The organism is Microbacterium sp. CCH5-D1 (genome assembly GCF_001557335.1).
In the GTDB taxonomy this organism is placed as follows: Bacteria; Actinomycetota; Actinomycetes; order Actinomycetales; family Microbacteriaceae; genus Microbacterium; species Microbacterium oxydans.
In genome coordinates this window covers 1-57,317 of record NZ_LSJW01000095.1, presented here as the reverse complement: position 1 = coordinate 57,317, position 57,317 = coordinate 1, and the positions used below count along the sequence as shown (strand labels likewise).

At 67.6% G+C, this 57,317-nt stretch carries 55 protein-coding genes and 1 tRNA gene (1 of these 56 running past the window's edge); 15 read left to right on the top strand and 41 right to left on the bottom strand.

The window, feature by feature from the left end:
- The 5 genes in view from AX744_RS06700 to lnt are tightly spaced (at most 57 nt apart) and all read left to right on the top strand, a layout consistent with a single transcriptional unit that may run on beyond the window.
- On the top strand, window positions 1–391 hold the end of the coding sequence (locus AX744_RS06700) for a helix-turn-helix transcriptional regulator (protein ID WP_061015935.1). The gene continues 593 nt to the left of window position 1, outside the view; 391 of the gene's 984 nt are visible here — the last part of the coding sequence; its start codon lies off the left edge, out of view; its stop codon occupies window positions 389–391.
- A gap of 44 nt (window positions 392–435) precedes the next feature.
- A complete protein-coding gene (gene tatA, locus AX744_RS06695) occupies window positions 436–672 on the top strand; it encodes a Sec-independent protein translocase subunit TatA (protein WP_021200561.1) in 237 nt (78 codons plus the stop codon).
- A 57-nt stretch (window positions 673–729) separates the two neighbouring features.
- Window positions 730–1,488, top strand: a complete 759-nt coding sequence (tatC, locus tag AX744_RS06690) for a twin-arginine translocase subunit TatC (protein WP_045265395.1) — start codon at window positions 730–732, stop codon at window positions 1,486–1,488.
- Window positions 1,485–3,959: a DEAD/DEAH box helicase gene (locus AX744_RS06685; protein WP_058631173.1), complete on the top strand. Its 2,475-nt coding sequence runs from the start codon at window positions 1,485–1,487 to the stop codon at window positions 3,957–3,959. Before tatC ends, AX744_RS06685 begins: the two co-directional genes overlap by 4 nt.
- A gap of 1 nt (window position 3,960) precedes the next feature.
- Window positions 3,961–5,493, top strand: a complete 1,533-nt coding sequence (lnt, locus tag AX744_RS06680) for an apolipoprotein N-acyltransferase (protein ID WP_061015934.1) — start codon at window positions 3,961–3,963, stop codon at window positions 5,491–5,493.
- Here lnt and AX744_RS06675 read toward each other — a convergent pair.
- The 4 genes from AX744_RS06675 to AX744_RS06660 form a co-directional block, all read right to left on the bottom strand.
- Entirely contained in the window at window positions 5,490–5,873 is a 384-nt protein-coding gene (locus AX744_RS06675) for an RNA polymerase-binding protein RbpA (protein ID WP_021200565.1), read from the bottom strand. The two genes, lnt and AX744_RS06675, sit on opposite strands and share 4 nt — an antisense overlap.
- A gap of 123 nt (window positions 5,874–5,996) precedes the next feature.
- Window positions 5,997–6,773, bottom strand: a complete 777-nt coding sequence (locus AX744_RS06670; protein ID WP_046746997.1) for a glycerophosphodiester phosphodiesterase family protein — start codon at window positions 6,771–6,773, stop codon at window positions 5,997–5,999.
- The gene (locus tag AX744_RS06665; protein WP_061015932.1) at window positions 6,770–7,699 is read right to left on the bottom strand and encodes an SPFH domain-containing protein; all 930 of its coding nucleotides are present in this window, start codon (window positions 7,697–7,699) and stop codon (window positions 6,770–6,772) included. Before AX744_RS06665 ends, AX744_RS06670 begins: the two co-directional genes overlap by 4 nt.
- A gap of 9 nt (window positions 7,700–7,708) precedes the next feature.
- On the bottom strand, window positions 7,709–8,182 hold the full coding sequence (locus tag AX744_RS06660) for an NfeD family protein (protein ID WP_046746995.1): 474 nt from the start codon (window positions 8,180–8,182) through the stop codon (window positions 7,709–7,711).
- Window positions 8,183–8,305: 123 nt separating this feature from the next.
- Between AX744_RS06660 and AX744_RS06655 the strand changes: the two genes are divergently transcribed.
- Window positions 8,306–9,070, top strand: coding sequence for an SDR family oxidoreductase (locus AX744_RS06655; RefSeq protein ID WP_046746994.1), 765 nt, complete (start codon window positions 8,306–8,308; stop codon window positions 9,068–9,070).
- A 67-nt stretch (window positions 9,071–9,137) separates the two neighbouring features.
- Here the strand turns inward: AX744_RS06655 and AX744_RS06650 are convergent, their stop codons facing one another.
- Window positions 9,138–9,734, bottom strand: coding sequence for an HdeD family acid-resistance protein (locus AX744_RS06650; RefSeq protein ID WP_058631176.1), 597 nt, complete (start codon window positions 9,732–9,734; stop codon window positions 9,138–9,140).
- 195 nt (window positions 9,735–9,929) lie between these two features.
- Here AX744_RS06650 and AX744_RS06645 point away from each other — a divergent pair, with 195 nt between their 5' ends.
- From AX744_RS06645 to AX744_RS06630, 4 genes are read left to right on the top strand one after another with little or no spacing between them, the layout of a single operon-like run.
- Window positions 9,930–10,328: a helix-turn-helix transcriptional regulator gene (locus AX744_RS06645; RefSeq protein WP_058631215.1), complete on the top strand. Its 399-nt coding sequence runs from the start codon at window positions 9,930–9,932 to the stop codon at window positions 10,326–10,328.
- Window positions 10,329–10,333: 5 nt separating this feature from the next.
- On the top strand, window positions 10,334–10,744 hold the full coding sequence (locus AX744_RS06640; protein ID WP_061015930.1) for a VOC family protein: 411 nt from the start codon (window positions 10,334–10,336) through the stop codon (window positions 10,742–10,744).
- Window positions 10,745–10,787: 43 nt separating this feature from the next.
- A complete protein-coding gene (locus AX744_RS06635) occupies window positions 10,788–13,145 on the top strand; it encodes an ATP-binding cassette domain-containing protein (protein WP_061015928.1) in 2,358 nt (785 codons plus the stop codon).
- A 4-nt stretch (window positions 13,146–13,149) separates the two neighbouring features.
- The gene (locus AX744_RS06630) at window positions 13,150–13,620 is read left to right on the top strand and encodes an NUDIX domain-containing protein (RefSeq protein ID WP_061015925.1); all 471 of its coding nucleotides are present in this window, start codon (window positions 13,150–13,152) and stop codon (window positions 13,618–13,620) included.
- 104 nt (window positions 13,621–13,724) lie between these two features.
- On the opposite strand, the gene AX744_RS06625 is transcribed toward AX744_RS06630, so the two are convergent.
- Window positions 13,725–14,264 carry an MOSC domain-containing protein gene (locus tag AX744_RS06625; RefSeq protein ID WP_061015923.1) on the bottom strand — a complete coding sequence of 180 codons (540 nt, stop codon included), beginning with the start codon at window positions 14,262–14,264 and terminating at the stop codon, window positions 13,725–13,727.
- A 52-nt stretch (window positions 14,265–14,316) separates the two neighbouring features.
- On the opposite strand from AX744_RS06625, the gene AX744_RS06620 reads away from it, so the two are divergent.
- Together AX744_RS06620 and AX744_RS06615 are read left to right on the top strand one after the other, a co-directional pair.
- The gene (locus AX744_RS06620; protein WP_231728751.1) at window positions 14,317–14,799 is read left to right on the top strand and encodes an HIT family protein; all 483 of its coding nucleotides are present in this window, start codon (window positions 14,317–14,319) and stop codon (window positions 14,797–14,799) included.
- 37 nt (window positions 14,800–14,836) lie between these two features.
- Window positions 14,837–15,385, top strand: coding sequence for an AAA family ATPase (locus AX744_RS06615; protein ID WP_058631182.1), 549 nt, complete (start codon window positions 14,837–14,839; stop codon window positions 15,383–15,385).
- Between the two features lie 72 nt (window positions 15,386–15,457).
- On the opposite strand, the gene AX744_RS06610 is transcribed toward AX744_RS06615, so the two are convergent.
- On the bottom strand, window positions 15,458–15,913 hold the full coding sequence (locus AX744_RS06610; RefSeq protein WP_061015921.1) for a GNAT family N-acetyltransferase: 456 nt from the start codon (window positions 15,911–15,913) through the stop codon (window positions 15,458–15,460).
- A 48-nt stretch (window positions 15,914–15,961) separates the two neighbouring features.
- Entirely contained in the window at window positions 15,962–16,330 is a 369-nt protein-coding gene (locus AX744_RS06605) for a VOC family protein (protein ID WP_046747108.1), read from the bottom strand.
- 72 nt (window positions 16,331–16,402) lie between these two features.
- Here AX744_RS06605 and AX744_RS06600 point away from each other — a divergent pair, with 72 nt between their 5' ends.
- Window positions 16,403–17,728, top strand: coding sequence for an MFS transporter (locus AX744_RS06600; RefSeq protein WP_058631184.1), 1,326 nt, complete (start codon window positions 16,403–16,405; stop codon window positions 17,726–17,728).
- A 27-nt stretch (window positions 17,729–17,755) separates the two neighbouring features.
- Here the strand turns inward: AX744_RS06600 and AX744_RS06595 are convergent, their stop codons facing one another.
- From AX744_RS06595 to polA, 7 genes are all read right to left on the bottom strand, one after another.
- Window positions 17,756–18,568, bottom strand: a complete 813-nt coding sequence (locus AX744_RS06595) for an arginase family protein (RefSeq protein ID WP_058631185.1) — start codon at window positions 18,566–18,568, stop codon at window positions 17,756–17,758.
- Window positions 18,569–18,649: 81 nt separating this feature from the next.
- Complete coding sequence (locus AX744_RS06590) at window positions 18,650–19,396, bottom strand: formylglycine-generating enzyme family protein (protein ID WP_061015919.1); 747 nt, start codon at window positions 19,394–19,396, stop codon at window positions 18,650–18,652.
- Window positions 19,397–19,421: 25 nt separating this feature from the next.
- A complete protein-coding gene (locus AX744_RS06585) occupies window positions 19,422–20,177 on the bottom strand; it encodes an SGNH/GDSL hydrolase family protein (protein ID WP_174799774.1) in 756 nt (251 codons plus the stop codon).
- Window positions 20,178–20,238: 61 nt separating this feature from the next.
- Window positions 20,239–21,591: an MFS transporter gene (locus AX744_RS06580; RefSeq protein ID WP_061015916.1), complete on the bottom strand. Its 1,353-nt coding sequence runs from the start codon at window positions 21,589–21,591 to the stop codon at window positions 20,239–20,241.
- Window positions 21,592–21,638: 47 nt separating this feature from the next.
- Window positions 21,639–22,673, bottom strand: coding sequence for an LLM class flavin-dependent oxidoreductase (locus tag AX744_RS06575; RefSeq protein WP_061015914.1), 1,035 nt, complete (start codon window positions 22,671–22,673; stop codon window positions 21,639–21,641).
- A 54-nt stretch (window positions 22,674–22,727) separates the two neighbouring features.
- Complete coding sequence (locus AX744_RS06570; protein WP_061015913.1) at window positions 22,728–24,404, bottom strand: DUF885 domain-containing protein; 1,677 nt, start codon at window positions 24,402–24,404, stop codon at window positions 22,728–22,730.
- Window positions 24,405–24,445: 41 nt separating this feature from the next.
- The gene (gene polA / locus AX744_RS06565; protein ID WP_058631190.1) at window positions 24,446–27,079 is read right to left on the bottom strand and encodes a DNA polymerase I; all 2,634 of its coding nucleotides are present in this window, start codon (window positions 27,077–27,079) and stop codon (window positions 24,446–24,448) included.
- A 45-nt stretch (window positions 27,080–27,124) separates the two neighbouring features.
- Between polA and AX744_RS06560 the strand changes: the two genes are divergently transcribed.
- Entirely contained in the window at window positions 27,125–27,553 is a 429-nt protein-coding gene (locus AX744_RS06560; protein WP_046747117.1) for a hotdog fold thioesterase, read from the top strand.
- Here the strand turns inward: AX744_RS06560 and AX744_RS06555 are convergent.
- Both AX744_RS06555 and AX744_RS06550 read right to left on the bottom strand, forming a co-directional pair.
- Complete coding sequence (locus tag AX744_RS06555; protein WP_061015911.1) at window positions 27,528–28,103, bottom strand: GNAT family N-acetyltransferase; 576 nt, start codon at window positions 28,101–28,103, stop codon at window positions 27,528–27,530. The two genes, AX744_RS06560 and AX744_RS06555, sit on opposite strands and share 26 nt — an antisense overlap.
- Before the next feature lie 2 nt (window positions 28,104–28,105).
- On the bottom strand, window positions 28,106–28,726 hold the full coding sequence (locus AX744_RS06550) for an ANTAR domain-containing response regulator (protein ID WP_017830602.1): 621 nt from the start codon (window positions 28,724–28,726) through the stop codon (window positions 28,106–28,108).
- A gap of 101 nt (window positions 28,727–28,827) precedes the next feature.
- Between AX744_RS06550 and AX744_RS06545 the strand changes: the two genes are divergently transcribed.
- Window positions 28,828–28,910, top strand: a tRNA-Leu gene (locus tag AX744_RS06545).
- Window positions 28,911–28,961: 51 nt separating this feature from the next.
- On the opposite strand, the gene AX744_RS06540 is transcribed toward AX744_RS06545, so the two are convergent.
- The 24 genes from AX744_RS06540 to carA form a co-directional block, all read right to left on the bottom strand.
- Window positions 28,962–29,618, bottom strand: a complete 657-nt coding sequence (locus tag AX744_RS06540) for an esterase/lipase family protein (protein ID WP_231728750.1) — start codon at window positions 29,616–29,618, stop codon at window positions 28,962–28,964.
- Between the two features lie 109 nt (window positions 29,619–29,727).
- The gene (pyk, locus tag AX744_RS06535; RefSeq protein WP_061015909.1) at window positions 29,728–31,176 is read right to left on the bottom strand and encodes a pyruvate kinase; all 1,449 of its coding nucleotides are present in this window, start codon (window positions 31,174–31,176) and stop codon (window positions 29,728–29,730) included.
- 58 nt (window positions 31,177–31,234) lie between these two features.
- On the bottom strand, window positions 31,235–32,701 hold the full coding sequence (locus AX744_RS06530; RefSeq protein WP_046747120.1) for a glutamate synthase subunit beta: 1,467 nt from the start codon (window positions 32,699–32,701) through the stop codon (window positions 31,235–31,237).
- On the bottom strand, window positions 32,694–37,217 hold the full coding sequence (gene gltB / locus AX744_RS06525) for a glutamate synthase large subunit (RefSeq protein ID WP_127012969.1): 4,524 nt from the start codon (window positions 37,215–37,217) through the stop codon (window positions 32,694–32,696). Before gltB ends, AX744_RS06530 begins: the two co-directional genes overlap by 8 nt.
- A gap of 143 nt (window positions 37,218–37,360) precedes the next feature.
- Entirely contained in the window at window positions 37,361–38,386 is a 1,026-nt protein-coding gene (gene lgt / locus AX744_RS06520) for a prolipoprotein diacylglyceryl transferase (RefSeq protein ID WP_046747122.1), read from the bottom strand.
- Between the two features lie 10 nt (window positions 38,387–38,396).
- Entirely contained in the window at window positions 38,397–39,200 is an 804-nt protein-coding gene (gene trpA / locus AX744_RS06515; RefSeq protein WP_046747123.1) for a tryptophan synthase subunit alpha, read from the bottom strand.
- Window positions 39,197–40,465: a tryptophan synthase subunit beta gene (gene trpB, locus AX744_RS06510; RefSeq protein WP_046747124.1), complete on the bottom strand. Its 1,269-nt coding sequence runs from the start codon at window positions 40,463–40,465 to the stop codon at window positions 39,197–39,199. The genes trpA and trpB overlap by 4 nt, the downstream gene beginning before the upstream one ends.
- On the bottom strand, window positions 40,465–41,235 hold the full coding sequence (trpC, locus tag AX744_RS06505; RefSeq protein ID WP_171010952.1) for an indole-3-glycerol phosphate synthase TrpC: 771 nt from the start codon (window positions 41,233–41,235) through the stop codon (window positions 40,465–40,467). The genes trpB and trpC overlap by 1 nt, the downstream gene beginning before the upstream one ends.
- A gap of 2 nt (window positions 41,236–41,237) precedes the next feature.
- Window positions 41,238–41,468: an HGxxPAAW family protein gene (locus tag AX744_RS06500; RefSeq protein WP_046747126.1), complete on the bottom strand. Its 231-nt coding sequence runs from the start codon at window positions 41,466–41,468 to the stop codon at window positions 41,238–41,240.
- Between the two features lie 47 nt (window positions 41,469–41,515).
- Window positions 41,516–42,103, bottom strand: a complete 588-nt coding sequence (locus AX744_RS06495; protein ID WP_058631196.1) for a Trp biosynthesis-associated membrane protein — start codon at window positions 42,101–42,103, stop codon at window positions 41,516–41,518.
- Entirely contained in the window at window positions 42,100–42,480 is a 381-nt protein-coding gene (gene hisI, locus AX744_RS06490; protein ID WP_046747128.1) for a phosphoribosyl-AMP cyclohydrolase, read from the bottom strand. The genes AX744_RS06495 and hisI overlap by 4 nt, the downstream gene beginning before the upstream one ends.
- Window positions 42,477–43,238, bottom strand: coding sequence for an imidazole glycerol phosphate synthase subunit HisF (gene hisF / locus AX744_RS06485; RefSeq protein ID WP_058631197.1), 762 nt, complete (start codon window positions 43,236–43,238; stop codon window positions 42,477–42,479). Before hisF ends, hisI begins: the two co-directional genes overlap by 4 nt.
- Window positions 43,238–44,080 carry an ATP phosphoribosyltransferase gene (gene hisG / locus AX744_RS06480; protein WP_046747130.1) on the bottom strand — a complete coding sequence of 281 codons (843 nt, stop codon included), beginning with the start codon at window positions 44,078–44,080 and terminating at the stop codon, window positions 43,238–43,240. The genes hisF and hisG overlap by 1 nt, the downstream gene beginning before the upstream one ends.
- A 38-nt stretch (window positions 44,081–44,118) precedes the next feature.
- A complete protein-coding gene (locus tag AX744_RS06475; RefSeq protein ID WP_045265324.1) occupies window positions 44,119–44,382 on the bottom strand; it encodes a phosphoribosyl-ATP diphosphatase in 264 nt (87 codons plus the stop codon).
- A complete protein-coding gene (gene rpe, locus AX744_RS06470) occupies window positions 44,379–45,059 on the bottom strand; it encodes a ribulose-phosphate 3-epimerase (RefSeq protein ID WP_046747131.1) in 681 nt (226 codons plus the stop codon). Before rpe ends, AX744_RS06475 begins: the two co-directional genes overlap by 4 nt.
- Window positions 45,060–45,063: 4 nt before the next feature.
- Entirely contained in the window at window positions 45,064–46,563 is a 1,500-nt protein-coding gene (locus AX744_RS06465) for an RsmB/NOP family class I SAM-dependent RNA methyltransferase (protein ID WP_231728749.1), read from the bottom strand.
- Entirely contained in the window at window positions 46,560–47,480 is a 921-nt protein-coding gene (gene fmt, locus AX744_RS06460; RefSeq protein ID WP_061015908.1) for a methionyl-tRNA formyltransferase, read from the bottom strand. The genes AX744_RS06465 and fmt overlap by 4 nt, the downstream gene beginning before the upstream one ends.
- A gap of 18 nt (window positions 47,481–47,498) precedes the next feature.
- Window positions 47,499–49,457 (bottom strand): hypothetical protein, encoded by a 1,959-nt coding sequence (locus AX744_RS06455; protein ID WP_061015906.1) that lies wholly within the window; start codon window positions 49,455–49,457, stop codon window positions 47,499–47,501.
- A gap of 16 nt (window positions 49,458–49,473) precedes the next feature.
- Entirely contained in the window at window positions 49,474–50,667 is a 1,194-nt protein-coding gene (gene metK, locus AX744_RS06450) for a methionine adenosyltransferase (protein WP_046747134.1), read from the bottom strand.
- An 88-nt stretch (window positions 50,668–50,755) separates the two neighbouring features.
- Complete coding sequence (gene rpoZ / locus AX744_RS06445) at window positions 50,756–51,010, bottom strand: DNA-directed RNA polymerase subunit omega (RefSeq protein ID WP_017204385.1); 255 nt, start codon at window positions 51,008–51,010, stop codon at window positions 50,756–50,758.
- 65 nt (window positions 51,011–51,075) lie between these two features.
- On the bottom strand, window positions 51,076–51,987 hold the full coding sequence (gene gmk / locus AX744_RS06440; RefSeq protein WP_058631200.1) for a guanylate kinase: 912 nt from the start codon (window positions 51,985–51,987) through the stop codon (window positions 51,076–51,078).
- Entirely contained in the window at window positions 51,980–52,825 is an 846-nt protein-coding gene (pyrF, locus tag AX744_RS06435; protein WP_061015904.1) for an orotidine-5'-phosphate decarboxylase, read from the bottom strand. Before pyrF ends, gmk begins: the two co-directional genes overlap by 8 nt.
- Window positions 52,822–56,109, bottom strand: a complete 3,288-nt coding sequence (carB, locus tag AX744_RS06430) for a carbamoyl-phosphate synthase large subunit (RefSeq protein ID WP_046747137.1) — start codon at window positions 56,107–56,109, stop codon at window positions 52,822–52,824. The genes pyrF and carB overlap by 4 nt, the downstream gene beginning before the upstream one ends.
- Complete coding sequence (gene carA, locus AX744_RS06425; RefSeq protein ID WP_046747138.1) at window positions 56,109–57,287, bottom strand: glutamine-hydrolyzing carbamoyl-phosphate synthase small subunit; 1,179 nt, start codon at window positions 57,285–57,287, stop codon at window positions 56,109–56,111. The genes carB and carA overlap by 1 nt, the downstream gene beginning before the upstream one ends.
- Window positions 57,288–57,317 lie beyond the last annotated feature (30 nt).

The following is a 57,317-nucleotide window of genomic DNA, read 5'->3' as shown; positions in this document are numbered from 1 at the left end:
CCAGGGGTGGTGCCATCTGCGCAAGGCCATGCGCACTTTCCACCTCGACCGGGTCAGCGCGCCGGCGCTCACCGACATCCCGATCACGCATCAGGGAGATCACGTCCCCGAAGCCTTCGCAGGGCTCGAGGAGGAACGGACCGTCACGGTGCGGGTGCAGGAGAGGCTGGCTCCTCTGCTCGGCGGTTTCGTGCCCACCGGAACCACCGACGCGGTGGACGGTGCGGTCACAGCGCAGCTGCACCTCGCGGACCCGCGGGGTATCAAGCGGCTCGCTGCGCGCTTCGGCGGGGCGATGGAGGTGCTGGAGCCCGCGCTGGGCCGTACGGCGACGAGGGAGTGGGCTGCTGCGGGACTCGCGCTCTATCACCAGCCCGAAGCAGAGGTTTGATCTGTAGACTGGATCGAACGCTCACCGACGACGGGAAACCTGACATGTTCGCTGGAATGCAAGGCTGGCACCTGCTGATTGTGCTCGCCGTGATCCTCCTCCTGTTCGGTGCGGCCAAGTTGCCGGCTCTCGCGAAGAGCATGGGCCAGTCGGCTCGCGTGTTCAAGGGCGAGATGAAGGCCATGAAGGACGACGACGCCGCTCGCACCGACTCCGCAGCCGCCGAGCCGACCACGGTGAAGGACTCGGGCATCGACCCTGAGACCCCGCCCCGCGCCTGACCGGCCGTGGCAGCCATCGAACCGACCGTGATGCCGAAGGCGGATCGGGATCGACGGATGTCGCTCGGCGCGCATCTCGTCGAACTGCGCAAGCGCCTCATGTTCGCTGCGCTCGCTCTGCTCGTCGGAATGGTGATCGCCTTCCTCATCGCCGATCCGATCATCAACTTCATCACCGAACCGGTCCGCATCATCGCCGAGAAGCGCGGAGACGATTTCAGCGCGCTCAACTTCGGCACCGTCACGGCCGCGTTCGACATGCGCATGCGCATCGCGTTCTCGATCGGCATTTTCCTGTCCGCGCCCGTGTGGCTGTGGCAGATCTGGGCGTTCATCATGCCCGGACTCACGCGCAAAGAGGTCAGGTACACCGTCGGCTTCGTGGTCGCTGCCGTTCCGCTGTTCTTCGCCGGCTGCTACCTCGGCGTCATGATCATGCCGCACATCATCGAGCTGATGTGGAGCTTCACCCCGGCAGGCGCGACGAACCTGTACTCGGCGCAGGAGTACTACGACTTCATCTTCAAGCTGATGATCGTGATCGGCATCTCCTTCGTGCTGCCGGTGTTCCTCGTCGCCCTCAACCTCGCAGGTGTGATGTCCGGACGGGCGATCCTCAAGGGATGGCGCGTCGCGATCATCATCGCGACGGTCTTCGCCGCGCTCGCGACACCCGCGGCAGACGTCGTCAGCATGCTGATGCTGGCCGGCATCCTCATCGTGCTGTTCTTCGCCGCTGCCGGTCTCTCGCTCATCTTCGACCGGCGCAAGCGCAAGCGTGACGAGGCATCAGGGCTTCTGCCGGATCCGGCATGAGCTCGCCTTCGGAGAAGTACGCTCGCGCGCGGGAAGCGGGGGAGCATCCGCAGTCAACGGCGTTCGCGGCGCTGCAGAAGTTCGATCTCGACCCGTTCCAGGTCGCCGGCTGTCATGCACTCGAGGGTGGACGAAGCGTGTTGGTCGCTGCTCCGACAGGTGCAGGCAAGACGATCGTCGGCGAGTTCGCGATCCATCTCGCGATGCAGACATCGAGCGACAAGGCCTTCTACACGACGCCGATGAAGGCACTGTCGAACCAGAAGTTCCGCGAGCTGGTCGACGTCTACGGGGCCGATCAGGTGGGCCTGCTCACCGGCGACACCAACATCAACGGCAATGCGCGGATCGTCGTCATGACGACCGAGGTCCTGCGCAACATGATCTACGCCGACTCGGCGGCGCTGAGGGATCTGCGCTACGTGGTCATGGACGAGGTGCACTACCTCGCTGACCGATTCCGTGGAGCGGTCTGGGAAGAGGTCATCATCCACCTCCCCGCCCGCGTCCGCCTGGTGTCGTTGAGCGCGACGGTGTCGAACGCGGAGGAGTTCGGCGACTGGCTGGACACGGTGCGCGGCGATACCGAGGTCATCGTCTCCGAGATCCGTCCCGTGCCGCTCGAACAGCACGTCCTCGTCCGTGACGACCTGCTGCCGCTGTTCGACGATCGGGCGGGTCTGGCCACCGCGCAGGTCAACCAGGAGCTCATGCGGATCCGCTCCGCGACGGGCACGACATACGAGAACAACCGGCAGGCGCAGTCGTACCGCAGCGACCGCCATGCCGGACGTCAGGCGAAGCGTCCGCCGCGCGGGGGACGACGTCCGGTCCGTGCTGCCAACGCGCGCCGCATCGAGCGAATGGATCGGCCCGACGTCGTCCGTCTGCTCGAACGCGCGAATCTGCTCCCTGCCATCTTCTTCATCTTCAGCCGCGTGGGGTGCGATGCCGCGGTACAGCAGGTGCGCCGCTCCGGTATCAGGCTCACGTCCAACGAGGAGCGCGCGGAGATCCGCGCCATCGTCGAGGAGCGCACGCGGACCCTCCAGGACGAAGACCTCGGTGTGCTCGGCTACTGGGAATGGCTCGACAACCTCGAACGCGGAATCGCCTCGCACCACGCGGGCTTGCTGCCCGCTTTCAAGGAGGTCGTCGAGGAGCTCTATCAGCGCAAGCTCGTGAAGGTGGTCTTCGCCACCGAGACGCTCGCCCTCGGCATCAACATGCCGGCGCGCACCGTCGTCCTCGAGAAGATGGAGAAGTTCAACGGCGAAGCCCGCGTCGCCATCACGTCGGGGGAGTACACCCAGCTCACCGGTCGCGCAGGGCGTCGCGGCATCGACGTCGAGGGCCACGCCGTCGTGCAGTGGACCGAGGGCATGGATCCGCAGGCGGTCGCCGCACTCGCGTCCCGGCGCACGTATCCGTTGAACTCCAGCTTCCGCCCGACGTACAACATGGCCGTGAACCTGATCGACATGTTCGGCAAGCCCAGGGCGCGGCAGATCCTGGAATCGTCGTTCGCGCAGTTCCAAGCAGATCGGGCCGTCGTCGGGCTCGCACGCCAGGTGCGCGAGGCCGAGGAGTCGTTGGCCGGCTATCAGAGCGCGATGGCCTGTGAGCACGGGGACTACCCCGAGTACGCGGCCATCCGGCGCGAACTGAGCGACCTCGAGAAGAAGAACCGGCAGGACTCGAACGCCCCTCGCGCTTCACGCGACAAGCGGATGAAGCGAATCCAGTCGTTGCGCACGCAGATGCAGCGGCACCCGTGCCATCGTTGTCCGGATCGCGAAGCTCACGCGCGGTGGGCGGAGCGGTATTGGAAGCTCAAGCGCCAGACCGATCGGATCCGCCGTCAGATCGAGACGCGCACCGGCACGGTCGCACGCGTCTTCGACCGCGTGGTCGAGGTACTGGAGACGCTCGACTACCTCACCGAAGTCGACGGAGAGACGGCGCTGACCGAAGCGGGACGCACCATGCGTCGCATCTACGGCGAGCGGGATCTGCTCGTCGCGGAGTCGCTCCGTCAGGGACTGTGGGCGGGGCTGGATGCTCCTTCACTCGCGGCGATGGCGTGCTGCCTCGTCTATGAGCCTCGCCGTGACGAGGCGAATTCGGGGGAGCGGGGTCTGCCCCGAGGCGCCTTCCGGGCCGCATACGAGAAGACGACGACGCTCTGGGCCGAGCTCGACGATCTGGAGCAGGATCACCACCTGCCCGGGAGTGAGCCGCTGGCGGCAGGGCTGGCCGGGGCGATGCACTCCTGGGCCCGCGGCGGCATGCTCGACCGCGTCCTGATCGACGCCGACATGGCTGCGGGAGACTTCGTGCGCTGGGCCAAGCAAACGATCGATCTGCTCGATCAGCTCTCCATCGTCGCGGAAGATGCCGCACTCGCACGAACGGCACGGGCCGCGCTCGATGGCGTGCGCCGCGGCATCGTCGCCTACTCGTCGATGTGAGATGGACGGAATGACCTCGAAAACCGCGCCACAACGCGCCCTCCTGCCCCTCTGGGCTGCTGTGCTCGCCGCCGGACTGGCCGCCCTGGTGATGAACCTGGCGTATCCGGAGGCCGCGATCTGGATCTTCGCCTTCCCAGCGACAGCTCTTCTGCTGCTCGCGCTGATAGGACGACGGTTCGGGGGTGCGCTGCTCGTCGGGCTGGTCTACGGCATCCTGTTCTTCGGGCTCCTGGTCTCCTGGACATCGCGATACCTCGGCCCCATCCCGTGGGCCGCCCTGAGCGTCGTCGAGGGCGTGCTGACGGCGATCGCCCTCATCCCGATTGCGCTCGCCTATCGCTGGCTCCCGAAAGCCTTCCCCGGGACAGCGGGGCGCCTTCTGGGGCTCCCGACGGTCGTCGCGGCCCTCTGGGTCGGCCGCGAGCTGTTCGTCGGCTCCTGGCCCTACGGCGGCTTCCCTTGGGCACGTATCGGTATGAGTCAGGCCGAGAGTCCCCTCGCGTCCGTCTCCTCCTGGGTCGGCGTGAGCGGGCTCAGCTTCCTGATGGTGCTCGTCGTGGCGATGCTGATCGAAGTCGTGCGGCTGCGCGCATGGCGCCGGCCCTTGCGGCTGATCGCGCCGGCAGCCCTCGTGGTGGTGCTGCTGTTCACCCCGCTCTTCCCGACCGCGACCAGCGGCTCGATGCGGATCGCCGCCGTGCAGGGGAACGGCCCGACGGGGTACTTCGACGATCGCGAGCCGTTCGCGGTGATCCAGGCGCAGACAGAGGCGACCGCCCCTCTTTACGGCGAAGACGTCGATCTGCTGGTCTGGCCGGAAGGGTCATTGGACGCGGACCCTTTTCAGACCGATGCGCTGGCGCGGCGGATGACCCTCATCGCGAACCGGATCGACGCACCGCTCCTCGCCAACGCGCCAACAGGTCGTGACGACCGCTTCTTCAACACCTCGATGCTCTGGAACCTCGACGGCACCGCGAGGCAGCTGCACGACAAACGGCACCCCGTCCCCTTCGGCGAGTACGTGCCGGATCGCCCGTTCTTCAACGCGCTCGCCCCGGAGCTGATCGGTCTCATCCAACGGGAGTACACGCCGGGTTCGAACCCTCCGATCGTCGACGTCGACGGGGTCCGCGTCGGTCTCGCCATCTGCTTCGATGTGATCTACGACGATGTGATCTGGCAGGGCCTGAACGCGGGGGCAGAGGTGCTGGTGTTCCAGACCAACAATGCCGACTTCCGTGGCACGGACGAGAACCTGCAGCAGCTGGCCTTTGCACGCATGAGGGCCATCGAGACCGGCAGAAGCGTGGTGAACGTCTCGACCGTCGGCACGAGCCAGATCATCCGTGCTGACGGCTCCACGGTCACGAGCCTGGACGCAGATGAGGCCGGAGCCATGCTCGAGGATGTCGAGCTGCGCTCCGGCCTCACGGCTGGTGTGGTGCTGGGCCCCTGGATCCAGGCAGTCGTGCTGTGGGGCGGTCTCGGCGCGCTCCTCGTCGGGTGGTGGCGCGCCAGGAGGCGCTAGGCGCCGATCTTCTCGCGGGTCGGGTCTTCTCCGGCACCGCGGCGGGCCCGGATGAAGGCGAGGCGCTCTTCCAGCAGCTCCTCGAGCTCGGCGCGCGTACGGCGCTCCAGCAGCATGTCCCAGTGGGTGCGGGCGGCCTTCTCGTCGCTCGCCTCGAGCGTGACGGCCTGGCCGTCGACGTTCAGTCGAGCCTCGGCACCGCAGGCGCGGCACTCCCAGGTCTGGGGCGGCTCGGCATCCGCCGCGAACATCAGGTTCGTGACGTGGCCGCATGTGTCACAGGTGTAGGTGGTCTCACGGCGCTCCATGAAAACGACGCCCTCTTCGCTCTGTAGGCTCTGGGCGCCGAGTCGGATGCCGCGCAGGCTGCGATCTGCCATTGTGTGGTCCTCTCGTCGCTGTCAGGTATAACGCTCCAGCCTGTGGGCTTCATCCACGCGGGCGAGTTCTCGGCGGAACTCACAGGTTAATCCCAGCGGAGGAGGTTATGAGGCGGGTCGCCGCTAACGCGGGGCGAGAGTCTTCAGGGCGAGATCAGCGCGGTCCGAGACGATGCCGTCGACACCGAGGTCGATGAGACGGCGCATGTCTGCGGCCTCGTTGACGGTCCAGATGTGCACCTCCACCCCGTGCCGGTGCGAGGCCCGCAGAAGAGCAGGAGTCAGCACCGTCAGCGCGCGGTGGCGCTCCGGGATCTGCAGAGCATCGATGCCGCGAAGGATGCGCGCGGGGGAGAGGCGGAGTGCCGAGAGCGCGCGCAGGGAGGCGATCGTCGCGCTGCCTCCGGACGTGGCCGGACGAAGCGCCGCCCCTGCCCGCAACACGGACGCCACCGTTCCCCGTCGATTGGCGTCGGAGAAGCTCGTCACGAGCACCCGGTGCGTGTCGTCGACCAGGATCTTCCCGAGAGGCTCGACAGCGGACGACGTCTTCACGTCGATGTTGAACCGCACGTCCGGGAAGGAATCGAGTGCTTCTGCGACGGTCAGCAGGCCTCCGTGGTCCTCGAACAGGGTGCGCAGCTCACGTGTACTCACCTCACCGACCGGCCGGGGGTCGCCGGTGAGTCGTGCGATGTCGTCATCGTGGAAGAGCACCACGTCGCCGCTCGCTGTGACCTGACAATCGGTCTCGATGTACTCGACGCCGGCGGCATGGGCGGCCGCGAAAGCCCCGGCGGAGTTCTCCCAGACGCCGGAGTCCTCGCCCGCCGCGGTGATCAGACCACGGTGGGCGAGGACTCGGGGATTCCGCGTCTTCGAGAAGTACGGGTGCGTCACGCGCCGGGAAGCGTGTTCGACGGGCCCTGGCCGGGCTTCGGCGTGAACGCGGTGCCGATGCCCTTGAGCGCCTCGGTGAGTTCGCTGGGGATGATCCAGAGCTTGTTGGACTGCCCCTCGCTGATCTTCGGAAGCATCTGCAGGTACTGGTAGGCCAGAAGCTTGTCGTCCGGCTCGCCCTGGTGGATGGCGCTGAAGACGTTCTGGATGGCCTCGGCCTCACCCTGGGCGCGCAGCACTGCGGCTTGCTTGTCACCTTCCGCGCGGAGGATCTCCGCCTGCCGCGCACCCTCGGCTTCGAGGATCGCGGACTGCTTGGTCCCCTCAGCGGTCAGGATCGCGGCGCGGCGGTCACGCTCGGCTCGCATCTGCTTCTCCATCGAGTCCTGGATCGAGATGGGCGGGTCGATGGCCTTGAGCTCGACCCGGCCGACGCGGATGCCCCACTTGCCTGTCGCCTCGTCGAGGACGACTCGCAACTGACCGTTGATGTTGTCACGGCTCGTGAGCGCTTCCTCGAGGTTGAGGCCACCGACCACGTTTCGAAGCGTGGTGGTCGTCAGCTGCTCGACGGCGCCGAGGTAGTTCGCGATCTCGTAGGTCGCCGCACGCGCGTCGGTCACCTGGAAGTAGACGACGGTGTCGATCGAGACCACGAGGTTGTCCTCGGTGATCACCGGCTGCGGCGGGAAGGACACGACCTGCTCGCGCATGTCGATCAGAGGCCGCAGCCTGTCGATGAACGGCACGAGCACGTTGAGGCCCGGCGTCAGTGTCTTGTGATAGCGCCCGAGACGCTCGACCACCCCGGCCGTGGCCTGCGGGATGATGCGGATCGCTCGCGCGACGGTGACCACCACGAAGATGATCACGGCGATCACGAGGATCCACAGGATCGCTGTGGGGATGAACGATGCGTCGTTCACGGGGTTCTCCTAGTCGTTCACGGGACGGACGATGGCCGTGGCGCCGTTGATCGCGGTCACGGCGACCGGGGCACCCTGGGGGATGGGAACGGGGGTGGCGGTGCGCGCGGTCCAGGTGTCGCCGTTCGCGAGCTTGGCCTGGCCGGAGATCTGCGTGATGTCGTTCAGCGCGATCCCGCGAAGGTCTATGAGGGCGTCGACGTTCGACCTGGTCGGATCCTCGCCGCGGTGCAGGCGTCTGAGAAGGGGAGGGCGCAGGAACAGGATGAACAGGGCGGCAGCGGCGGCGGCGATGATCACCTGCAGCCACACGGGGACGCCGACCAGATCCGTGACGAGACCGACGACTCCGCCGAAGCTGAGCATGAGGAACGTGAAGTCCAGCGAGAGCATCTCGATCACCAGGAATACGGCGATGAGAACCAGCCAGCCGATCCACGCCCATTGCTCGATGAACGTGACGAACGTCACGATGTTGTCCATGCGGCCTCCTTTGTGGTCAACGTATCACGCGCAGAGCGCCGGATCAGGGCGCCACTGCGTGCGCTTGGTAGGGTGTGAAGGCCGTGCGATCACGGCTTTTTTCGCGCATCATGAGGAGTCACCGTGACCGACGTTCTTCCCGCAGGATCCCTCGACGGCAAGGTCGCCCTTGTCACCGGTTCATCGCGGGGGATCGGCGCCGACACCGTCCGCTACCTGGCGGAGGCCGGTGCCGACGTCGTCATCAACTTCCGCAACAAGGCCCCCCGGGCCGAGAAGCTCGCCGCCCAGCTGCGGGAACTCGGTCGCCGTGCGCTCGTCGTGGGTGCCGACCTCACCGACCCCGAGTCCGTCGCTGCGATGTTCGAGGCTATCCGCGCCGAGTACGGCCGCCTGGACGTACTCGTGCTCAACGCCTCAGGGGGCATGGAGTCGGGCATGGCTGCGGACTACGCGCTCACCCTGAACCGCGACGCGCAGCTCAACGTGCTCGACGCCGCTACCCCGCTGCTCTCTGACGGAGCACGCGTGGTGTTCGTCACCAGCCACCAGGCGCACTTCATCCGCACCACACCGACCATGCCGGAGTACGAGCCCGTCGCCCTCTCCAAGCGTGCCGGCGAGGACGCCCTCCGGGAGCGCATCCCGGGCCTCGCCGAGAAGGGCATCGGCTTCACGGTCGTGTCGGGCGACATGATCGAGGGCACCATCACGGCGACGCTGTTGGAGCGCGCGAACCCGGGGGCGATCGCCGAGCGCCGGGAGTCGGCGGGCAAGCTCTACAACGTCTCGGAGTTCGCTGCCGAGGTCGCCAGGGCGGCCGTCGACGCGGTGCCCGCTGACAACACGCGCCTCGTCGGTGACGTGAGCGCTTTCGCGGCCGAGTAAGAGCACGAGAAGAGCGGCCCCGTATTGCATCGCAAGTCGGGGCCGCTCTCGTTTCAGGCGATGAGCGTCAGTTCGTCGCTCCGCCCTGAACGGCGGAGACGTACTCCTTCGCATCCCGACCGAGCGTGATGGCACGGACGATCTGGATGATTCCGAGCACGACCAGCGAGATCCCCAGCAGCAGCCAGAAGGCGAAGCCGGCGATCAGCGGCGAGAACAGCACGATGATTCCCGCGACGATGCTCAGGATCGCGTAGAGGACCGTCCAGACGCGCGATCCGTCGCTGCCCAGCAGGGACAGAGCGACGATGCCGTCGACGATCCAGCTGACACCGATGAAGATCACGACGACGAAGGCGAGCGTGGCCGCAGCGACGTTCAGGTTGAAGAACGCGATCACACCTGCAGCGATGTAGAGCAGTCCGAGGACGATGTGACCGACGCGCGCCCACCCGCCCTTGGCGCTCGAGAAGATGCCGAGGCCGACGTAGACGAGCCCGGCGACGATCAGGTACGAGGCGAAGATCGCCGTCACGATGACCGCGGACTTGACCGGCCAGACGAGGAGGACGATACCCGCGATCAGCGCGAGAACACCGGCGACGGCCAGCGTGACGCGGATCGACTTGAACAACGACTTCGCCTCTGCGAGTGGTTCAGACATGGTGAGGACCCCTTTCTGAGAAAATCCTGTGAGGATGCCCTTCAGGGTAGCGCCCCTGAGGGCGGGAGCGGGGGAGAAGCGCCCGCCCGCGTTTCTCTTCGTCACGCCGGGAAACTCCCCGACACGATTCCCCGACGTGGCAAGATCATCCTCGTGACGGACCTCGACCACGCTCGGCTGCGCGAGCTCGCCGTCATGCGACGGGTCCGCGATCGCATCGATCGGGAGTACGCCCGACCTCTGGATGTCGAAGCGCTGGCGCGCGGAGTGCACATGTCGGCCGGACACCTGAGCCGGCAGTTCCGCGAAGCCTATGGGGAGTCGCCGTACTCGTATCTGATGACGAGGCGGATCGAACGCGCCATGGCTCTGCTGCGGCGCGGCGACCTGACGGTGACGGAGGTGTGCTTCGAAGTCGGATGCTCCTCGCTCGGCACCTTCAGCACGAGGTTCTCGGAGCTCATCGGTGTCTCACCCAGCGTGTACCGTGAACGCGCCACGACCATCGAGGGAATACCGTCCTTCCAGGCGAAGCAGGTCACGAGACCGATCAGGAATAGAGAAGCGCCGCGCCCCGACGCCCACCTAACGTGAGAGCCATGAGAATCAGCATCCACTACGCATTCCTTCCGCACACCGATGCGGAAGCCGCCCTCGCGTTCTACCGCGACGCTCTCGGATTCGAGGTGCGCAACGACGTCGGCTACGACGGATTGCGATGGCTCACCGTCGGCCCCGTCGGTCAGCCTGAGACGTCGATCGTCCTCCACCCGCCGGCAACAGATCCCGGCATCACCGATTCCGAGCGGCAGACGATCCTCGAGCTGATCGCGAAGGGCAGCTACGCTGCTCTCACCCTCGCCAGCGATGACCTCGACACGCTCTTCGAGAGCCTGGTCGAGCACGGCACCGATGTCGTGCAGGAGCCGATGGACCAGCCCTACGGCGTGCGCGATTGCGCGTTCCGCGACCCGGCCGGGAATCTGCTCCGTATCAATCAGACCGCTTAGACCAGACCACCTGATATCTCCACCGCAGAGCCGAAGGACCCCGATGAGCACCGAAGCGCACCCTGCCGACACCCATGACCTCATCCGCGTCCAGGGCGCGCGTGAGAACAACCTCAAAGAGGTCAGCGTCGACATCCCGAAGCGCCGTTTGACCGTCTTCACCGGTGTCTCCGGCTCGGGCAAGAGCTCGCTCGTCTTCGACACGATCGCCGCGGAATCGCGCCGGATGATCGACGAGACCTACAGCGCATTCGTGCAGGGCTTCATGCCGTCGGTGCCGAGGCCCGACGTCGATGTCCTCGAGGGACTGACAACCGCGATCATCGTGGACCAGGAGCGGCTCGGCGCGAACCCGCGTTCGACGGTCGGCACGGTGACGGATGCCAACGCGATGCTGCGCATCCTGTTCAGCAAACTCGGGCAGCCGTACATCGGCGGACCCACCGCCTTCTCGTTCAACATCCCGACGCAGAGAGCCAGCGGGGTGATGACGGGCCCTGGCGGTGAGAAGAAGATCGTGAAGGACGCGATCTACCTCGGCGGCATGTGCCCGCGATGCGAAGGCAGGGGAGCGGTGTCCGACCTCGATCTCGCCCAGATCGTCGACGAGTCGCGGTCTCTCGACGAAGGGGCCATCATGGTTCCCGGCTACACGGCGGACGGCTGGATGGTGAAGGGCTTCTCTCAGTCGGGGTTCTATCCCGCCGATAAGCCGATCTCGCAGTTCACCGACAAACAGCGTCAGCTCTTCCTCTACGGAGAGGTCACGAAGGTCAAGATCTCCGGGATCAACATGACCTACGAAGGCCTCATCCCGAAGATCACCAAGTCGATGCTGTCGAAGGATCTCGATGCGTTGCAGCCGCACATCCGTGCTTTCGTCGAGCGCGTCGCCACATTCGCGGTGTGCCCGGAGTGCGACGGCACGCGACTCACCGAGGGTGCACGGTCATCGAAGATCGAGGGCGTGAGCATCGCGGACGCATGCCGCATGCAGGTCACAGACCTCGCGGACTGGGTCCGGGGGCTCGACCTTCCCGGCGCGGGTCCACTGCTTCAGGCGCTCAGCGCGAACCTCGATGCCTTCGTGACCCTGGGACTCGGCTATCTCAGTCTCGAACGGCCTTCGGGCACGCTGTCCGGGGGAGAGGCACAGCGCATCAAGATGCTGCGCCACCTCGGTTCCTCGCTCACCGACATCACCTACGTGTTCGACGAGCCGACCATCGGATTGCACCCGCACGATATCCAGCGCATGAACGGGCTCCTGCTGCAGCTGCGCGACAAGGGGAACACGGTGCTCGTGGTCGAGCACAAACCCGAGACGATCATGATCGGCGACCATGTCGTCGACCTGGGCCCCGGTGCGGGCAGCGCCGGCGGAGAGATCTGTTACGAGGGAACGGTCGAGGGTCTCAAGGCCAGCGGCACCAAGACCGGCGATCACCTCGAGGACCGGGCGCAGTTGAAGCAATCGGTGCGCACCGGCACCGGCGCGATCGACGTCAGAGGCGCGACCGCCAACAACCTGCAGGACGTCGACGTCGACATCCCGACGGGCGTGCTCACGGTCGTCACGGGCGTCGCGGGCTCGGGCAAGAGTTCCCTCATCCACGGGTCGGTCTCGAAGCGCGACGGCGTCGTGGCGATCGATCAGGCCGCGATCAAGGGCTCGCGACGAAGCAACCCCGCGACGTACACAGGCCTCCTGGAGCCGATCCGCAAGGCGTTCGCCAAGGCCAACGGCGTGAAGCCGGCTCTATTCAGCGCGAACTCAGAGGGCGCCTGCCCGTCGTGCAAGGGCGCCGGCGTGATCATCACGGAACTCGGATTCATGGACACGATCGAGACGCCCTGCGAGGACTGCGGCGGCAAGCGCTTCCAGGCAGCTGTTCTCGAGTACAAACTCGCCGGCAAGGACATCACCGAGGTGCTCGATCTGCCTGTGTCCGAAGCGCGGGTGTTCTTCGGTGAGGGCGAGGCGAAGCTCCCGGCGGCTTCCGCCATCCTCGGCCGGATGGAAGACGTGGGTCTCGGCTACCTGTCGCTCGGGCAGCCGTTGTCGACCCTGTCGGGTGGTGAGCGCCAGCGGATCAAGCTCGCGATCCAGATGGGGGAGAAGGGCGACGTCTACGTGCTCGACGAACCCACGACCGGTCTGCACCTCGCCGATGTCGACAAGATCCTCGGGCTGCTCGATCGGCTCGTCGACGCCGGGAAGACGGTGATCGTCATCGAACATCATCAGGCGGTGATGGCCCATGCAGACTGGATCATCGATATCGGGCCCGGCGCCGGTCATGATGGCGGCAAGATCGTGTTCGAAGGGACACCTGCAGATTTGGTATCCCAAAAATCCACACTGACGGGGGAGCACCTCGCTGCCTACGTCGGAGCGTAAGGGCATGCCGGTCGACCGCTCCCACATTCGTGTCAAAGCCATGCTTGTGGCCACCCACAGCGACGGCGCTCGGCACCTCGTCAGCCAGCACGGTGCGACGGCGGAGAACCCGCTCGGCTTTCACCGGCTGATCGGCGGCGGTGTCAAACTCGGCGAGACACACGAGAAGGCGATACTCCGCGAAGTCCAGGAAGAGCTCCAAGCCGATGTGGTCGATCTGGCTTTCCTGGGCGTCGTTGAGAACATCTTCCGATACGACGGCGAGCTCGGTCATGAAATCGTTGCGCTGTACTGCGGCAGGCTGCGCCCAGAACCTGCATTGGAGGGCGGCACCCTCACGGAGTCCGACGGATCGATCGTGCCGATCCTATGGCGCCCATTCGACGACGACGATGTGTCGGCACCGCTGTACCCGTCAGCGGCGAACCGCTGGATTCGCGACGTCGTCTCCCATGCAGCAGCCCCGGGAGCATGAGGGGCCCGAGAGCACAGAGTCCCATCTCTTCGCGCCACTCTCGACTCGTGAGCTATATCCGATAATGCACATTATGTCAGCTAGCAGAAAGCAGCCCGTCCCCCTCAGACTCGCGTGAGCGGGAGATGCGGGTGCGGTGGCAACTCGACATCGATCGGATCTCCCGCAGCCACGCGCCCACCCCGCGACACGATGCCCATCACGCCGGCGAGGCGGACGACCTTGCCGTCACCGGCGTTCCGCACCACCTGCTTGAGCAGCCCCGACTGGAATCCGTTGATCTGCTGGCACGGATTGCGAAGCCCCGTGACCGTCACCACAGTCTCTCCGATTCGCAGTCGTGATCCGACAGGCAGCGCGAGCAGATCGATGCCCTGCGTCGTGATGTTCTCGCCGAGGTCCCCTGGAGCCACGAGATGGCCACCCTCCTTCAGGGTCTCGAAGAGCTCGCCGTGGATCAGGTGCACCTGCCGGAGATTCGGTTGGGACGGATCGGCGGCCACCCGCGATCGGTGCTTGACCGTCGCTCCACAGTGCGCATCGCCGTCGACGCCCAGACCCTCTAGCAGCGAGATGGATCCCCGTGTCTCCTTGCTGAACGTGTGAGAAGCACTGGAATGGACCGCGACGACCCGAGCAAGCATGTCTTCATTGTTCCACGAGCCATCCAGCCGCTCACCGTGCGATGATCGGGGCGTGAGTCCCCCTATGCATGCGCCCGCGGGCTACGTCTGCCCGTTCTGCGCTTTCCTCGAGGGCACGCATGACGATCACAACCTGCCCACAGACGTGGTCGCTGTCACTGAACGCGCTTACGCCCGGATCGCTCCGAAGTGGTGGCCTGGGAACCCGGGCGCGGTGCTTGTCATCCCTCGGACGCATGTGGAGAACATCTACGACCTTTCGCCGTCGGACAGCGCGGCGGTGTGGGACCTCACCCAGAGAGTCGCCATCGGCATCCGCTCCTCATACGCGTGTGAGGGCACCTCGATCCGCCAGCACAACGAACCCGCCGGAGGCCAGGACGTCTGGCATCTTCACGTTCACGTGTTCCCCCGCCACCCGGACGACCGTCTGTACCAGCGGCATGATGACGCGGAATGGGTCGATCCGGCTCACCGCCAAGCCTTCGCGACCAGGCTCAGGACAGCCCTCGGCATGCCGTTCCAGCTCACCTGACGCCCGTCAGACCCGAGAGCATTGCGAGAATGGCCCGATGGCTCTCACAGGCAGCGGCTCCACTCGTCTCGTCATCCTTCGCGGCGATGCGGCGTCGGGGAAGACGACCACGGCAACATCGTTGCGCACAGCGCTGGGCGCGCGCGTCGCTCTGATCTCTCAGGATCACTTCCGCCGCGAGCTCCTCCGTGAGCCGGATCGGCGGAAGCTCTCCCGCGACGCCAGTGTCCTCATCATCACCACCGCCCGCCAGGCGCTCGACCTCGGGTATGACGTGATCCTCGACGGCGTGTTCAATCTGCGCGACTACTCGGAGGCGTTCGAACGGTTGTACCGAGACCACCTCGGGTCCACACGCATCTACCAGTTCGACGTCGGCCTCGAGGAGACGATCCGCCGCCACGCGGGCCGGCAGCTTGCCCAGGAATTCGGGGAGGACAAGATCCGCGAATGGCACGATGGGTGGCAGCCACTCCCCTGGTTCGATGAACGACGGATCGGCCCCGAGATCGGTACCGATGAGCTGGTATCGATCATCGTGGAGGATCTCAGGGGCCCGGCACTCCCCTCCCCTGGGCCGTCATAGGCTCGGCATACTCCATGCCCCTCTGTCAGGCGTGCAGCGCGCTGAACGTACCCCCGGAGGCGTCGGCTCCCCTCAGAGGCCGACACTGAACGTGATCATGGGCTCGCCGCCGAGCGGATGAGTGACCGGACCGGAAACAGGCCGGAATCCCTGCAGCTCATAAAGCCGGATGGCGGGGTTTCCTCGCCGCACAGCGAGCTCGACCGTGGAATACCCGGCGTCCTTCGACGCCCGTATCGCGTCCTTCAACAGAGCTCTTCCCATCCCCTTGCCGGAGGAAGCAGGGAGCACAGCGATCCGCTCCAGCACTGCCGTGGTCTCGTCACCGGATTTCGGTGCCGTCAGAGCGAACCCAGCGAGAGGCTCCCCTGCCAACGCGAACCGCAGGAGAGGCCCGTCGAACAGCTTGCGCATGCGGGCGGCGACTGCGGCCGCGTCGACCTCTCCATCGCGGTATCGAAGAGCCTGCACCCAGAGATCGACACATCTCGCGATGTCGTCGGTAGTACCCGCGGTGATGTCCGTCATACGGGCAATCGTCGCACGCTCGAAAGGTCCGACGCCGCGAACCGGGCGCTAGTGCGCGGACCACACCCCGAGCTCGGTGCCAGACGGATCCGCGAAGTGCAGCCGACGCCCACCCGGGAACTCATACGGCTCCTGCAGGATCTTGCCCCCGGCCGCCACGATGGCCTCCTTCGTGGCGTCGAGGTCCTCGGAGTAGAGCAGCACCAGAGGGCCGCCGGCGGGACGCACCTCGTCGGCGAGCAGCAGACCACCGGCCTCGTTCCCGTCGGCGCGCGGAGACACGATCCCCGCATAGCCCGGGCCGTAGTCGTTGAAATGCCAGCCGAACGCATCGGCGAAGAAGCGCTTCGAGACATCGAGGTCGGTGACGACGAGCTCGACGTAATCGAGTGAGTGATGCAGAGGTGTGCTGGTCATGGCGTCAGGGTAGCTCCCACCTGCGACATCACAGATCTCATCTGCGACATCGCAGAGGAGTAGCGTTGAGGGGTGCCGCAGGTCTCCCACTCCCCCGTCTCCACACCGGGGTGGCGGGCCTGGCTGATCTGGTCGGTCGGCGTCGCCGCCTATGTGCTCGCGATCACCAACCGCACCTCGCTCGGGGCTGTCGGCGTCGAAGCGGCCGACCGGTTCCAGGCCGACGCTTCCACGCTGGCCCTGTTCGCCGTGGTCCAACTCGCGGTGTACGGCGGGATGCAGATCCCCGTGGGAATCCTGCTCGACCGTTTCGGATCCCGGCCGATCATGACGATCGGGATGCTGCTCATGGCCGCCGGCCAGTTGACCATGGCTCTCTCCCCCAGCATCGGCATCGCGATCGTCGCACGCGTTCTGCTCGGCGCCGGAGATGCCGCCATCTTCCCCGCCGTGCTGCGCCTGGTTGCCACCTGGTTCCCCGCGCAGCGAGGACCCCTCATGGTGCAGTTCACCGGCATCATCGGCCAGGCAGGGCAACTCATCGCGCTCGTCCCCGTCGCCGCGCTGCTGCACGCCACCACCTGGACGATCACCTTCGGCAGCATCGCCGGGCTCGGGGTGCTGTTCACGATCCTCGTGGCGCTCGTCATCCGCAACCACCCGGTCGAGCGCGGCGCCGATGTCACGGTGAACACCGACACGGGAGTCGTGCGCGTCGTCACCTCAGCGATAGATACCGGCGTCGGCATACGCGCCGCCTGGGCGCACCCAGGGACCCGCCTCGCCTTCTGGTCGCACTTCACCACGCCGTTCGCGGGAACCGCGTTCGTGCTCCTCTGGGGAATGCCGTTCCTCACAGCGGCGGAGGGCCTGGATGCTGCACATGCCGCGGGCATCATCTCCGTATATGTCGTTGCCGGAATGCTTCTCGGTCCCATCATCGGCGACCTGTCGCGTCGACTGCCGAACCATCGCTCTCTCGCCCTCGTGCTTCCGGCCGTGGGGGTTCAGATGGCAGCGTGGATCTCTGTCATCGCCCTCCCCGACACCGCACCGCTCTGGCTCCTCTACGTCCTGGCGATCGCTCTCGGGACCGGTGGTCCCGCCTCGATGATCGCCTTCGACCACGCCAGAACGCACAACCCGACGCACCGCCTCAGCACCGCCACCGGCGTCACGAACGCCGGAGGTTTCATCGCCGCGCTCATCGCCATCTTCCTCATCGGTCTCGCGCTCGATCTGCAGGGCGCCGGCACGCCGGAGACCTACTCGCTGGAAGCCTTCCGGATCGCATTTCTCATGCCGATCCCGCTCTGGATCATCGGCACCGTCTTCATCCTCGTCGAGCGCAAACGTACGCGTGTCCGCATGGGGCTCGACCCCGAGCGCCGTCGCTGACGCGGCACCCGGACAGCGTCCACAAAATCAGCGCAGGAGGTGCTGCAACGTCTCGATCACGAGCTCCACGCTGAGATGCTCAGGGACTTCGGCGTCTCCCGCCTCGAACTCCGCGAGCTCCACGCCCTGCACGGCACCTACGGGCAGTGCGGCGAAGATCCCGGCGATCTGATGCGGCAGCAGCCCGCCCCCGATGCGATAGGCCGCAGGGATGTAGCCGGGCTCGAGCACGTCCCAGTCGACGTGTATCCATACCGGTCGTCCGGCGATGATGTCGACGATGCGTTCAGGCGTGCTCTCTGCCGGCCGAAGTACGGTGACCCCTGCCTCCGCCAGAAGATCCCCCTCGGCGGGGTCGATGTCCCGGCCACCGACGACGATCACCTGCTTCGGGTCGATGCCGGAACCGTGGCCGCTGTCCCAGAGGCCGCACGCCGCGGCGAGCACCATGCCGCCGAGGTACCCTGACTCCGTCGTCTCCGGGGTGTTGAAGTCGCCGTGCGCGTCGATCCACAGCACCACCGCATCCGGGTGATGCTCCGCGACCGTGGGGAGCGTGCCGAGGCTCACAGCGCAGGTGTTGGTGATCAGCAGGGGTGTCGTCCCCGCGGCAAGGGCATCCTGCAGCGCCGCCCGGATCCCGTGGAGCGTCTGCTCCGCCTCCGGTAACGCCTTCGTCCAGTCATCGACGACACTCGGGGTCGGAGTGCCGATGGTTTGTGCTTCGATCGACATCAGGGACGACACCGCCTCGCCCACTCGGCGCGCGCCGATCAAGGCGCCGTCGGTACGGTCGGCCACCCGGCCCTGAGAGACGATGAGCGAATAGGAGGATGCCATGTCCCTCAGCCTGGCATCAGCACAGCCAGCGGGACAAATGCGCTCCTCTCGCACATGTCGCCGACGAAGAATCGGGGCGCCTCAGCCGCGGCGAGGAGTCCATCCCGATGGAAGCGGGCCATCCTGGAAAGCGCGCTCTCGATCGCTTCGCACCGACCAGCCCTGTGCCTGATCCGTGGTGTCGAAGGCGCCTCGAGCGAGCCTCAACCCCACGTCGTCGTGATGCATACGCGGCGCTCCCCCGCGACGAACGGATGCCCGAACGCTCCAGGCGTCGTCGGCGAAGCCGCCTCCGCGGAACACCCGGTAGTCGTCGTAGCGGGCGGGGTCGAGCAGGTCCCAGCACCACTCCCAGACGTTGCCGAGCGTGTCGAAGAGCCCGTTGAGATTCGGGAGCTTCCCGCCCACGTCCTGTGGCGAGGCCACCCCGTCCGCCGTCGTCCAAGCCGCATCCGCGAGCGGCGCATAGTGAGGGCCCGTCGCGCCGGCACGACAGGCGAACTCCCACTCCGCCTCTGTGGGCAGCCGGTATCCGTCCGCGGTCGTATCCCACGTGACGACCTCGCCGTCGAACGAGTAGCTCCGTTCCAGCCCCTCCCACTCCGACGCGGCATTGCAGAAATGCACCGCTCGCAACCAGCTGAGATCCGCGGCGGGGCGGCGGGGATGCCGTGCGGGAATGCCGAGCACCTCGGCGAGCTGCTCCTCCGTCACCGGGTACACACCGATCTCGAATGGTTCGAGAGCGACATCGCGCCTCTCCTGCCTGCGAGCATCATGCAGCGACACGGTGCCGGCACTGATGGCCGCGAGCTCGAAGTCACTCACCGGATTCGGCAACTGTCGGACGACGTCATGCGGGAACCCGTTCTACCCACGACGGGTACTTCGCCGCGCGGCCGTCTCCCGACGACGTCCTGGTCACACGCCGCCGCACCCAGGGCCCGACGAACTCGCGGTAATAGGCGAGGCCGGAGGGGCCCGTACCGAGCCGATCGCTCGGCGCCCACCACGTCTCCGGAGGCTCGTAGCCGAGAGCGTGCAGCACGCGGGCGGCCACACGGTGGTGACCCGATGCATTCATGTGCAGCCTGTCCTCCGCCCAGTACGCGCCGCGGGAGAGCTCACGGTCGGGCCAGTTGAGCGCACGGATCACGTCGGGACGATCTTCGACGCGACGCAGCACGGCCTCGGACAGCAGATCACCCCGCCGCTGCACGAGAGAGCCCATCGGGAGCTGACCACTCGGGTTCGCGCCGGAGAGCAGGATCATCGTCACCCCCTCCTCGTCGCATCGGCGCAGCACCCGGCTGAAGGCGTCGGCGATGTGCTCGACGTCGGTACGCGGGCGCAGCATGTCGTTGCCACCGCCGTTGAACGAGAGATGCGTGGGACGCAGGGCGAGCGCGGGTTCGAGCTGCTCTTCCACGATCGGCCAGGCGAGCTTGCCCCTGATCGCGAGATTCGCGTACTGGATGGGGTGCCCGGCGGCGTCGGCCCACCCTTGAGCCGCCAGGTCGGCCCAGCCGCGCTCCCGTCCGTCCGGGAGGACATCACCCACACCCTCGGTAAACGAGTCGCCGATCGCCACGAACCGCACATCTGCCATCATCCCAGCCTATTGCGGGACGACGACGCACGGCGCCGGGACCGGATGGGTCGCCCCCGCCTCAGCGGTCGTCGAGAGCCTGGCCGCCGCGATCGACGAGTCCCCACGCCGCAGCCGCAGCACCGAGGAAACAGACCCCGAAGACCGCGAACAGGAGCGGCGCGCCGCCCCCGACCAGGAGGATCGGGACAGAGAGCGGTGCGACGATCGATGCGATGCGCCCCACTCCAGCGGCCCAGCCCGCGCCCGTGCCCCGCAACGAGGTCGGATAGATCTCCGGGGTCACCGCGTACAGGGCACCCCAGGCGCCGAGGTTGAAGAACGACAGCGCCATGCCGGCGGCGATGATGGTGCCCTCCGTCGTCGCCGTGCCGAAGACCACGGCAGAGACCGCCGAGCCGAGGAGGAAGACGGAGAGCGTCAGTCGACGGCCCCAGACCTCGATGAGCCACGCGGCCACCGCGTAGCCGGGGAGCTGAGCCAACGTGATGATGAGCGTGAACCCGAAAGACCGCACCAGATCGAACCCGGCATCGACGAGGATGCTCGGGATCCAGATGAACGCTCCGTAATAGGCGAAGTTCACACCGAGCCACACCAGCCAGAGACACAGTGTGCGCAGTCGGAACTCCCGATTCCAGAGTGTCGCCAACCGTGCGCGGGCGGTGACGGCGATCGCTCGTGATGCCGGCTCCTTCCTGATGGCCGGAGTCGCCTCCACCCGCGCCTCTGCCTCGAACGCGGAGACGATGCGGTCGGCCTCTGCGATCCGTCCCCGCGACGCGAGCCAGCGAGGCGACTCGGGCATCCGCCACCGCACGAAGAGTGCGTACACCGCCGGGATGGCCCCGAGGGCGAACGCCCAGCGCCAGCCATCCTCCGAAGCGGGTATGACCAGGAACCCGATGAGAGCAGCTGCCGTCCACCCGAGTGCCCAGAACGCCTCCAGTACGACGATCAGGCGACCGCGGATCCGGGCGGGGGCGAACTCGCTCACGTAGGTCGATGCCACAGGAAGCTCGGCGCCGAGCCCGAGGCCGACGAGGAATCGGAGAACCAGAAGCGCCGCAAGCCCGCCCACGAGCGCGCTGGCTCCGGTGGCGAGGCCATACACGAGCAACGTCAGAGCGAACACCTGCCGTCGTCCGTAGCGGTCCGCCAGGAGACCGCCGAGCGTCGCACCGATGGCCATGCCGATGAACCCGACGGAGGCGATCCAGCCCGCCTCGCCCTTGGACAGCCCCCACTGCTGCGTGAGGGCCGCGAGGATGAAGGAGATCAGACCCACGTCCATCGCGTCCAGCGCCCAGCCGAGACCGGAGCCCGTGAGCAAGCGGAGATGCCGGCGCGTGAAAGGCAGGACGTCCAGGCGCTCAGCCAACGATGAGCGGCTCGGCAAGGCGGTGTTGGCCATGCTTCTCATCGTAAAGCCGAGCGCCGGGCGTCCTGCGCTCGATGACGTCAGTCCTGCGAGGCGAGGATCCGCTTCACGCGCGGGATCACCTCGGTGCCATACAGCTCGATGCTGCGCATCATCGACTCGTGCGACAGGGTGCCCGTGGCGTACTTGAGGTCGAAACGCCCGAGGCCGAGCGTCGTGATGGTGTCGGCGATCTTCGCAGCGACCCGGTCCGGCGACCCTGCGTAGATCGCCCCCTCAGGTCCCACGTCGTTCTGGAAACGTGCACGGCTGTACGCCGGCCACCCGCGCTCTCGGCCGATGGTGTTGTTCATCGCCTCGAATCCGGAGTAAGCGGCATCCCAGGCTTCCGCGTCTGTCGCGGCGATGTGGCCAGGCGAGTGCACCGAGACGGGATGCGACGTGGTACCGAACGATGCGACCGAGCGGCGGTACAGATCGACGAACGGCTTGAACCGCACCGCCGGCCCCCCGATGATCGCGAGCATGAGGCCGAGACCGTGGCGAGCGACACGGACGACCGACTCCGGGCTTCCGCCCACACCGACCCAGGTACGCAGACCCTTCTCGGTCTTCGGGAACACGTTCGCGTTCTCCAACGACGGACGCATCGTTCCCGACCAGGTCACCGGCTCCTCTTTCAGGAGCTCCACGAACAGTTCGAGCTTCTGCTCGAAGAGCGCGTCGTAGTCTCGCAGGTCATAGCCGAACAGGGGGAAGGACTCGATGAAGGAGCCACGCCCGAGCACCACCTCGGCCCGGCCGTTCGACAGCGCGTCCAGCGTCGAGAAGCGCTCGAACACGCGTACGGGGTCGTCGGAGGACAGCACCGTGACCGCCGTGCCCAGCCGGATGTTCTCCGTGCGCGCGGCGATCGCCGCCAGCACCATCTCCGGGGCGGACACGGCGAACTCGGTGCGGTGATGCTCCCCGACCCCGAAGAAGTCCACGCCCACGGAGTCTGCGAGTTCCGCCTGCTGCACGATGTTGCGGATCGTCTGCGCCCCCGTGAGGAGCTCCCCATCCGCATCTCGCGTGATGTCGCCGAACGTGTCCAGTCCGAATTCGATGCCCATGTCATCCCTTCCTATTCAGATGAATGAACACGTGACCGTCCGGCCGCATTCCCGTCAGCGCGGGAGCAGAGCGGTGCGCAACGTGTCGAGCCCGATGCCGCCCATATCGAGCGCCCGTTTGTGGAAGTCCTTGAACGAGAAGGCATCGCCTTCCGCCGCGCGAACACCATCGCGGACCTGCTCCCAGATGCGCTGGCCCACCTTGTACGACGGCGCCTGTCCCGGCCAACCCAGGTAGCGGTTCACCTCGAACTGCACGAACTGGTCCGACATGTTCACGTTCGCGCGCATGAAGTCCAGCGCGTACTCCGCGTCCCACACACCGGTGCCGTCGAGACGGGGCTTGCCGAGGTGCACGCCGATGTCGAGCACCACACGGGCCGCCCGCATGCGCTGACCGTCGAGCATGCCGAGTCGATCGGCGGGGTCGTCGAGGTAGCCGAGCTGCTCCATGAGGCGCTCGGCGTAGAGCGCCCAGCCTTCTGCATGGCCGGACGTGCCTGCGAGCAGACGGCGCCAGGAGTTGAGCTCTGCCCGGTTGTAGACGGCCTGCGCGATCTGCAGGTGATGTCCGGGGACGCCCTCGTGGAACACCGTGGTGAGCTCGCGCCAGGTGTCGAACTCGGTGACGCCTTCGGGGACCGACCACCACATGCGACCGGGACGCGAGAAATCGTCCGTGGGCCCCGTGTAGTAGATGCCACCCTCCTGGGTGGGAGCGATCATGCACTCGAGTGTGCGGATCGCCTCGGGAATGTCGAAGTGCGAGGCGCCCAGTTCAGCGACGGCCTTGTCGCTCGTCTCCTGCATCCACTTCTGCAATGCGTCGGTGCCGACGAGCTTACGTGCGGGATCGGCCTCGAGATGGGCGACGGCCTCCTCGACCGACGCACCAGGGAGGATCTCGTTCGCGATGGCGGTCTGCTCCGCCACCATGCGGGCGAGCTCTTCACGACCCCATTCGTACGTCTCGTCGAGGTCGATCGTCGCGCCGAGGAAACGGCGGGAGTTGAGGGCGTACAGCTCGCGGCCGACGGCGTCGACCTCGCCCGCGACGGGGGCGAGCTCCTCGGCGAGGAAGCGGCGGAGTTCGTCGTAGGCGACGCGTGCAGCTGCCGAGTTGTCCGCGAGCGTGCGTGCGAGGGAGGCCGGGAGCTGGCCCTCCTCCGGGTCGGCCTCGGCGACGAAGGCGGCGAAGAACCCGTCGTCGGCCGTGTAGCGGTCGATCTGTGTCGCGACCTCGACCACCTGACGACGCGCCGGTGTCACTCCCTCAGCGATCCCGGTGCGGAGCGTCTCGACGTATCCGCGGAGCGCATCCGGAACCGCGGCGAGACGGGTCGCGATCACGTCCCAGTCCTCCACGGTCGCAGTGGGCATCAGGTCGAAGGCGGCGCGCACGTCCTGCGCCGCAGAGGCGATGACGTTGAGGTCACGAAGGTGCCACTTGGCATCGTGGAGTTCGAGATCGAGGCGGAGCTCGGCGCTGAGATCGGTCTTCGTCACCTCGTCGATCGCGTCGACGGCCTCGAGTGCCGAGAGACGGTCGAGTGTCGCGCGGGTGGCTGCAGCGATCTCTTCGTGCCCCTGCGGGCTCAGGTCGCCGAAGCGGTCGTTCACCTCGTTGCGGCCGATGTACGTCCCGAGTGTGGGAGCCAGTACCGCGATCGTATCGACCCATTCATCGGCGACGGCGTCGATGGCAGAGGGGGTGCGAGGAGCTGAAGTCATACCTTTCAGCCTAATCCCCGGCCCCCTCCCACCGCCGGAGGTCAGTGCGCGGCTTCGTTCCAATCGCGACCCCGACCGACCTGCACATCGAGCGGCACGGACAGCTCGGCAGCATCGCCCATCCGCGCGCGGACGATCCGCTCCGTGGCGTCCCACTCCCCCGGCGCGACCTCGACCACGAGTTCGTCGTGGATCTGCAACAGCACCCGCGAGGAGAGGTTCTCGGACCGGAGGTCGTCGTGGATGTGCAGCAGCGCGATCTTCATGATGTCGGCGGCACTGCCCTGGATCGGAGCGTTGAGGGCGGCCCGCTCGGCGTTCTCGCGGAGCACGCGGTTCGGACTCGCGAGGTCGGGGAACGGTCGACGGCGGCCGAAGATGGTCTCGGTGTAGCCGACCTCCTTCGCCTTCATCACGGATGCACGCAGGTAGTCGCGCACGGCGCCGAACCGCGCGAAGTACTCGATCATGAGCTGCTTGGCTTCGGACTGCTCGATGCGCAGCTGCTTGGAGAGGCCGAACGCGGAGAGCCCGTAGACCAGACCGTAGGACATCGCCTTGACCTTGGTGCGCATCGCCGCCGTGACATCGCTCGGCTCGACACCGAACACGCGCGCTCCGACGAAACGGTGCAGGTCTTCCCCGCTGTTGAAGGCCTCGATCAGCCCCTCGTCGCCGGAGAGGTGCGCCATGATGCGCATCTCGATCTGGGAGTAGTCAGCGGTGAGCAGAGCCTCATACCCTTGGCCCACCTCGAAAGCACTTCGGATGCGGCGTGACTCCTCGGTGCGCACCGGGATGTTCTGCAGGTTCGGGTCTGTGCTCGAGAGCCGTCCGGTCTGGCTTCCCGTCTGCACGTACGTGGTGTGCACACGGTGGTCGTCTCCGATCGCCGAATCGAGCGACTCGATGATCTGGCGCAGCTTCGTGGCCTCACGGTGCTGCAGCAGCAGGCTCAGGAACGGATGCGGGTTGCTCTCCTGCAGATCGGCGAGCACCGCAGCGTCGGTCGAGTAGCCGGTCTTGGTCTTGCGGGTCTTCGGCAGCTGCAGGTCTTCGAACAGCACCTCCTGCAGCTGCTTGGGCGAGCCGAGGTTGAACTCGCGGCCGACGACGGAGAACGCCTCCTGTGCGAGGCCCTCCGCTCGGGCCGCGAGCTCACCCGAGAAGGTCGACAGCACGTCGTGCGACACGGCGACACCCGCGACCTCCATGTCGGCGAGGGTGAGCAGCGTGGGCAGCTCGATGTCGTCGAGGACCTTCGCGACCGACTCCGGGATGTCCTCGCGGAGAGCATCGGCAACTCGCAGAGCGAACCACGCCTCCTGAGACGGCGTCGCACCCTCGGTCTCGGGGACGAGCTGGGAAGGATCGGCCTCGGGGAGCTTCTCCCCCAGGTAGCGCTCGACGAGGTCGGAGAGGGTCTTGTCGGGGAAGCTCGGTCGCAGCAGCCAGCCGGCCAGACTCGTGTCGTATGCGAGCCCGCGAAGGCGGATGCCCTGGCGGATCAGCGCCTTCACCTGCGGCTTCGCGTCGTGGAGCACCTTCGGTGCCTCGGACTCCAACCATCCGCGCAGATCGCCCGCGGCCTCATCCGACCAATCGGCTTCACGGACTTCGGTCAGCGTGGCAACGCCGATGCGTACGGGGACACCGCCCTGGGTCGTGACGCGGAGCGCGACATCGCCTTCCTGCGCCGCAGCCCAACTCGCGAGGTCGGCCGCAGGCACCTCGACGGGCACCGGGAGCACCACGACGGAGGCAGGGTCGTCAGCGACGTCGCCGGCACCGACGGCCTCGAACACCCGCGGCAGCAGGGTGCGGAACTCGAGACGGGCGAAGATGTCGCGCACGGCCTGCGCATCGATCGGTGCGACGGCGAGGTCAGCCGGGCCCACCGGAAGCTCGACGTCGGTGAGCAGACGGTTGAGCTTGCGGTTGCGACGGACGTCTTCGATGTGGTCGCGGAGGTTGCCTCCGACGACGCCCTTGATCTCGTCGGCGCGGGCGATCAGTTCATCGAGCGAGCCGAACTGCGTGAGCCATTTGACCGCCGTCTTCTCGCCGACCTTCGGCACGCCGGGCAGATTGTCGCTGGTCTCACCCACAAGCGCGGCGATATCCGGGTACTGCTCGGGTCGCACCCCGTAGCGCTCCTGAACGGTCGCCGGGTCGTAGCGCTTGAGTTGGGAGACCCCCTGCACCGACGGATACAGCAGCGTGACGTCTTCGTTGACGAGCTGGATGGTGTCGCGGTCTCCCGAGACGACGAGCACTTCGAAGCCCTGTTCGGCACCTTGGGACGCGAGGGTGGCGAGGATGTCGTCCGCCTCGATCCCCTCCTTCGTCAGGACCGGGATGGACATGGCGGCGAGGCAGTCCTGCAGCAGCGGGATCTGCCCCTTGAACTCCTGCGGCGACTCGGACCGCGTGGCCTTGTACTCGGGGTACTCATCGGTGCGGAAGGAGTGCCGCGAGGTGTCGAAGGCGATCGCGAGATGCGTCGGCTTCTCCGCCTTGATGAGGTTGACCAGCATCGACAGGAACCCGTAGATGCCGTTCGTGTGCTGCTTGTCCTTGGTCGTGAAGTTGTCGACCGGGAGCGCGAAGAAGGCGCGGTAGGCGAGCGAGTGGCCGTCGACGACCATGAGGGTAGGCTTTGCGGAGTCCGTCACCCTGTCAGCCTAACGAGGACGACGGACACCCGCTGAGGAGGATGCATGGGCGATGTCGCGATGAGCGAGGGACTCGACTGGGCGACGGCCCGGGGAATGGGCGCCCTCGCCGAGAAGATGGGCATGGAGTTCGTCGAGTTCAGCGTCGAGCGCTGCGTCGCGACGATGCCGGTCGAGGGCAACACCCAGCCCGTCGGACTCATGCACGGCGGGGCCTACGTCGTGCTCGGAGAGTCACTCGGCTCGATGGCTGCCAATCTGCACGCCGGTGCCGGAAGGCTCGCGGTCGGGGTGGACATCAATGCGACACACACGCGATCGGCGACCTCTGGCCTGGTCACCGGCGTCTGCACGCCCGTGCACCTGGGACGGAGCATCACGGTGCACGAGATCGTGGTGACTGACGATCAGGGTCGTCGTTGCTCGACCATCCGCATCACCAACATGATCAAGGACCTTCCCGCCGGGCGCTGAGCGGTTCCTCCAGCAGGCGCTGGAACAGCAGATGATCCTGCCACTCCCCCGCGATCAGGAGGTACTTCGGCGCCATCCCGATGCGCTCGAACCCGTTTCCGAGCAGCACCCGCTGTGAGCCGAGATTGTGCAGCAGCGTGGCCGCCTGGAGTCGGTGCAGCCGCAGCTCGGTGCGGGAGTGCTCGATCACCCTCGCGACCGCGCGGCTCGCGAGCCCACGGTGCACGCGCGTCGCATCCACCCAGTAACCGAGGTCTGCGCTCCAGAACGCCCCACGGACGATGTTGTTGAGGTTCATCCGTCCGCGGATCTCACCATCGTCGGACTCGATCACGAAGCGGATGCCACGCCCTGCCGATGCGTCGTCCACACACTGCTGTGCATGCGCCTCCTGCGAGGCGACGGCGAAGAACGCCTCCGAGCGCGTCGGCTCCCACGGCGCGAGATGCCGGCGGTTCGCCAGATAGGCACGCGAAAGCGCGGCACCGTCGCCCAGGCGCACGGGCCTGAGGATGTGCTCGGAATCGAGCCGGAAGGATCCGGCGCTCACCTCTACTTCTTGGGAGCGAGCTGCTCGATGATCGCCTTCGCGACGTCCTGCATAGTGAGACGACGGTCCATGGAGGCCTTCTGGATCCAGCGGAAAGCCTCGGGCTCGCTCAGCCCCATCTTCTCGTTGAGCAGACCCTTGGCCCGGTCGACGAGCTTGCGGGTCTCGAAGCGCTCGACCATGTCGGCGACCTCTGCCTCGAGCGTGATGATCTGCTCGTGGCGGGCCAGGGCGATCTCGATCGCCGGAAGGAGGTCGTTCGGCGTGAACGGCTTCACGACGTAGGCGAGGGCTCCGGCCTCGCTGGCACGCTCGACGAGCTCCTTCTGGCTGAACGCCGTCAGGAGCACGACCGGGGCGATGTTCCCCTTGTGCAGCTTCTCGGCCGCGCTGATGCCGTCGAGCTGAGGCATCTTGACATCCATGATGACCAGGTCGGGGCGGAGCTCAGTGGCCAGAGCGACCGCGGTCTCCCCGTCACCGGCCTCGCCGACCACATCGAAGCCGTTGTCGCGGAGGATCTCGACGATGTCGAGACGGATCAGCGACTCATCTTCGGCGACGACGACGCGTCGGGGTGCGGATGACGTGGGCTGCTCAGCCTGCTCTTCTTGCTCTGTCACACACCCATCCTAGTGGAGTGCCCCTGTCTGCAGGCCTCAGGCGCTCGGCGCGGACGGTCGCGCCTCCTGCTCTGCGCTAAAGTCGTAGACGCGACACACGAGCCGGCGTGGCGGAATGGCAGACGCGGAGCACTCAAAATGCTTTGTCCGAAAGGGCGTGTGGGTTCGAGTCCCACCGCCGGCACCCAACATCGATCGAACGAACGCGCGAATTCCGGCGCGGGCGACTGATCGACTATTCCGCGAGCACCGCGAGCTCCGCCAGAACGCGTGGATGCGCGAGGATCCGGAAGTGCCCGCCCGTATCGAGGCGCACGTTCTTGGCGCCGGCCAGTTCGCTGCCTTCGGGGATGTGAGGGTCGAACGCCGCGTACACCGAGACGATCCGCTCGTTCACCGTCACCTGCTGCGCCAGATCCACGATCGACGGGTCGAGCGGTGAGAACGCACGAAGCGTTCTGGAGAGCATCAACCGCGCATAGCGCGACCCGCCGAACGGTGCGGCGATCGCGAGCATCGACCGCACGCGCGTGCCCGCCGGACCGGTCATCACGGTCTTCCCCGCAAGGCCGCCCTTGCTGTGCGCGACGAGGATCACGTCTTCGAGCCCGCGCTCCTCGAGGAACGTCGCCACGACCGCGGCCATCTCGGCCACAGGACGCTCGTTCCGGTGGAGCGCGTCGACGATGTGCACCGGATGACCACGTTCATGCATCGCGACGACGAGCGGCTGCAGGAACCGCCAGGTCTCGTAGACGCCGGGGAGCACGACGATGTGTGCAGCATCTCCGGAGACGAAAGACGACGGATCGGTGCGGTCGAATGCCGCACGGACCTGCCAGTACCCCGCGTACGCGTAATCGGCTATCCACCATCGCGCGTTCCTCAGCACGCCGATGACGGCCTCCTTCGACGGCGATGCGTTTCCATGCCTGAAAGCTACCCGAAGCGGACGACAGAGGGGGCAGGACCGAAGTCCCACCCCCTCTGGATGACGTACGTCAGACGCCGGCCTTGTAGATCGGCGCGGCACCGCGGATCGCATCGCCGACCTTGTGCACGCGAAGGTCGTTCGTGGATCCGACGATTCCGGGAGGGGAACCGGAGATCACGACGACCTTGTCCCCTTCTTCTGCCAGACCGTTGCCGAGCAGGTACTCATCGACCTGGTGGTACATCAGGTCGGTGTGCTGGACCATGTCGACCAGCGTCGAGCGGATACCCCACGTCAGCGCCATGCGGCGACGGATGCCGGGCTCCGGGGTGAAGGCGATCATCGGGATGCGCGAGCGCAGACGCGACAGGCGACGGGCGGAGTCACCGGACTGCGTGAAGACGCAGAGGAACTTCGCGTCGACGAACTCGGCGACCTCGAGCGCGGCGAGGGTGATCGCACCACCCTGCGTGCGGGGCTTGGTCGTGAGCGGCGCGATGCGCTCCAGGCCGTGCTCCTCAGTCGACTCGATGATGCGCGCCATGGTCTCGACCACGACGACCGGGTAGTCTCCCACGCTGGTCTCGCCCGAGAGCATCACAGCGTCGGCGCCGTCGAGCACGGCATTCGCGACGTCAGACGTCTCGGCGCGAGTCGGCACAGGGCTGTTGATCATCGACTCGAGCATCTGCGTCGCGACGATGACCGGCTTCGCCATGCGGCGGGCGATCTCGACGGCGCGCTTCTGCACGATCGGGACTGCCTCGAGCGGCAGCTCGACACCCAGGTCGCCGCGGGCCACCATGATCGAGTCGAACGCGTCGACGATCTCCTCGAGCGCGTCGACCGCCTGCGGCTTCTCGACCTTGGCGATGACGGGGACGCGGACGCCCTCCTCCGCCATGATCTCGTGGACGCGGATGACATCGGCGGCGTTGCGCACGAAGGACAGCGCGATCAGGTCGGCGCCGATGCGCAGACCCCAACGGAGATCCTCCTCGTCCTTCTCGCTCAGCGCGGGGACGTTCACGGCGACGCCGGGCAGGTTGATGCCCTTGTTGTTCGAGACCGCTCCGGCCACGATGACCTTGGTGGTGACCGTCACACCGTCGGTCTCGACGACCTCGACGCGGACCTTGCCGTCGTCGATGAGGAGGAAGTCACCGGGCTTGACGTCCTGCGGGAGCCCCTTGAACGTCGTTCCGGAGATCTCCTTGTTGCCGATGATGTCCTCGGTGGTGATCTTGAAGATGTCGCCCTTGGCGAGTTCGTAGGGTCCGCCTTCGAACTTGCCGAGACGGATCTTCGGACCCTGCAGGTCGACGAGGATCGCGACGGGGCGACCAGCGTCCTCAGCGGCACGGCGCACGTTGGCGTAGTTGTTCTCGTGCACGGAGTAGTCACCGTGGCTGAGGTTCAGTCGGGCGACGTCCACGCCCGCATCGATCAGTGCGCGCACCGTCTCATAGGTGGAGGTGGCGGGGCCCAGGGTGGCGACGATTTTCGCGCGTCTCAAAGATTGCTCCAGGGTAGAAGTGGGGGATGGTGAATCAGGCGACGGTGCCGGCCTCAGCCTACGCGGGCTGGAGTCCGATCGCGACATCGCTCGGACGCACCGGCTCCGGGAGCACGGTGGTGCCCATCAGGAACCGGTCGACGTTGGCCGCGGCTGCACGCCCCTCGGCGATGGCCCACACGATGAGCGACTGTCCACGGCCGGCGTCGCCGGCGACGAACACGCCCGGCACCGTCGACTCGTAGGAGGAGTCGCGCCGGAACGCACCCCGATCGGTCACCTGGGGAAGCGTCTCCTCGGTGTAGCCGTCCTGCTCCGGTCCGGTGAAGCCCATGGCGATCAGGATGAGATCGGCCGGGATCTCCCGCTCGGTGCCGCTCTTGGGCACGCGCCGACCGTCGACGAACTCCGTCTCCGCCACGCGCAGTGCACGGACCTCGCCGACGTCGTTGCCGAGGAACTCGACGGTGGAGGCGAGGAACACGCGCTCTCCGCCCTCTTCGTGAGCGGAGGAGACCTCGAACAGGGTCGGCATCATCGGCCACGGCTGGTGGTCGGGACGGGTGTCGCCCGGCTGCTTGCCGATCGCGAGGTTGGTGACGCTGAGAGCGCCCTGCCGGTGCGCGGTTCCGATGCAGTCCGCACCCGTGTCGCCACCGCCGATCACGATGACGTGCTTGCCCTCGGCGCTGATCTGATCCGTGACCTTGTCGCCCGCCACCGCGTGGTTCGACTCGACGAGGTACTCCATGGCGAAATGGACGCCGTCCAGGTCGCGGCCGGGTATCGCGAGGTCACGCGGAACCGTGGAGCCTGTGGCGATCACCACCGCGTCGTACCGGGCGCGCAGGTCCGGCCAGGAGATGTCCTTGCCGATCTCGACGCCGGCGCGGAAGCGGGTGCCCTCCTCCTGCATCTGGCGAAGGCGGGACTCGAGCTGCGTCTTCTCCATCTTGAAGTCGGGGATGCCGTAGCGCAGCAGTCCGCCGATGCGGTCGTCACGCTCGAAGACCGCGACGGTGTGCCCGGCACGGGTGAGCTGCTGGGCGGCGGCAAGCCCCGCAGGACCGGAACCGACCACCGCGACCGTCTTGCCCGTCAGCCGCTCCGGCGGCTCCGGCTCGACCCAGCCCTTCGAGAAGGCCTCGTCGATGATCGAGACCTCGATCTGCTTGATCGTCACAGCCGGCTGGTTGATACCGAGCACGCACGAGCTCTCGCACGGCGCAGGGCAGAGCCGCCCCGTGAACTCCGGGAAGTTGTTCGTCGCGTGCAGGCGCTCGATCGCCGCGCGACCCTCGCCTCGCCACGTCAAGTCGTTCCACTCCGGGATCAGGTTGCCGAGCGGGCACCCCTGATGGCAGAACGGCACGCCGCAGTCCATGCAGCGCCCTGCCTGACGGCGCAGGACCTGCTTGTCGCCGGGCTCATAGACCTCTTTCCAGTCCATGATGCGCACGGGAACGGGACGACGCGCGGGAAGCTCCCGCTCGGTCACCTTCAGAAAGCCTTTGGGATCAGCCACCGGTCACCTCCAGGATGCGGTTCCACACGATGTCGCCGTCGGGGTCGATCCCCTCGGCCAGCGCCTCCTCGCGCATGCTCCGCACGGCGGCGAAGTCACGAGGGAGCACCTTCACGAACTCTGCGGCTGCCGCCTCGAAGTTCTCGAGAAGACCCGCGGCCCGCGGCGACGCGGTGCGCTCGACGTGCGCGACCAGCAGGCTCCGCAGCACTTCGAGATCCGCGCGGTCGAGCGACTCGAGGAGCAACTCGCCGCTCCCGAGCGACTGCGCGTTCACCTTGCTGGTGTCGAGGGCGTGCACGTAGGCCACTCCCCCGGACATCCCCGCGCCGAAGTTCCGCCCGGTCGAGCCGAGGATCACCGCGAGCCCACCGGTCATGTACTCCAGAGCGTGGTCGCCCACGCCCTCGACCACGGCGGTCGCACCCGAGTTGCGGACGAGGAAACGCTCGCCGACGACGCCCGAGATGAACATCGTCCCCGAGGTCGCGCCGTAGCCGATCACGTTGCCGGCGATCACGTTCTCGTGCGGCGCGATCTTGGAGCCTCGCGGCGGTCGGATCGTGATGTCGCCGCCCGAGAGCCCCTTGCCGACGTAGTCGTTGGCATCGCCCTCGAGCCGCAGGACGATACCCGGCGGCAGGAACGCCCCGAGCGACTGACCGGCGGTGCCGTGCAGAGTCACATCGATGGTGCCCTGCGGCAGACCGGCTGCTCCGTGCCGTGACGTCACCTGATGACCGAGCATCGTCCCCACCGCACGTTCGGTGTTGGCGATGGGCAGCTCGACCACGACGGGCTCGCCGTTGAGCAGCGCGCCCTTCGCGATGTCGATCAGCTTCACGTCGAAGTGCTTCTCGAGCTCGTGGTCCTGGGTGCGTGCGCTGCGACGCGGTTCGCCTGCCGGGAACACCGGGCCTTCCAGCACCGGAGTGAGGTCCAGCCCCTCGGCCTTCCAGTGCTCGACCGCGGCGTTGACCTCGATGAGGTCGGCACGGCCGACGATCTCGTCGATCGAGCGGTAGCCGAGCTCGGCGAGGAGCTCGCGCACCTCTTCGGCGATGAACTCCATGAAGTTCACGACAAACTCGGGCTTGCCCGTGAACCGCTCGCGCAGAACCGGGTTCTGCGTGGCGACACCGACGGGGCACGTGTCCAGGTGGCAGACGCGCATCATGATGCAGCCGCTGACGACGAGCGGAGCGGTGGCGAAGCCGAACTCCTCCGCGCCGAGCAGCGCACCGATGATGACGTCGCGGCCGGTCTTGAGCTGGCCGTCGACCTGCACCACCACGCGATCCCGCATGCCGTTGAGCATGAGCGTCTGCTGCGTCTCCGCGAGGCCGAGCTCCCACGGTGTGCCCGCGTGCTTCAGCGAGTTCAACGGGCTCGCACCTGTTCCACCGTCGTGACCCGAGACCAGGATCACGTCGCTCAGCGCCTTCGCGACACCGGCCGACACCGCGCCGATGCCCGACTGGCTCACCAGCTTGGTGTGGATGCGGGCCTCGGGGTTCGCCCTCTTCAGGTCGAAGATCAGCTGCTTCAGGTCTTCGATCGAGTAGATGTCGTGATGCGGCGGCGGGGAGATCAGTCCCACACCGGCAGTGGCGTGACGGGTACGCGCGACCCAGGGGTACACCTTGGTCGGAGGCAGCTGGCCTCCCTCGCCGGGCTTGGCACCCTGGGCGAGCTTGATCTGGATGTCGTCCGCCTCGGTGAGGTACAGGCTCGTCACCCCGAATCGCCCCGACGCGACCTGCTTGATCGAGCTGCGACGCTCGGGGTCGACCAGGCGGTCCGGATCCTCGCCGCCCTCACCGGTGTTCGACTTCGCGCCGATGCTGTTCATCGCGACGGCGAGCGTCTCGTGCGCCTCCTTGGAGATGGAGCCGTAGCTCATCGCCCCCGTGGAGAAGCGCTTGACGATGGCGGAGACGGGCTCCACCTCGTCCAGCGGCACGGGCTTGCGAGTGCCGGTGCGCAGCGTGAACAGTCCGCGCAGGGTCTTCAGCTCGGCGGCCTGCTCATCGACGAGCTTCGTGTACTCGCGGAAGATGTCGTAACGTCGCGTCCGCGTCGAGTGCTGCAGCTTGAACACCGTCTCCGGATTGAAAAGGTGCGGAGAGCCGTCGCGGCGCCACTGGTACTCGCCGCCCGTCCAGAGCCTCTCGTGCGCACGTGCTGCCGCATCCTCCGGATAGGCGTAGTCGTGGCGCGCCTGGTTCTCGGCGAAGATCTCCTCGATGCCGATGCCGCCGAGCTTCGACTCGGTACGCGTGAAATACGCGTCGATGAACTCCTGGCTGAGGCCGACCGCCTCGAACACCTGAGCACCGGCATAGGACGACACGGTGGAGATGCCCATCTTCGACATGATCTTCAACACGCCCTTGCCGAGCGCGTAGATCAGGTTCTTGACGGCCTTCTCGGTCGTGATGCCCGTGATGTAGCCGGTGCGCACGAGGTGCTCTACCGTCTCCATCGCGAGGTACGGGTTGACGGCGGAGGCACCGTAGCCGATCAGGGTCGCGACATGATGCACTTCGCGGACGTCTCCGGCTTCGACGATGAGACCGACCTTCATGCGGTTCTCGCGCCGGATGAGGTGGTGGTGGATCGCCGAGACCATGAGCAGTGACGGGATCGGTGTCAGATCCTTGTTCGAGTCACGGTCCGACAGGATGATGAACTCGGCACCGTTCTCGATGGCCTCGTCCACCTCGGCGCACATCTCGGTGAGCCGGTCGGCGAGCGTCTGAGGGCCGGCGTCGAAGTGGTAGAGGCCGCGGATCGTCGCGCTCGATCGACCGGGCATGGCCTTGTCGATGTGGCGGATCTTCGCGAGCTCGTCGTTGTCGATCACCGGGAAGTCCAGAGACACCGTACGCGTGTGCTCTGGCCCCCAGGTGAGCAGGTTGCTCTCCGGCCCGAGGCCCAGCTTGAGGCTCGTGACGACCTCTTCGCGGATCGAGTCGAGCGGCGGGTTGGTCACCTGGGCGAACTGCTGGGTGAAGTAGTCGAACAGCAACCGCGGACGCTTGCTGAGCACGGCGATCGGCGTGTCAGAGCCCATCGCGCCGAGCGGCTCGACACCGGTCTGACCCATCGGCGTGAGGAGGATGCGGACCTCTTCCTCGGTGTAGCCGAAGGTCCGCTGACGACGGGTGATCGACGCCGGCGGGTGCACGATGTGCTCACGCTCAGGAAGCTCGGCAAGACGCACGGCGCCGGCGTCGAGCCACTCCTGCCACGGGTGCATCGTGGCGAGATCGTGCTTGAGCTCGCTGTCCTCGATGATCCGACGCTGCGACGTGTCGACCAGGAACATCTTGCCCGGCTGCAGGCGGCCGCGACGCTTGATGCGCTCCGGTTCGAACTGGAGAACGCCGGTCTCGGATCCGATGACGACCAGTCCGTCGGTCGTCTCCGTCCAGCGTCCAGGACGCAGACCGTTGCGGTCGAGCGTCGCGCCGACGAGGGTCCCGTCCGTGAAGATGAGAGCGGCCGGTCCGTCCCACGGCTCCATCTGGTTGGAGTGGTACTCGTAGAACGAGCGGAGCTCCGGAGAGATGTCGGCCTGCTTCTCGTACGCTTCCGGCACCATCATCATGATCGCGTGCGGCAGGCTGCGCCCGGTCAGCGTGAGCAGCTCGAGCACCTCGTCGAACGAGGCGGAGTCGCTGGCGCCGTCGGTGCAGATGGGAAGCAGCGGCGTGATGTCGCCGAGGAGCTCGGATTCCAGCTGCGATTGGCGGGCGCGCATCCAGTTGCGGTTGCCGCCGACGGTGTTGATCTCGCCGTTGTGGGCGAGCATGCGCAGCGGCTGCGCGAGCGGCCACGACGGGAAGGTGTTCGTGGAGTAGCGGGAGTGCACCACGGCGAGCTCCGAGGCGAAGCGCTCGTCCTGCAGGTCGGGATAGAACGGCTCGAGCTGCAGGGTGGTGACCATGCCCTTGTACCCGAGGGTGCGGGCGGAGAGCGAGACGAAGTAGGCACCGAGTTCGTGACCGGCGCGCTTGCGCAGACGGTAGGCGACGCGGTCGAGCGCGATGCCCGTGAGGGGCGCATCGGAGTGCGTCGCTCCGCCCGCGCTGACGAAGAGCTGCTCGAACGCGGGACGCGCCTCATCGGCGAGCTTGCCGAGGTTCTCGTTGGCCGTGGGCACCTCACGCCAGCCGAGGACGCGAAGCCCCTCGGAACGGGCGATCTTCTCGATGCCGGCCTTCTGCTGGCGGCGCTCGCTGGAATCGCGAGGCAGGAACGCCAGTCCTGCGGCGTACTCCCCCACCGGCGGCAGTTCGAACCCGACCACGGCGCGGAGGAACGCATCGGGCATCTGCGTCAGGATGCCGGCGCCGTCCCCGGTGCCCGCATCCGAGCCGATGGCTCCGCGGTGTTCCAGGTTGCGCAGGGCCTCGAGGGCCAACGCGATGATGTCATGCCCGGCTTCGCCGCGCAGGGTCGCGACCATGGCGAGGCCGCAGGCGTCCTTCTCGAACGCCGGGTTGTACATGCCCTGCTTCGGGGGGTATGCGCCGGAGGCGCCGTAAGGGGGCTGGAAGTACACCAGTTACCGTCCTCAGATCTTCGAGTGAAACCCGGGGACGACGTCGGCCCGCTCGTTCAGTGCAATGGTTCTCCCGCTACGAGGCGGCGTTATCGAGAGCCGTCCTCGCTCGTGGGAGCAGTGCTTGTGGCGGTGGCTCCTGCGGTGACTTCTTCGGCCGGAGGCTCGCTCACGTCTACGAAGTCAGAGGTATTGTCCTGCGATTGTACAACAGCGTCCGGGTCGGTCCGTTCGCGACCGGGCTGGTACGGCGACGGCTCCAGTCCGGGGTGACGACGCGTCTGCACGATGAGGATCGCGACACCGATGAGCACGCCGATGATGGCCGCGAGGACGTTGCTGCGCAGGCCCAGGATGATCTCGCTCGGATCGATGCGGATCGACTCCCAGAGGATGCGACCGGCGCTGTACCAGATCAGGTAGATCGCGAAGAGGCGACCCCACTGGAAGAAGAGCTTGCGACCGAGCCACAGCAGGACGATGACGCCGAGACCGTTCCAGATCACCTCGTACAGGAAGGTGGGGTGGAACAGCGTGCCCTCGGGAAGTCCAGGGGGGAAGGCCGAGTTGGTGGACGGGATCTCCAGACCCCAGGGCAGATCGGTGGGAAGCCCGAAGAGTTCGTTGTTGAACCAGTTGCCGAAGCGACCCATGGCCTGTGCCAGCAGCAGACCGGGTGCCAGCGCGTCGGCGAACGTCCAGAAGCGGATGCCTGTCCAGCGGCACCCGAGGTACGCGCCGATGGCACCGCCGATGAGCGCGCCGAAGATCGCGATGCCGCCCTCCCAGATGGCCCAGACGGAGCCTGGCTGGAACGGGTTCCAGGTGTTGATACCCTCGCCGAAGTAGTCGTTCGGGTGGGTGAGCACGTGGAAGATGCGCGCGCCGATGATCGCCAGCGGCACTGCGAGGATCGAGATGTCGATCACGACCCACGGCTCCGCTCCACGCTTGGTGAGGCGGTGGTTGGTCAGGAACGTCGCGGCGATGATGCCGGCGATGATGCACAGCGCGTAGAAGTGGATCCGGATCGGCCCGAGGTCGAAGTACGAGACCGTGGGGCTCGGGATGCTGGCGAGCACGTTCGTGAAGGTGCTGTGGAGCGCGAGTGACATGAGTGCGATTCTAGTTCTCGTGATCGGGGCGTGCCGACGAAGTGCCGGAGGCCAGGTTTCGGGTGACTTCTGCGAGGGCCGGTACTCCGCCGTCACGCAGAGCGCGGACGAGCGCTGTGCCGACGATGGCGCCGTCGGCGTACTCGGAGACTCCGGCGATCTGCTCGGCGGTGGAGATGCCGATTCCGACGCAGGCGCGGTGAGCTCCGTGCGCCCGCAGGCGCCCGACGAGGGTGCGGGCAGCGCGGTCGAGTTCGGCGCGCTCCCCCGTGATGCCCATCGTCGAGACCGTGTACACGAACCCCGTGGAGGACTTCACCACCAGGTCGAGTCGTTCATCGGAGGAGGTCGGCGCCGCCAGGAACACCCGGTCGAGGCCGGTCCGCTCGCTGGCTGCGATCCACTCCCCTGCCGCGTCCGGCGTGATGTCCGGCGTGATGAGCCCGGCACCGCCCGCGGCGAGCAGGTCATCCGCGTAGCGATCGATGCCGTACTGCAGAACAGGGTTCCAGTAGGTCATCACGAGCACGGGGACATCGGTGGCCGCCGTGATGGCGCGGATCGCCGTGAAGAGGTCGGCCATCCGGAAACCCGCAGCCAGAGCCTTGGTGGTCGCCTCCTGGATGATCGCGCCGTCCATCACCGGGTCGCTGTACGGCGGTCCCAGCTCGATGATGTCGACGCCGTTCTCGGCCAGGGCGATGGCTGCCTGGATGCTCGTCTCGAGATCGGGGAAGCCGACGGGCAGGTACCCGACGAAGGCGCTGCGGCCGGCGTCCTGCGCACGCTGGATGGCTTGTTCGACGCGGCTCACAGCTGCGGTTCCCCCTTCGCGATGCGTTCTTCCTCTTCGCTCTCCTGCTCGACGTCGTGGGCCAGAGCGGCCTCGTCGTAGAGCTGGAAGTAGCGGGCCGCGGTGTCCATGTCCTTGTCGCCGCGACCGGACAGGCAGACGGCGATCAAGCCGTCGGGACCGAGCTCGCGACCGATGCGCAGTGCCCCGGCGAGGGCGTGTGCCGATTCGATGGCGGGGATGATCCCCTCGGTCCGGCTGAGCAGACGCAACGCCTGCATCGCCTCGTCGTCGGTCGCCGGGATGTACTCGGCGCGACCGATGTCGGCGAGCCAGGAGTGCTCGGGGCCGACACCGGGGTAGTCGAGACCGGCCGAGATGGAGTGGGACTCGATCGTCTGGCCGTCGGCATCCTGGAGGACGTAGGTCTTCGCACCGTGGAGCACGCCAGGGCGGCCGCGCTCGATCGATGCCGCGTGCTTCTCGGTGTCGACGCCGTCGCCGGCGGCCTCGACCCCGTAGAGTCGGACACCCTCGTCGTCGAGGAACGCGTCGAACATGCCGATCGCATTGGAGCCACCGCCGACGCACGCCATGACCGCATCGGGAAGCCGTCCCACTTCGTCGAGCAACTGCGCGCGGGCCTCTTCGCCGATGATCTTCTGGAAGTCGCGGACCATCGCCGGGAACGGGTGCGGACCCGCCGCCGTGCCGAAGATGTAGTTGGTGGTCTCCACCGAAGCGACCCAGTCGCGATAGGCGTCGTTGATCGCGTCCTTGAGCGTGCGCGAGCCGGAGGTCACCGGGACCACCTCGGCGCCGAGGAGGCGCATGCGAGCCACGTTGAGCGCCTGCCGTTCGGTGTCGACCTCGCCCATGTAGATGGTGCAGTCCAGACCGAACAGCGCTGCCGCCGTCGCCGTCGCCACGCCGTGCTGTCCGGCACCGGTCTCCGCGATCACGCGGGTCTTGCCGAGGCGCTTGGTGAGCAGAGCCTGGCCGAGCACGTTGTTGATCTTGTGGGACCCGGTGTGGTTGAGGTCTTCGCGCTTGAGGAAGATGCGCGCACCGCCGGCATGTTCGGCGAATCTCGGGACCTCGGTGATCGCGGAGGGGCGCCCGGCATAGGAGCTGAGCAGATGCGCGAGCTCGTCGCGGAACGACGGGTCGACGATCGCGGCCTCGTAGGCCACCGTGAGCTCATCGATCGCCGCGATGAGCGACTCGGGCATGTACCGCCCGCCGAACTCGCCGAAGAAGGGGCCGTGCTGGTCGCGCAGGCTCATCATGCCTCCAGGAAACTCTTGAGGGTGGCGACGGGGTCGCCGGTCACGAGCGCCTCGCCGATCAGCACGACGTCGGCGCCCGCGGAACGGTAGTGCACGACGTCAGCCGGAGTGAGCACCGCCGACTCCGCGATCTTGACCGCCGTGTCGGGGATGCGCTCGACCAGGCGCCCGAACAGGTCACGATCGAGTTCGAGGGTCTTCAGGTCCCGCGCGTTGACGCCGATCAGGGGGGCGCCGAGGTCGACCGCGGCTTCGAGCTCGTCAGCGGAATGCGTCTCGACGAGCGGCGTCATGCCCAGCTCGCCGATGAAGCCGAAGAGATCACGCAGCACGTCGGGCTCGAGGCCGGCGACGATGAGCAGGACGAGATCGGCGCCGGCTGCACGCGCCTCGAGCACCTGGTAGCGGGACGCGATGAAGTCCTTGCGCAGCACGGGGAGCGAGACCCGCGCCGTGACCGCCTCGAGGTCGGCGAGGCTGCCACCGAAACGACGCTCCTCCGTGAGCACGCTGATCGCGGACGCACCGCCCGTCTCATACAGCGATGCCTGAAGAGCCGGGTCGGGGATGTCGGCGAGTGCGCCTCTCGAGGGACTCGCACGCTTGACCTCGGCGATGATCTTCACGCGATCCGCAGGCGCGAGGAACGAGAGTGCGTCCTTCGCTGCGGGACGGGCGAGAGCGTCTCGCTCGAGGGCGGCCAGCGGTCGCGACAGGGCGCGACGCTCGGCGTCTGCGACAGCGCCGGCCGTCAGGTCGGCGAGCACCATTAGTGCGCCTTCGGAGCGTACTTCGGACCCTTCACGCCGTAACCGGCCTTTGCCAGCGCCCAGCCGACGATCGCGCCGATCGGGACGAGGGCCACCGAGGCGATGACGAGGACGGGCTGCTCGAAGCAGAACGCGACCGTGGCGGCGGCGAAGCCGACCAGCATGATGACCACAGCGGTCCAAGCGGCAGGCGAGTGTCCGTGGCCGGGATCGGCGATCGGGTTGGTCATGTTCTCCTCCGGGGGACGACGTGCGGTTCGGATTCAGTCTATCGGGGTCAGCGTGTCGGATCGGTTCCCCGGGACAGCTCGTCCCAGGAATCGACGGCATCGACGGGCCCGTCGTGCGCGACATCGACGCGGTCGGTGCGGTATCGGCGTCCACCGGCCTTCCACCCGCGCCACGTCGTGAGGACCACGACCGAGGCCGCCAGCAGGATCGCCCAGCCCACGAGCGCGATGTACGGCCAGGCCGAAGGCACGATGCTCGCGACCACCTCATGGACCGCCATACCTCCCGCCAATCCGGTCACCTCGGTCACGGTGGCCCCGACGGCGTCGAAGGGTTCGGAGAGCAGCAGCTGGAGAGTCGACCAACCGAGGAACACGGCTGTCGCCGCCGCGAGCACGCCGAACACGAGGCGCACCGGCTTGCCCGCGATCGACAGCGCGGCGCCGAGAGCGAGCACAGCCAGGCTGAGCGGGGCGAGAAGCACCAGGGCGGACGCCCCGGGGACCAGGATCGCCTCGCCCGCGTCGGCGCGCTCCACGGTCAGCCAGGTCTGAGTCGACGAGATGATGCCGATCGCCCCGGCGAGAAGGAAGCCGGAGACGGACAGCGCGCGACCGCGTTTCGCGAGGCTCATGAGCGATCCGTTCCGGTGACGGCCTCGAGGTCGTTCGTGTCGAAGCAGGTGCGCGTGCCGGTGTGGCAGGCGGGGCCGGTCTGGGCCACGAGGAGCAGGATCGCATCGCCGTCGCAGTCCAGACGCGCCTCGTGCACGACCTGGATGTGTCCGGACGTGTCGCCCTTGCGCCAGTACTCCCGGCGGGACCGGGACCAGTAGGTCGCCCGTCCGGAGGTGAGGGTGCGTCGCAGCGCCTCGGCGTCGACCCAGGCGAGCATCAGCACCTCGCGCGTGTCCCACTGCTGCACGATGACCGGCGCGAGCCCGTCGGCGTTGAAGGCGACCTGCGCGATGCGCTCGTCGACGGATGTCGTCTGTGCTTCCGCGTCGCTCATCGGACGAGAACCCCCTCCGCGCGAAGCGCGTCCTTGACGTCGCCGACCGTGAGCGCGCCGGTGTGGAACACACTGGCCGCGAGCACGGCGTCGGCACCGGCTTTGATGGCGGGCGCGAAGTCCGATGCCTTTCCGGCACCGCCCGATGCGATGACGGGCACGGACGCCGCCTCCCGCATCAGGCGCACGAGCTCCAGGTCGAAGCCGTCTCTGGTGCCGTCCGCATCGATCGAGTTGACGAGAAGCTCGCCCGCTCCGCGCTCCGCCGCCTCCCGCGCCCAGTCGAGGGCGTCGAGAGTGGTCTGCGTGCGGCCGCCGTGCGTGGTGACGACGAAGCCCGAGTGGGTCGTGGGCGCGCGCTTCACGTCGAGCGAGAGCACGAGCACCTGCGCACCGAAGCGGTCGGCGATCTCGCCGATGAGCTCCGGGCGCGCGATGGCCGCCGAGTTCACGCCGACCTTGTCCGCGCCGACCGACAGCAGGCGCGCCACGTCGTCGACGCTGCGCACTCCCCCGCCGACGGTGAGCGGCACGAACACCTGCTCCGCCGTCCGCTGCACGACGTCATACGTCGTGGCGCGGGCGTCGACCGTCGCGGTGACATCGAGGAAGGTGATCTCGTCCGCACCCTGCGCCGCGTAGTGCCTGGCGAGCTCGACGGGGTCGCCCATGTCCCGCAGGTTCTCGAAGTTCACCCCTTTGACGACGCGCCCATCGGCGACGTCGAGACACGGGATGACACGGCTCGCGAGCGTCATCAGAGCCTCGCGTTGTGGATCGCGGTGACGAGGATGGCCCGTGCACCCAGCGCGTAGAGAGCGTCCATCACGGGGTTGACCCGGGAACGAGCCACCATGACGCGCACGGCCACCCACTCGGGGTCCCGCAGCGGCGAGACCGTCGGCGACTCCACGCCCCCGGCGATCTTCACGGCGTCGTCGAGGAGGGCGACCGGAAGGTCGTAATCGATCATGACGAAGCGTCGAGCGACCATCACACCGCGCAGGCGGCGAAGCAGCGTGTCCGCGCCCTCGGCGTCGACGGGTCCGGCGATGAGCACCGCCTCCGACTCCAGGATGACGGGGCCGAACACCTCGAGCCCGGCCTGACGCAGCGTCGTGCCGGTCTCGACGACATCGGCGACGGCGTCGGCGACACCGAGGCGGACCGCGGACTCCACGGCGCCGTCGAGGGGCACCAGGTCGACGGCGATGTCACGCTCGTCGAGGAACGCGTCGACGAGGCCGGGGTACGACGTCGCGATGCGGAGCCCGTCGAGCTCGCTCACATCGGTGTAGCGTCCGGTCGGCGCGGCGAAGCGGAAAGTCGAGCCGGCGAAGCCGAGAGCTTCGATCTCGCGCGCACCGGGCATGCGTGCATCGAGCAGCAGGTCACGACCGGTGATGCCGACATCGATCGCGCCGGAGCCGACATAGGTGGCGATGTCCTTGGGACGGAGGAAGAAGAACTCGACGTCGTTGTCGGCGTCGATGACGTGCAGGGTTTTGGGGTCTCGACGGCCGGCGTAGCCCGCCTCGGCGAGCATGTCGGCGGCGGTCTCGGAGAGCGAGCCCTTGTTGGGAACAGCGATGCGCAGCATGGATGGCTTTCAGTTCGAGGGGATCGGAACGGAGCGCATCACAGATGTCGATAGACGTCCTGCAGGCTGAGCCCCTTCGCGAGCATCATCACCTGGACGTGGTACAGCAGCTGGGAGATCTCCTCGGCGGCGGCCTCGTCGGACTCGTACTCCGACGCCATCCACACCTCGGCGGCCTCTTCCACGATCTTCTTGCCGATCGTGTGCACGCCGCCGTCGAGCTCGGCGACGGTGCCCGATCCGGCAGGGCGGGTCTCGGCCTTGACGCTGAGCTCGGCGAACAGCTCGTCGAAAGTCTTCACGCTTCCAGGCTAGCGGCTCGGGCGAGGTCTCTCAGCCGGGTGACGGCCGCCTCGATGTCGTCAGCCCCGTAGACGGCCGAGCCCGCGACGAATGTATCGGCGCCCGCGGAGGAGGCGATCTCGATCGTGCGGTCCGAGATGCCGCCGTCGACCTGGAGCCAGACACGGGAGCCGCGCCGACGGGCTTCTTCCGCGAGAGCGCGCAGCTTCGGCATCGTCTCCGGCATGAAGCTCTGCCCGCCGAAGCCGGGCTCCACGGTCATCACGAGGATCTGGTCGAACTCGTCGAGGACCTCGAAGAGCGATTCGACAGGTGTCGCCGGCTTCACCGCGACCCCGGCTCGAGAACCGATGTCACGAAGACGACGGGCGAGAGCGACGGGCTCATCGGCGGCCTCGAGGTGGAAAGTCACGCTCGCGGCGCCGATCTCGGCATACTCGGGCGCCCACCGCTCGGGGTCCGTGATCATCAGGTGCACGTCGAGCGGGATCGGGCTGGTGGCCTGGATGCGCTCCACCATCTGCGGCCCGAACGTCAGGTTGGGCACGAAGTGGTTGTCCATCACGTCGACGTGCGCGAAGTCGGCGGTCGCGATCTTGGCGAGATCCGCCTGCATGTTCACGAAGTCGGCGGCGAGGATACTCGGGTTTATGCGCGGGGCGCGAGGGAGTTCCACAGTCCTAGTCTTCCTTCCCGGATGAGGTGTCGTCGATCGATGAGCGCTGCAGGAGCGCGAGGAACATCGCATCCGTCCCGTGACGGTGCGGCCAGAGCTGTGCGCTGCCGGAACCGACCCTGCCGTCCTCCGCGAGATCGATCGGGGCCATGGCGACATCCGCGATGACGGCCCGCGCATCGAGCTCGCGCACATCTGCACGGTCGCGGAGCACCTCCTTCACCACGCCCGTGGTCTCCGCGAGATGAGGAGAGCACGTGACATACGCGACGATCCCGCCAGGGGCGAGGGCATCGAGCGCGGCAGAGAGCAGCTCGACCTGGAGCGGCACGAGCTCGGCGACGTCGGCCGGGGACTTCCGCCACCTCGCTTCAGGGCGCCGCCGCAGCGCCCCCAGACCCGTGCAGGGGGCATCGACGAGGATGCGGTCGAACTCCCCCGGCCGGGATGCGGCCAGAGTCCGCCCGTCCTGCTCGTGCACCTCGATCTCACCGGGGACGGCCCGCAATGCCTTGCGCACCAATCGGGCCCTCACCGGGACGACCTCGTTCGCCTCCAGAGTGACGTCATGCTCACGGGCGACAGCAGCGAGGAGCGCCGTCTTGCCACCTGGCCCCGCGCACAGGTCGAGCCAGCGCTCACCGGCGGTGATGGGCGCGGCGCCGGCCAAGGCCAGTGCCACGAGCTGGGATCCCTCGTCCTGCACGCGCACGGTCCCACTGGACGCCTCGACGGCATGCCGGGGGTCGCCGCCGGCCGAGGCGAAGGCCGTGGGCGCGTACGGCAGACGAGGCTCCCCCGGCTCGGCGAGCCCGGGGAGCGCGACGAGCGTGACATCGGGTGAGGCGTTGTCGGCCTCGAGAAGCGCCTCCAGCTCCTCGCCACGCCCCTCGGCGATCAGAGCACGACGCAGAGCGCGGATCACCCACACCGGGTGCGCGGAACGCAGGGCGAGTCGTTCGTCGTCGGAGCGTGCGCTGCTCTCGATGCGTTCCTGCCACTCGTCGCCTGATTCCCGGGCGATGCGACGGAGCACGGCGTTCGCGAAGCTCGATGCTCCACGCCCTGACTCCGTCGCGACCAGGTTCACCGACTCGTTCACCGCGGCGTGCGAAGCCACCCGCGTCGCCAGCAGCTGATGCACGGCGAGGCGCAGAGCGTCGAGGACGGCGGGATCGATGCTGTCGGGAGAACGATCCGCCGCCGCGGCGATGATCGCGTCGTAGGTGCCGAGCCGGCGCAGCGTGCCGTACGTCAGCTCGGTCGCGAGAGCAGCGTCCTGGGGGCTGAGTTGCGCTTCGGCGATCGCGGAGGGCAGCAGGAGGTTCGCATAGGCATCGGTCTCGGAGACCGCACGCAGCACGCCGTACGCGACTCGTCTCGCGGGCTGCACGGTGCGGGCGGGACCGCGCTGCCCCCCGCGATGCGCGTCTCCCGATCGCTGCGCGCCACGCGGACCGGCGTTCTTCGGTGCCGTCCTACGGTTCCGTCGTTCTTCGCTCATGAACCGGCCACCACTTCGTCGCCTCCACGCAGACCGCGCCACCAGTCGACAGCGTTCATCGCGCCCTTGCCTGCCGGCTGGACCCTGGTCACCGCGAGTGCACCGGTACCGGTGCCGATGTGGAGAGCCGTCTTGGTGCCGCGGAGCCGCCCCGGCGCGAGGGGCTCGGCATCCGGGGCCGGCGTGGCTTCGAGCACCTTGAGGGGTTGACCTGCGACCGTGGTGTGCGCACCCGGTTCCGGGGTCACACCGCGGAAATGAGCGAACACGGTGTCGAGCGGCCGACTCCAATCGAGCAATCCGTCCGCGAGCGTGAGCTTGGCCGCGAAGGTGGGCTCTCCCTGTTGCGGTATCGACGACGCCGTACCCTCGGCGATCGCGGAGACCACCTCGGCGAGGAGCTGCGCGCCGTCGGCGGCGAGGAGCTCGAGAGCCTCCCCTGCGGTGGCTGCAGCGGGGACATCGACCTCGCGCATGGCGAAGACATCGCCGGCGTCGAGTTCCGCGACCAGCTGGAAGACGCTCGCACCGAGCACCTGATCCCCCGCGATCAGCGCACGCTGGACAGGAGCGGCTCCGCGCCAGGCCGGCAGCAGCGAGAAGTGCAGATTGATCCACCCCGCGCGGGGCGCCGACAACAGAGGCTCGCGCACGAGCCCGCCGTACGCCACGATCACCCCGAGGTCCGCCTCGAGCGCAGAGATCTCCGCTGTCGCCGCGTCGTCCAGGCGCGCCGTCTTGATCACGGGAAGACCCAGTCCGACAGCCGATTGCGCCACCGGAGACGGGGTCAGGGTGCGACGACGCCCCAGCGGGGCGTCGGGACGTGTGACGACCGCAGCGATGTCGTGGGACTCCGCGAGTCGCTGGAGGCTGGGGACTGCGGCGGCCGGTGTGCCGGCGAAGACGAGGCGCATGAATGTTCTCCGGAAGGGTCAGAGCTCTGGTTCGAGGATATCGAGGCGGACGGAGAGGGTGCTCTTGGTGGCGCGCCCCTTTCGGCGACGACCGCTCACGGCTTCGGCGACGACCGCCGCGCGCAGGGCCGTCGCCACCCGCGCTCCGGCACCGTAGTCGAAGCGCACGAGCGCACGCACCCGTGGGGGCACGTCGTCGGTCTCGACCGGGACGGGCCCGAGCACCGCGTCCGAGGGCAGGGCGAGATCGCTGAGTGCGGCGAGGGCATCGGCGACGGCGGGGACCGATCCCTGCACGAGCGCCACGCGCGTCGTCGGAGGCATGTGCAGAGGTGCTCTGCTCTCCAGCTCCGATCGGGCATGGCCGGCCTGGTTCCAGGTGGCAAGCGCCTTCGCAGCCGCCCCGTTGACGCCCACGAGATGCACGGGCGCGCCGGGAGCCGCCAGCGCGGCCGCGTTCGACCACCACCGCAGACAGGACTCGGCGACCCGCAGGTCGGGGGCCTGGAGCATCCTCGGCCCGTCGAGCAGCACGACGGCACGGTATCCCCCATCGGCGATCGGCTCGGCACCACGGGTCGCGACGACGAGTGCGGGCTTCGCCGGAACCCGCTCCACCGGATGAGCGCCGTCCGCGACGATCACCCGCACACCGGGGAACGCGCGCCCCAGCTCGTCGGCCGTGCGCTCGCTGCCGGACGAAGCCAGGCGAAGCTTCGTCGACGAGCAGGCAGGACACGTCCAGGCACTGGCACCGCGTCCGCACCATCCGCACACCGGCACGGCACCGCGATGCTTCGCACCGAGTGGACCGCCGCAGTGGGCGCACCGGGCGGGCGCTCGACAGTCCGCGCACACCAGTGAGGGAGAGAATCCGGGGCGCGACACCTGCACGAGCACCGGGCCTTCCGCCGCCGCGGTGCGTGCGGCGAGGAACGCGGACGACGGCATCCGCTGAGCCGTCGGCTGCTCCATCTCCTGGGGCGTGCTGAGGACGACTCGCGGCAGCACTCGACGTGCTGCTCTGACGTCCTGCAGCCAGCCGAGGGCGACCAGCCGTTCGACATCCGTCGTGCGCGTGTGGCCGGCGAAGAGCAGCGCCGACCCCTCCAGCTCTTGACGCAGCAGTGCCGCGTCCCGTGCATTCACATACGGGGCCAGCGGTTCCCCGAGAAGCGGGTCGCCGTCGTCCCAGATCGCGACCAGGCCTGCGACGACGGGTGAGTACACGGCCGAGCGGTTGCCCACCACGATGCACGGGGCGTCTTCGAGCGTGCGGAGGAAGCCACGATAACGGTCGGGGTTGGTCTGCCGGGAGTCGTGACGGACCACTGCGGCGGCGGGGACGAGCGCCTCCAGAGCCGCGAGGAGTCGATCGAGATCGCGACTGTCCGGGACGACGATGATCGATGATCGCCCCGCGGCGAGCATCCGCGCTGCCGATGCCGCAAGCAGACGGGCCCAGCCCTGCACGCCGTCGACGAGCTGGGGAATCGCCTCGACCGCGGCGCGACCACCGGAGTCGAGGACGGCGCCGAGCCCCTCGTACAGATCGACCGTGCTCTCCGCCACGGCCAGAGCATCGGCATCGGGGACCTCGGCGGGCGTATCGGCCGTCCACGCCTTCTCGACACGCACCTGACGTTTGGGGATCACCAGGCGCAACACGTCGGAGGCCGAGCCCGCTGCCCGGTCGGCGACGCGACGAGCGAGGGCGTGCAGACGCGTGGGAAGCACGGGCACCGGAGACACGACGCTCTCGACCTCCGAGAGCGCCCGGTCGGCATCGTCCTCCGCGTCGATGTCGACGACGTAGCCGTCGATCACGCGTCCGGCGGTGCGCAGGGGCACGCGAACGCGAACTCCCAGGGGCACATCCCCCAGCTCAGGGGGAAGGGCGTAGTCGAAGAGCCGATCGAGTTGCGGAAGAGGGGAATCGAGGAGCACGCGCGCGATGCGCCGGCTCTCCGCAGGCATCAGGACCGCGGTCCCATCAGAGACCGGCGGCGCGGCGCAGCTCTTCGACGCGGTCGGTGCGCTCCCAGGTGAAGTCCGGGAGCTCACGGCCGAAGTGCCCGTAGGCCGCGGTCTGCGCGTAGATCGGGCGCAGCAGTTCGAGCTGCTCGATGATCGCCTGCGGGCGGAGATCGAACACCTCGTTGATCGCGCGGGTGATGATCTCGTCCGACACCTTGCCCGTGCCGAACGATTCCACGTACAGACCGACCGGGCGTGCGACGCCGATGGCGTAGGCCACCTGCACCTCGAGGCGGTCGGCCAGCCCCGCGGCGACGGCGTTCTTGGCGACCCACCGCGTTGCGTACGCGCCGGACCGGTCGACCTTCGACGGGTCCTTGCCGCTGAAGGCACCTCCCCCGTGACGCGAGGCTCCGCCGTAGGTGTCGATGATGATCTTGCGCCCGGTCAGACCCGCGTCCCCCTTGGGGCCGCCCGTGACGAAGGGCCCGGCGGGGTTGATGTACAGGGTGACGTCGTCGAGGTCGAGGCCTGTGGTCGCGAGCACGGGATCGATCACGTGTTCCCGGACCTGGGCCTTGACGTCATCCTGCGAGATGTCGGGGTGGTGCTGGGTCGAGACGACGACCGCATCGACGGTCTTCGGCGTGAAGCCGTCGTAGCCGAGCGTGACCTGTGTCTTGCCGTCGGGGCGCAGGAACGGCAGCTGGCCGTTGCGACGCACCTCGGTGAGCCGCTCGGCGAGGCGGTGTGCCGTCCAGGCGGCCATCGGCATCAGCTGCGGCGTCTCGTTCGTGGCGAAGCCGAACATGATGCCCTGGTCGCCGGCACCGAGCCCGTCCAGCGGATCGATCGAAGACCCGTCGCGGTGCTCCTGGGCGCTGTCGACGCCGTGGGCGATGTCGGTCGACTGTTCGCCCACCGAGACGCTGACACCGCAGGAGGAGCCGTCGAAGCCGGTGTCGCTGGAGGTGTAGCCGATGCCGTTCACGACCTGGCGGACGATCGTGGGGATGTCGACGTAGGCCTCGGTGCGGATCTCGCCGGCCACGTGGACGAGACCGGTCGTGACGAGCGTCTCGACAGCGACGCGGGAGCCCTTGTCCTTCGCGATGAGCCCGTCGAGGATGCTGTCGGAGATCTGATCGCAGATCTTGTCCGGATGTCCCTCGGTGACGGACTCGGACGTGAACAGACGCAGGGCGCTCATCGATACTCCAGAACGGGACGGACAGAGAGAGGGTGTTGCACCCATTCTGGACCGCGCCTCCGACAGAACGGAGGCGCGGCCTGGAATATCACTCTGCGTGACGAAGGCGCAGCTTGTCCTCGTTGATCTCGTGCAGCGCGATCGTGAGCGGCTTGTCCTCGACGGACGAGTCCACGAGCGGGCCGACGTTGTCGAAGAGGTTTCCCTCGTGCAGGTCGGAGTAGTAGTCGTTGATCTGACGCGCGCGCTTCGCGGCGTAGATGACGAGCTCGTACTTCGAGTCGACGCGGTCGAGCAGGTTGTCGATGGGGGGATCGATGATGCCGTTGTTGTGTCCGGCCATGGTGAGACCTCCTGATCAGGCGACGGGATCGTCGCGAAGACGGTGCGAAAGGCGCGCGAAGACGCTCAGCGCGCAGAGCTTGTAGACAATTCTACGACCTCGCGGGCCGCAGTGGCGACGTCCTCGTTCACGATGAGGTGGTCGAACTCGTTCTGAGCGGCGAGTTCGACCTTCGCGGTACGCAGCCTCCTGGCCCTTTCCTCGGCGTCTTCCGTGCCCCTGCCGACCAGTCGATGCACCAGTTCGTCCCAGCTCGGAGGCAGCAGGAAGATCAGCGTCGCTGCCGGTTCGGCGGCACGCACCTGGCGCGCGCCCTGCAGGTCGATCTCGAGCAGTACCGTCTTGCCTTCGGCGAGAGCGGCGTCGATCGGCGCCCGCGGCGTGCCGTACCGCGAGCGGTTGTGCACCACGGCGTACTCGAGCAGCTCCCCGTCGGCGATCAACCGGTCGAACTCGTCGTCGTCCACGAAGTAGTAGTGCACCCCGTCGATCTCGCCGGGACGCGGGGGCCGGGTCGTGGCCGAGACCGAGAGGTGGATCTCCGGGTTGTGCTCGCGGATGTGCGCGGCGACCGTGCCCTTTCCCACGGCGGTGGGACCGGCGAGAACCAAGAGCCGACTGCGTGCGCCGCGGGGAGCCGCGGGCGGGAACCGGGAGTCCAGCCAGGCCTCCAGCACCCGACGCTGCCGAGCACCGAGCCCTCCGAGACGCTTGACCGGCGAGATGTGCAGCTCTTCCAGCACGCGGTCGCGCTTGCCCGCACCGATCGCGGGGAGCGCCAGCAGGAAGTCGGTGATGCGCATCGATCCCTCAACCGAGTCGGCGTCCGCCGTCGCGCGGTGCAGTACCGTCTGCGGCGTCACCACGCGCATCGTGAGGTCGCGTTTCACCGACGCTCTCGCGCGTCGACGCTCCACGGCACGGCGTGCGGCGGCCGCCCTGTCGACCTCGGGAACCGTACGCTGCGCGTCAGGCACGCGCCACCTCCAAGTACTCGGCCGCGCGAGCGGTGATCGTGGCAACCAGATGATCGGGTCCGGCGCCGAGGATGCTGCGGCTCTCGCTCGCGATCACCGCACCCGACATGGGCCCGAAGCGCACCCGGAGGTCGGCAGGCGTTGCGCCCTGCGCGCCGAAGCCGGGAGCGAGGATGGGAGCCACGGGTCCGAACGGGTGGATTCCCGCGAGGTCCCAATCCACGGTCGCACCGATCACGAAGCCGAAGCTGCCCCACTCCCCCGCGTCTGCCAGCGCGGCGTTGCGGGCGGAGACCTCGCCGATCACCGATCCGGAGACGGTCTCACCTGTCGAGGTGACTGCGCGCTGCAGCCCCTCGGCCTCGGGGTTGCTGGTCGCGGCGAGGACGAAGACTCCCTTGCCGTGCTCCTCGGCGAGGGCGAACGCCCCGTCGAGGGCGCCCACGCCAAGGAAGGGGCTGACGGTGAGCGCGTCGGCTTCCAAGGGCGAGCCGGGTGTGAGCCATGCGCGCGCGTAGTCGCCCATGGTCGAGCCGATGTCCCCGCGCTTGGCATCGGCGATCACGAGCAGATCGGCCGCCCGTGCGGCCGCGAGCACGTCTTCCATCGCGGCGACGCCCCGCGAGCCGAAGCGCTCGAAGAACGACACCTGGGGCTTCACGAGAGCCACTCGCCCCGCGGCCGCCTCGACCGTGCGCAGACCGAAGTCCCGCACACCGCGCGCGTCGTCGGGGAGCCCCCACGCGGCGAGCAGGGCCGCGTGGGGGTCGATTCCGACGCAGAGAGGGCCGTGCGCGCGCAGCGCTGCCCGTACGCGTTCGCCGAAGCGTCGGCTCACAGTGCCGCCTTCCGGTCCAGCGCGTACTCCTGGAGGCTCTTCACCTGGAAGCCCTCATGGGCGGCGTCCATTCCGCTCACCGCTGCGCCGAGCACGGCGATCGTGGTGAACAGCGCCTTGTCGGCGGCGACGGCCGCAGCGCGGATCTCGTAGCCGTCGGCGCGAGCGGCGCCACCCGACGGAGTGTTCACGACGATGTCGATCTCCCCGTCGTTGATGAGGTCGACGATGTTCCGGGCGCCCGACTCCTGCGTCTCGCTGTACTTCTCGACGACCGTCACGGCGATGCCGTTGCGCGAGAGGATCTCCGCGGTGCCCTCGGTCGCGACGATCGTGAAGCCGAGCTGCTGCAGGCGGTGCGCGGGAAGGATGACCGCACGCTTGTCCGAGTCGGCCACCGAGATGAACACGGTGCCGGACGTCGGCATGCCCCCGTAGGCGGCAGCCTGGCTCTTGGCGAACGCCGTCGGGAAGTCACGGTCGATGCCCATGACCTCGCCGGTGGAGCGCATCTCCGGTCCGAGCACGGAATCGACCGTCTTGCCGTCGGCGGTGCGGAACCGCTTGAAGGGCAGCACAGCCTCCTTGACCGAGACCGGAGCGTCCAGCGGGACACGCGAGCCGTCCTGCTCCGGCAGCATGCCCTCGGCGCGCAGCTCGGCGACGGTGGAACCGGTCATGATGCGGCTCGCGGCCTTCGCCATCGGGATGCCCAGCGCCTTGGAGACGAACGGCACCGTGCGGCTGGCGCGCGGGTTCGCCTCGATCACGTAGAGCACGCCGGCGCTGATGGCGAACTGCACGTTGAGCAGTCCGCGCACGCCCACGCCCTTCGCGATGGCGAGGGTGGCCTCGCGCACGCGGTCGACGTCCGTGCGACCCAGCGAGACGGGAGGCAGCGTGCAGCTGGAGTCGCCGGAATGGATACCGGCCTCCTCCAGGTGCTCCATGACGCCGCCGATGTACAGCTCGGTGCCGTCGTAGAGGGCGTCCACGTCCAGCTCGATCGCATCGTCGAGGAATCGGTCCACCAGCAGCGGCTTGCCCTCCTCGATGACGACCTCGCCTGCGGTGCGCACGAAGTAGTCGCGCAGCGACGCCGTGTCGTAGACGATCTCCATGCCGCGCCCGCCGAGCACGAAGCTCGGACGCACGAGCACCGGGTAACCGATCTCCTCGGCGATGCTCACCGCTCCGTCGACGTCGATCGCCGTGCCGTTGCGGGGTGCGACGAGACCCGCCTCGTCGAGCAGACGGGAGAACAGCTCGCGCTCCTCGGCGAGGTCGATCGCCTCCGGACTCGTGCCGAGGACCGTGTAGCCGGCCGCTTCGATGCCCTTCGCGAGTCCCAGCGGCGTCTGGCCGCCCAGCTGGCACACGACGCCGAGGATGGTGCCGCTCGCCGCCTCCGCGTCGAGCACCTCGAGCACGTCCTCGAGCGTCAGCGGCTCGAAGTACAGGCGATCGGAGGTGTCGTAGTCGGTCGAGACCGTCTCCGGGTTGCAGTTGACCATGATGGTCTCGAACCCGGCATCGGAGAGCGCGAACGACGCGTGCACGCACGAGTAGTCGAACTCGACGCCCTGACCGATGCGGTTCGGCCCAGAGCCGATGATGACCACCTTGGTGCGCTCGGACGGAGCGACCTCGGTCTCGAAGTCGTAGCTCGAGTAGTGGTAGGGCGTGAGAGCGGGGAACTCGCCGGCGCACGTGTCGACGGTCTTGTACACCGGACGGATGCCGAGGCCATGGCGGACGCCGCGGACCTCGGTCTCGGACGTGCCGCGGAGCTCGGCGAGCTGCGCGTCGGAGAAACCGTGCTCCTTGGCGTAACGGAGAGTCGCGGCGTCCAGCTCGGGAGCCGTCCGCACGATCTCCGCGACCTCGTTGATCAGCACGATCTGGTCGAGGAACCACGGGTCCATGGCCGTCGACTCGAAGGCCTGCTCGACCGTCGCGCCCTTGCGCAGCGCCTGCTGCAGCGTGACGATCCGGCCGTCGGTCGGCGTCTTGGCGACCTCCAGGAGCTCTTCCACCGAACGGGTCTCCTCGCCCCAGTGGAAGCTGGAGCCGCGCTTCTCGAGCGAGCGCAGCGCCTTCTGCAGCGCGGTGGCGTAGTTGCGGCCGATGGCCATGGCCTCGCCGACCGACTTCATGGTCGTGGTGAGCGTGGCGTCCGCCGCAGGGAACTTCTCGAACGCGAAGCGAGGCACCTTGACGACGACGTAGTCGAGCGTCGGCTCGAAGCTCGCCGGCGTGACCCCGGTGATGTCGTTCGGGATCTCGTCGAGGCGGTAGCCGAGGGCGAGCTTCGCGGCGAGCTTCGCGATCGGGAAGCCGGTGGCCTTCGAGGCGAGGGCGCTCGAGCGCGAGACGCGCGGGTTCATCTCGATCACGATGATGCGCCCGTTCGCCGGGTCGACCGCGAACTGGATGTTGCAACCGCCGGTGTCGACGCCGACGGCGCGGATGATGTCGATGCCGATGTCGCGCATCTTCTGGTACTCGCGGTCGGTGAGGGTCAGCGCCGGGGCCACCGTGATCGAGTCACCCGTGTGCACGCCGACCGGGTCGACGTTCTCGATCGAGCAGACGACGACCGTGTTGTCGGCCGTGTCGCGCATGAGCTCGAGCTCGTACTCCTTCCAGCCGAGGATCGACTCCTCCAGGAGCACCTCGGTCGTCGGGGAGTCACGCAGACCGGCGCCTCCGATACGACGCAGGTCCTCCTCGTCGTAGGCGAAGCCGGAACCGAGGCCGCCCATCGTGAAGGACGGGCGCACCACGAGCGGGTAGCCGAGCTTCTCGGCACCGGCGAGGAGGTCGTCCATGGTGTGGGCGATGACGCTCTTCGCGACGTCGGCGCCCGCTTCGAGCACGAGCTCCTTGAAGACCTGGCGGTCCTCGCCCTTCTTGATCGCATCGACCTTGGCGCCGATGAGCTCGACGCCGTACTTCGCGAGGATGCCGCGCTCGTCGAGCGCCATGGCCGCGTTCAGAGCGGTCTGCCCACCGAGTGTCGGGAGGATGGCATCCGGCTTCTCCTTGGCGATGATCGTCTCGATGACCTCAGGGGTGATCGGTTCGATGTACGTCGCATCGGCGAAGTCGGGATCGGTCATGATCGTGGCCGGGTTGGAGTTGACCAGGATGACCCTGACACCCTCCTCGCGCAGCACGCGGCACGCCTGGGTGCCGGAGTAGTCGAACTCGCAGGCCTGACCGATGACGATCGGGCCGGAGCCGATGACGAGGACGGAGTTGATGTCGTCGCGCTTGGGCATTACTTGGAGTCCTTCTGGCTGGCGATGACCAGGTCGCGGAACCTGTCGAAGAGGTAGTTGGCATCGTGGGGGCCCGCAGCCGCCTCGGGGTGGTACTGCACCGAGAAGGCCGGGATGTCGAGGGCGCGGAGTCCCTCCACGACGTTGTCGTTGAGGCCGACATGGCTGACTTCCACCTTGCCGTAGCCGTGGGGGCTGTCGAACGTGCCCTCGATCGGCGCCTCGACGGCGAAGCCGTGGTTGTGGGCGGTGATCTCGACCTTGCCCGTCTGCTTGTCGAGCACCGGCTGGTTGATGCCACGGTGTCCGAACGGCAGCTTGTAGGTGCCGAGGCCGAGAGCCCGACCGAGCAGCTGGTTGCCGAAGCAGATGCCGAAGAACGGGAGTCCTTCGTCGAGCACCGAGCGCAGCAGCTCGACGTGGTCACCCGATGCCGCGGGGTCGCCGGGCCCGTTCGAGTAGAAGACGGCGACGGGATCGACGGCGCGGATCTCGTCGATCGTCACGTTCTGCGGAAGCACGTGCACCTCGAACCCGCGAGCGGCCAGGTTGTCGATCGTCGCCTGCTTGACGCCGAGGTCGAGCACGGCGAGGTTGCCGATCCGCTCCCCCAGTGCCGTGGTCACGGTGGCGACGTCGACCGAGACCTCCGCCGACAGGTTGCGGCCGGCCATCTCGGGAGCCTCTCGGACGATGCGCACCTGCTCCTCCGGGTCGAGCGCGGCATCCGGACCGGAGAAGATGCCACCGCGCATGGAACCCGCCGAGCGGATGTGTCGGGTGACCGATCGGGTGTCGATACCGCTGATGCCCACGATGCCGTCCTCCACGAGAACGTCATCGAGCGAGGCGTTCGCACGCCAGTTCGACACCACCCTCGAGGGGTCGCGGACGATGTAGCCGGCGACCCAGATGCGACGCGATTCCGCGTCTTCGTCGTTCATGCCGGTGTTGCCGATGTGCGGTGCCGTCTGCAGCACGATCTGCCCCGCGTAGGACGGGTCGGTGATCGTCTCCTGGTAGCCGGACATGCCGGTCGAGAAGACCACCTCGCCCAGAGTGCGCCCACGGGCGCCGTAGGCGCGGCCGATGTGGCGGGTGCCGTCTTCCAGGACGAGGACGGCAGGGTCGGGGAGCCGGGCCGCTGAGGCCTGCTCGGGGGTGGTGGAGAGTGTCATGACGTTGCTCCTGTGTCGGGGGCGGCGGGG

Bases quoted from the DNA above. Each gene is read 5' to 3' on its own strand.
- tatA (WP_021200561.1), top strand. From the start codon at position 436: ATGTTCGCTGGAATGCAAGGCTGGCACCTGCTGATTGTGCTCGCCGTG.
- tatC (WP_045265395.1), top strand. From the start codon at position 730: ATGTCGCTCGGCGCGCATCTCGTCGAACTGCGCAAGCGCCTCATGTTC.
- AX744_RS06685 (WP_058631173.1), top strand. From the start codon at position 1,485: ATGAGCTCGCCTTCGGAGAAGTACGCTCGCGCGCGGGAAGCGGGGGAG.
- lnt (WP_061015934.1), top strand. From the start codon at position 3,961: ATGGACGGAATGACCTCGAAAACCGCGCCACAACGCGCCCTCCTGCCC.
- AX744_RS06675 (WP_021200565.1), bottom strand. From the start codon at position 5,873: ATGGCAGATCGCAGCCTGCGCGGCATCCGACTCGGCGCCCAGAGCCTA.
- AX744_RS06660 (WP_046746995.1), bottom strand. From the start codon at position 8,182: ATGGACAACATCGTGACGTTCGTCACGTTCATCGAGCAATGGGCGTGG.
- AX744_RS06650 (WP_058631176.1), bottom strand. From the start codon at position 9,734: ATGTCTGAACCACTCGCAGAGGCGAAGTCGTTGTTCAAGTCGATCCGC.
- AX744_RS06645 (WP_058631215.1), top strand. From the start codon at position 9,930: ATGCGACGGGTCCGCGATCGCATCGATCGGGAGTACGCCCGACCTCTG.
- AX744_RS06640 (WP_061015930.1), top strand. From the start codon at position 10,334: ATGAGAATCAGCATCCACTACGCATTCCTTCCGCACACCGATGCGGAA.
- AX744_RS06635 (WP_061015928.1), top strand. From the start codon at position 10,788: ATGAGCACCGAAGCGCACCCTGCCGACACCCATGACCTCATCCGCGTC.
- AX744_RS06630 (WP_061015925.1), top strand. From the start codon at position 13,150: ATGCCGGTCGACCGCTCCCACATTCGTGTCAAAGCCATGCTTGTGGCC.
- AX744_RS06625 (WP_061015923.1), bottom strand. From the start codon at position 14,264: ATGCTTGCTCGGGTCGTCGCGGTCCATTCCAGTGCTTCTCACACGTTC.
- AX744_RS06615 (WP_058631182.1), top strand. From the start codon at position 14,837: ATGGCTCTCACAGGCAGCGGCTCCACTCGTCTCGTCATCCTTCGCGGC.
- AX744_RS06610 (WP_061015921.1), bottom strand. From the start codon at position 15,913: ATGACGGACATCACCGCGGGTACTACCGACGACATCGCGAGATGTGTC.
- AX744_RS06605 (WP_046747108.1), bottom strand. From the start codon at position 16,330: ATGACCAGCACACCTCTGCATCACTCACTCGATTACGTCGAGCTCGTC.
- AX744_RS06595 (WP_058631185.1), bottom strand. From the start codon at position 18,568: ATGGCATCCTCCTATTCGCTCATCGTCTCTCAGGGCCGGGTGGCCGAC.
- AX744_RS06585 (WP_174799774.1), bottom strand. From the start codon at position 20,177: ATGGCAGATGTGCGGTTCGTGGCGATCGGCGACTCGTTTACCGAGGGT.
- AX744_RS06580 (WP_061015916.1), bottom strand. From the start codon at position 21,591: ATGGCCAACACCGCCTTGCCGAGCCGCTCATCGTTGGCTGAGCGCCTG.
- AX744_RS06575 (WP_061015914.1), bottom strand. From the start codon at position 22,673: ATGGGCATCGAATTCGGACTGGACACGTTCGGCGACATCACGCGAGAT.
- AX744_RS06570 (WP_061015913.1), bottom strand. From the start codon at position 24,404: ATGACTTCAGCTCCTCGCACCCCCTCTGCCATCGACGCCGTCGCCGAT.
- AX744_RS06560 (WP_046747117.1), top strand. From the start codon at position 27,125: ATGGGCGATGTCGCGATGAGCGAGGGACTCGACTGGGCGACGGCCCGG.
- gltB (WP_127012969.1), bottom strand. From the start codon at position 37,217: ATGTACAACCCGGCGTTCGAGAAGGACGCCTGCGGCCTCGCCATGGTC.
- lgt (WP_046747122.1), bottom strand. From the start codon at position 38,386: ATGTCACTCGCGCTCCACAGCACCTTCACGAACGTGCTCGCCAGCATC.
- trpB (WP_046747124.1), bottom strand. From the start codon at position 40,465: ATGAGCCTGCGCGACCAGCACGGCCCCTTCTTCGGCGAGTTCGGCGGG.
- AX744_RS06500 (WP_046747126.1), bottom strand. From the start codon at position 41,468: ATGACCAACCCGATCGCCGATCCCGGCCACGGACACTCGCCTGCCGCT.
- AX744_RS06495 (WP_058631196.1), bottom strand. From the start codon at position 42,103: ATGAGCCTCGCGAAACGCGGTCGCGCGCTGTCCGTCTCCGGCTTCCTT.
- hisI (WP_046747128.1), bottom strand. From the start codon at position 42,480: ATGAGCGACGCGGAAGCACAGACGACATCCGTCGACGAGCGCATCGCG.
- hisF (WP_058631197.1), bottom strand. From the start codon at position 43,238: ATGACGCTCGCGAGCCGTGTCATCCCGTGTCTCGACGTCGCCGATGGG.
- hisG (WP_046747130.1), bottom strand. From the start codon at position 44,080: ATGCTGCGCATCGCTGTTCCCAACAAGGGCTCGCTCTCCGAGACCGCC.
- AX744_RS06465 (WP_231728749.1), bottom strand. From the start codon at position 46,563: ATGAGCGAAGAACGACGGAACCGTAGGACGGCACCGAAGAACGCCGGT.
- fmt (WP_061015908.1), bottom strand. From the start codon at position 47,480: ATGCGCCTCGTCTTCGCCGGCACACCGGCCGCCGCAGTCCCCAGCCTC.
- AX744_RS06455 (WP_061015906.1), bottom strand. From the start codon at position 49,457: ATGCCTGCGGAGAGCCGGCGCATCGCGCGCGTGCTCCTCGATTCCCCT.
- metK (WP_046747134.1), bottom strand. From the start codon at position 50,667: ATGAGCGCCCTGCGTCTGTTCACGTCCGAGTCCGTCACCGAGGGACAT.
- rpoZ (WP_017204385.1), bottom strand. From the start codon at position 51,010: ATGGCCGGACACAACAACGGCATCATCGATCCCCCCATCGACAACCTG.
- carB (WP_046747137.1), bottom strand. From the start codon at position 56,109: ATGCCCAAGCGCGACGACATCAACTCCGTCCTCGTCATCGGCTCCGGC.
- carA (WP_046747138.1), bottom strand. From the start codon at position 57,287: ATGACACTCTCCACCACCCCCGAGCAGGCCTCAGCGGCCCGGCTCCCC.